The organism is Streptomyces sp. NPDC002181 (assembly GCF_042890485.1).
Taxonomy (GTDB): Bacteria; Actinomycetota; Actinomycetes; order Streptomycetales; family Streptomycetaceae; genus Streptomyces.
Map to the genome: position 1 here is coordinate 112892 of NZ_JBIASC010000008.1, position 57100 is coordinate 169991.

Genomic DNA, 57100 nt, shown 5'->3' on the forward strand with positions numbered 1-57100 from the left:
GGCTCCCCGGCCAGCTCCGCGTACGCCCGGTGCAGGTTCGCCACCAGCCGCTCGCTCTCCCGCCAGGCCGCGAACTCCCCGAGATCCGCCCGGCGCGCCGCCTCCAGCGGGCTCAGCCCCTTCGCCCTGCACTCGCGGGCCAAGTCGGCCACGTACCGCAGATACCGCTCGGTGGCCTCGTACGCGGACGGGTCCGTCAGCGGTCCGTGGCCCGGTACGACGGTCTCCGCGTCCAGCGAGCGCAGCAGCTCCAGCGCCCGCAGCGAACCGGTGAGCGAGCCCATCGCCAGGAAGGGCGTGCCCTCGGCGAAGACCAGGTCGCCGGTGAAGACGATGCCCTGCCGCGGCAGGAACACGATCGAGTCGCCGGTGGTGTGCGCGACCCCCGGGTGGATGACCCGGACCTCCGTCTCGCCGATGTGGAGGGTCGTCCGCTCGCTGTACGTGAGGTCCGGCGGGGTGATCTCGACCGAGCCGAAGTCGGTGGCGGGCCAGATCAGCTCCAGCTGGTGCCCGGCCGCGATCTGCTCGGTGCGCGCGTTGTCGTGCCCGAGGATCAGCGCCTCGGGGGCGAAGACGGCGTTGCCGTAGGTGTGGTCGCCGTGGTGGTGGGTGTTGACCACCGTGCGCGGCAGCGGCACGCCCGCGCGCACGACCGCCTCGCGCAGGGCCAGGGCCCGCCGCTCGGTGGCCGCGGTGTCGATGAGCAGGGTCCGGCCGCCGTCGCTGACGAAGCCGGCGTTGTTCAGGCACCAGCCGCCGTCCGGCTGGACGTAGGCGTACACCCCGGTCGCGGGCTGGACGAGGTACGGCTCTTCGGCGGTCATGCGTGCTCTCCCCGGATCGCTCTGACAAGCGGTCAGCATCCTGCCAGTCGCGGCGGCGCCGGGGGAGGTCGGGGGTCAGTGGTCGTCGTAGTGGCCGTCGTGCGCGGCGTGCCGGTGTCCGTCGTGCACGTAGTCCACGTGGTCGCCGTGCTGCACGGCCTCGTGACCGCAGGCCGGCCCGTGGTCGTGGTCGTGGTCCTCGTGGGTGGCGTGCCCCGCCGGCTCGCACTCGTCCCAGTGCCCCGCGTGCTCGCGGTGCAGATGGCCGTCGTGCGCGTAGTCGACGTGGTCCCCGTGGGAGACCTCCGTGTGGCCGCAGTCGGGGCCGTGGGCGTGCGCGTGGGTGGAGTGTTCCCGGTGCATGGTCGTCATGGCGCCGAGGCTAGTGCGGAACATCCCTTATCGCCTGTTATGTCACGATCGGCGCGAACAAGCCGCATCATCCGATCACCGGCTCAGAAGATGACCGCCACCGCGAACACCGACAGGGCCACCGTGCACGCCACCGCCGCCAGCGCCGACCGCGCCGAGAGCCCCGGCGGCCGGGCCGCCGCCAGCTGCCGCACCCGCCGGTGCGCGACGCCCAGGAACGCCAGCCAGATCAGCACGATCACCGCCGCCGCGAGCACCTCCACCGGCGAGCCCGACCCGCGCAGCGCCGTCCGCAGCGCCAGCACCGCCGTCACCGAGCACGCCAGCGTCGTACGCCGCCACGCGAGCCGGGTCCGCTCGGGCTGCAGCCCCGCGTCGCGGACCGCCGGACCGGAAGCGGTCACGGCCGGCTCGTCCAGCCCATCAGCACCACCAACACCATCGCCACCGCGACCAGCCCCACCCCCAGGCTCAGCACCACGGGGAACCGCGAGATCGGCAGGTCATCGCCCCGCCGCATCGCCCGCTCGCACTTCACCCAGTGGTTCACCGCCCGCAGCGCGCAGGCGGCGCCCACCGCGAGCAGCGCGAGCGACATCCCGACCCGCACCCCCCAGCGCAGGTCCGGCAGGAACTGGTCCACCGCGAACCCGCCGCCCACCAGGGCGAGGGCGGTCCGGATCCAGGCCAGGAAGGTCCGCTCGTTGGCCAGCGAGAACCGGTAGTCGGGGGTCTCGCCCTCGTCCCTCACCCGCTGCGGCGCGAACCAGAGGCGCACGTCCTTGACGAAGTCGATCACCTGATCAATCTACTGGCCGGACTCCCGGTGCGCGCGCAGTCGCCGGTACGCCTCCAGCCCGTCCGGCACCCACTCCCACTCCCCGTCCGCGACCCGCCCCGCCAGCTCCTCCTCGGAGAGCCACGCGTGCCAGGCCACCTCCGACTCCTGCGGCCGCACCGGCAGCTCGCAGCGCACCTCGTGCACGTACGACCACCAGCCCCCGCCCGGGCCCTCGTACAGGAACTTGAACAGCGGCACCGGCTGCGCCAGCCCCGCCACGCCCAGCTCCTCCTCGGCCTCCCGCAGCGCGGCCTCGGCGTAGCTCTCGCCGGCGCCCACCACCCCGCCCACGAACATGTCGTAGGCGGAGGGGAAGACCAGCTTCGAAGCCGTGCGCCGGTGCACGAAGACCCGTCCCCGCGCGTCCCTGGCCTGTACGAACACGCACCGGTGGAGCAGCCCGCCCGCGTACACCTCGCCCCGCGGGGCCCGCCCCGTCACCCGGTCGTCCCGGTCCACCACGTCCAGCACTTCGTCAGCAGCACTCACACGGCTCATCCAACCACCGCTGTTGACTGGTTACCGCTCCGTAGCCAAGGATCTGCCCCACCACCGACCGGAGGACGGGTTCGCACACATGACGTACGACGCAGACGTGATCGTGATCGGGGCGGGTCTCGCGGGTCTCGTGGCCACCGCCGAGCTCGTCGACGCGGGCCGCAAGGTCATCCTGCTCGACCAGGAGCCCGAGCAGTCGATCGGCGGCCAGGCGCACTGGTCCTTCGGCGGGCTGTTCTTCGTGGACTCGCCCGAACAGCGGCGGATGCGGATCAGGGACAGCCGCGAGCTCGCCCTCCAGGACTGGCGCGGCACCGCCGGCTTCGACCGCGAGGAGGACGCCTGGCCGCGCCGCTGGGCCGAGGCGTACGTGGACTTCGCGGCCGGCGAGAAGCGGCCCTGGCTGCACGCCCTGGGGGTCCGCTTCTTCCCGGTGGTCGGCTGGGCCGAACGCGGCGGCTACGACGCCAACGGCCACGGAAACTCCGTCCCCCGCTTCCACATCACCTGGGGCACCGGCCCCGGCCTCGTCGCCCCCTTCGAGCGCCGCGTCCGTGCCGGGGTGGCCCGCGGGCTGGTCCGGCTCCGCTTCCGCCACCGGGTCACCGGGCTCGCCCGGACGGCCGGCGCCCTGGACACCGTGACCGGCGAGGTCCTGGAGCCCTCGGACGCCGTGCGGGGCAGCGCGAGCGGCCGCGAGAGCACCGGGGCGTTCTCCCTCCGGGCCCAGGCGGTGATCGTGACCAGCGGCGGGATCGGCGGCAACCACGACCTCGTGCGCGCTCAGTGGCCCGAGCGGCTCGGCACCCCGCCGCAGCGGATGCTCACCGGGGTCCCGGCGCACGTGGACGGCCTGATGCTCGGCATAGCGGAGGAGGCCGGGGCCAGCCACATCAACAAGGACCGGATGTGGCACTACACCGAGGGCATCGAGAACTGGGACCCGATCTGGGCCGGGCACGGCATCCGCATCCTGCCCGGCCCGTCCTCGCTCTGGCTGGACGCCACCGGCAAGCGGCTGCCCGTACCGCTCTTCCCCGGGTTCGACACCCTCGGCACCCTCGACCACATCATGAAGACCGGCCACGACCACACCTGGTTCGTGCTCAACCAGCGCATCATCGGCAAGGAGTTCGGCCTCTCCGGCTCCGAGCAGAACCCGGACCTGACCGGCAAGTCGGTCCGCGACGTCATCGACCGGGCGCGCCAGGCCGTACCGGGGCCGGTGAAGGCCTTCATGGACAAGGGCACGGACTTCGTCGTCGAACGCGATCTCGCCTCGCTGGTGCGCGGCATGAACGCGGTCACCAAGGAGGACCTGCTCGACGAGGAGACCGTCCGCCGCGAGATCGTGGCCCGGGACCGGGAGATCGCCAACCCCTTCACCAAGGACCTCCAGGTGACTGCAATCCACGGCGCCCGCAAGTACCTCGGCGACAAGCTGATCCGCACCGCCGCCCCGCACCGGATCCTCGACCCCAAGGCGGGTCCGCTGATCGCCGTACGGCTTTCCGTCCTGACCCGCAAGTCCCTCGGCGGCCTGGAGACCGACCTGTCCTCCCGGGTCCTCACCGGATCCGGTGAGCCGCTGCCCGGTCTGTACGCGGCGGGCGAGGCGGCCGGCTTCGGCGGCGGAGGCGTCCACGGGTACCGCGCCCTGGAGGGCACGTTCCTCGGCGGCTGCATCTTCTCGGGCCGTGCGGCGGGCCGCGCCGCGGCCAAGGCGGTGGGCTGAGTCCCTGCGGGGTGGGGAGGGTCCGGGACCGCTCGTGTGCGGCGCGGCATTCGGCCACAGTCGCGCAGCCCCCGCCCCGTCCGGCGCGTGCTCCGGGCCCGCCTGCGCGAGCGACGGCCCGCCACCGGCAGGGAGCCCCGTCGCCCCGTACGTCGCCGTGCGCCCGCCCCGGGTCGCCCCGAGGCGGTCGCGAACGCGTTGAAGCGCACCAACTGTCCCCTTGTTCCTACCAGTTGAAACGCGCCAGGCAGTGGACTGGACCTTGACGCGGAGCTGTGCCTACCGCTTTGCTGTGCGTGATCATCCAGCCAAACCGTCCGCCCGCGCCCGTGTTGGAGGGAATCCCGCGGATGTCCCCGCCTCCGCCGCCCCTCGGCCGCGCCCGCAAGCGGGACGCCCAGCTCTTCGATCCGGCCCTGTGCGACACCGAACTGGTCGACGTGCGGGCACAGTTCACCCAGGGCCGGTGGGCCAGGGCCCGTTCCCTCCTCGTCTCCACCGGCGACGACTGGGACCGCCGCGGCCACCGCCTCGTCGTGCTCGCCGAGACCCCGGCCGCCACCGCCTGGGCCCGTGAATGGCTGCTCGCCGAACCCGAGAGCCCCGACGCCGTCACCCTCCTCGCCTGCGCCGCCGTCTTCAGCGCCCTGCGCCGCAAGGGCACGCCCGAAGCCGCCGAGGAGGCCTGCCGCAGGGCGGCCGCGCTGCACCCCGCCGACCCCACCCCCTGGCTGGGGCTGCTCATGCTCACCCGGGCCTTCGGCACCGAGGAGGAGTTCAGCCGCCACTTCGACCAGGTCCGGGCCCGCCACCGCGAGCACCACCACGCCCACCACCTCATGGTCGCCAAGCTGGCCGAACACACCCCCTCCTCCGGCCACGACCCGCTCCACGAGGTCTACGACTTCGCCGCCTGGGCCGCGGAGGAGTCCCCGGCCGACTCCCCGCTCGCCGTCCTCCCGGTCATCGCCCACGCCGAGCGCTACCGGGTGCTCGCCGCCACCCGGGGCCGCACCCCCGACGGGGCCGCCGCCCACTGGTCGGGCCGGCGCGCCCGCCAGGTCCTGCGCTCCGCCTTCGACTGGTGGCTGGAGTGGGAGCGCGAGGACCACCCCCGCAACCGGGTCGACCTCAACTTCCTGGCCCACGCCAAGCTCTGCGAGGGCCGGCCGGCCGAGGCCGCCGCCCTCTTCCACCGCATCGGCAGCCACGCCACGCCCGCCCCCTGGTCCTATCCGGACCTCGACCCGCACAAGGCCTTCCTCGCCGCCCGCAGCGCCGCGCTCGGTACGGCCTGAGGCATCGGCCCGCGCACCCGCACCGCGCACACCGCACCCGCACAGCACGCCCGGACAGCACCCCCGCACACCGCACCCGCACAGCACGCCCGCACAGCACCCCGCACCGCTCCCCGACCTTCCCCCGAAAGGACACCCCGCCATGGCGACGGGCAGATCCACCACGCTCGGCACCGCGCCCGAGATCCGCACCTACAAGGGCCAGGACCGCGCCCTGCGCGCCGACCGCCTCGGCACCGCCGGGCTGCTGCTCTCCGTACTCGCCGCCAGCGCGCCCCTGATGGTGGTCGCCGGCGTGATGCCCACCACCTTCGGCGTCATGGGCATCGTCGGTCAGCCCCTGCTGTTCGTGATCCTCGGTGTCGTGCTCGCGCTCTTCGGCATCGGCTACGCCGAGATGAGCCGGCACGTCCACAACGCCGGCGCCTTCTACGCGTACATCGCGCGCGGCCTCGGCCCCACCGCGGGCGCCGGCGCCTCGCTCGTCGCCCTCGTCGCGTACAGCGCCATGCAGGTCGGCGTCTACGGCATCCTCGGCTTCGAGATCTCCGGCCTCTTCGCCACGTACCTCCAGACCGACCTCGCCTGGTGGATACCGGCCCTGGCGGCCGTCGCCCTCACCGGCGCGCTCGGCTGGCTCAAGATCGACCTCAACGCCAAGGTCCTCGGCGTCCTCCTCCTCATCGAGGTCGTGCTCGTCGTGATCTTCGACATCGCGGCGATCGGCAAGCCCGGAGCCGAGGGCATCTCGCTGCACGCCTTCAACCCCGAGACCCTGAGCGGCCCCGGCCTCGGCACCGCCCTGTGCTTCTGCATCGCCGCCTTCGTCGGCTTCGAGCAGTCCCCGGTCTACGCCGAGGAGACCAGCAAGCCCCACATCGTCGTCTCCCGCGTGATGTTCCTCGCCGTCGGCTTCGTCGCCCTCTTCTTCGCCCTCAGCGCCTGGGCGCTCACCGTCGCCACCGGCCCCTCCGAGATCGTCAAGACCTCCGGCGAAGCCGGCCCCGGCCTGCTCTTCCAGCTCACCGAGGCCCGCCTCGGCACCACCTTCACCGACGTCCTGCACGTCCTCTTCGTGACGGGCATGTTCGCGGCCATGCTCAGCTTCCACAACGTGGTGGCCCGCTACGCCTTCGCCATGGGCCGCGAAGGCCTGCTCCCGGCCGCCTTCGGCCGGACCAACGCGGGCACCGGCGCCCCCGCCACCGGCTCGCTCCTGCAGACCGCCGTCTCCGTCCTCGTCGTCCTGGCCTTCGCCGTCACCGACGACAAGCCGGCCGGGGACCCCACCACGCCCGTACTGCACCTGTTCACCTGGATGGGCAACGTCGGCGCCCTCGGCGTGACCCTGCTCATGGCCGCCGCCTCCTTCGCCGTCATCGCCTTCTTCGTCCGCCGCGGCACCGCCGCCGCCCAGGTCTGGCGGCTCGTCGCGGCCGGCGCCGCCGGGATCGCCCTGCTCGCCATCGCCGTCTACACGGTGAAGGACTTCCACGTCCTGGTCGGCGCCGAGAAGGGATCCGCGCTCAGCTGGGTCCTGCCCGGCATCATCGCCGCCGCCGTCCTCGTCGGGCTGCTGTACGGGGTCCTCCTGCGCAGCCGCCGCCCCGAGGTGCACGCCCGCATCGGACTCGGGAACGAGGCCTTCCGCCTCGACCAGGCCGCGGAGACCGGCCCCCGGGAGTGACCGTGCCCGGCCCGGGCGGCCGGTCCCCGTGAAAACCCCGTACCGCCTCGCTTTCCAGCTCGTACGAAGCCCCCGGCGCCCGTTTCCATGGTCGCCGGGGGCTTCCGCGTGGGGAGGCCGGGTTTTGGCCATGGCCGGGGCTCATGGTCTCCTGGGGCGACAAAAACATCCGGACCCCCGCACAGGTGACACCACCCAGCTCCCCTGCGCGGCGTTCCGGGCCTGCCTGTCCCACGTACGAAGGCGAAGCGCTACATGAGTGACCGCACCTTGACCGAGGCCACCGCCCCGGCGTCGTCCCGCCACGTCGACGCGGGTGACGAGGGCTACAGCAAGGACCTCAAGTCCCGCCACATCAACATGATCGCCATCGGCGGGGCGATAGGCACCGGCCTGTTCCTCGGCGCCGGCGGCAGGCTCGCCAACGCGGGCCCCTCCCTCGCGATCGCCTACGCGGTGTGCGGCATCTTCGCCTTCTTCGTGGTCCGGGCCCTCGGCGAGCTCGTGCTCTACCGCCCCTCGTCCGGCGCGTTCGTCTCCTACGCGCGCGAGTTCATGGGGGAGAAGGGCGCCTACACGGCCGGCTGGCTGTACTTCCTCAACTGGTCCACGACCACCGTGGCCGACATCACCGCCGCTGCCACCTACGCGCACTTCTGGTCCATGTTCACCAGCGTCCCGCAGTGGGTCCTGGCCCTGATCGCCCTCGCCGTGGTCCTCACCGCGAACCTGATCTCGGTGAAGTACTTCGGCGAGATGGAGTTCTGGTTCTCCCTCGTCAAGGTCGCGGCCCTCGGCATCTTCCTGCTCGTCGGCATCTACCTGGTCGCCACCAGCCACCCGATCGACGGCCACACCCCGGGCCTGTCCTCGATCACCGACAACGGCGGCATCTTCCCGTCCGGCATGCTCCCGATGCTCCTGCTGCTCCAGGGCGTGGTCTTCGCGTACGCCTCCGTCGAGCTGTGCGGAGTCGCCGCCGGCGAGACCGAGAACCCCGAGAAGATCATGCCGAAGGCGATCAACTCGATCATGTGGCGCGTCGGCCTGTTCTACGTCGGCTCGGTGATCCTGCTCGCGCTGCTGCTCCCGTACACCTCGTACTCCTCGGACCAGAGCCCCTTCGTCACCGTCTTCGACAAGCTGGGCGTCCCCGGCGCCGCCGGCGTCATGAACCTGGTCGTCCTGACCGCCGCGCTCTCCAGCCTGAACTCCGGGCTCTACTCCACCGGCCGCATCCTGCGCTCGATGGCCATGTCCGGCTCCGCGCCGAAGTTCACCGCCCGCATGAACAAGGGCAAGGTCCCCTACGGCGGCGTGCTCTTCACCGCGGCCTTCGGCCTCGCCGGCGTCGGCCTGAACTACCTGATGCCCAAGGACGCCTTCGAGCTCGTCCTGAACTTCGCCTCGCTGGGCATCCTCGGCACCTGGGCGATGGTCATGATCTGCTCGCTCTTCTTCTGGCGGCGTGCGCAGCAGGGCGGCGTGCAGCGCCCCGCCTACCGCCTGCCCTGGGCCCCGTACACGCAGATCGTCACGCTGGTGTTCCTGGTCGCCGTACTGGTCCTGATGTGGTGCGACGGCGGCGTCGGCCGCACCACCGTCATGTGCGTCCCCGTCATCGGCGCCGCTCTCGTCGGCGGCTGGTTCCTGGTCCGCCGACGCGTAGCGGAGATCGCCGCGAACCGCTGACCTCCCCTCCCGTACACGCAGAAGGACCCCGCCCTCGGGCGGGGTCCTTCTCGCTTGCCCGGCTCAGGCCTTCTTGACCACGCCGGACTTCAGCTGCATGGCACCGAAGCCCTCGATCCGGCAGTCGATGTCGTGGCCGTCCACTCCGTCGACGAGCCGGATGCCGCGCACCTTCGTACCCGCCTTGATCCCCGACGGGCTGCCCTTGACCTTGAGCGCCTTGACCACGGTCACGCTGTCGCCGTCGCGCAGCACATTGCCGACGGCGTCCTTGACGACCTTCTCGCCGGAACCCTCCGCGGCCTGCGCACCGCTCTCGGCGGGAACCCATTCGTGGCCGCACTCGGGGCACACCACGAGGGCGTTCATCTCGTAGGTGTACTCACAGGAGCATTTCGGGCAAGGGGGAAGGTTCTCGGTCACCGCCTCAGGGTAGCGCCCGGCGAGCGGCCCGCTCCTACGCGGGGAGCGCGGGGAACACGACCACCGAGCCGTCCTCGTCGCGGGCGATCTCGATCGCCACGTCCCTCGCGCGGCTGTCGGACACGACCCCGTCGCCCAGCTTGCGGCGATGCCCGACTCCAGTGCGTCGAGGCGCTGCTGGTCGGTCTGAGCGCGCGGGAGAAGCTCTCGAACGGGTTGCCGGGGTCGCTCTGCGCGTGCTCGACGGCCTGCAGGACGATGACCCGCCGCTTCAGCGCGATGGCCAGGGCGGCCAGTTCGAGGTGGGCGCGGAACGTGCCGCCGTGGTCGTCGCTGCCGCCTTTCCGACCGGCACGAAGGTCGCCCGGGCGGCGATGCCCGTCGAGTTCACGAGGGCACTGTGAATCCCCCCGGCCGCCCCCTGCGAGGCCATCGGGCGAACGAGGCCCTGACCGAGCTGAGCGGCCACCTTCGTGGGAACCACCATGACGGGGGGCGGGTCGTTCGCGCCGGGAACGACGGAATGCCGGTGAGTCATACGACTCGACCGGCATTCCGTGAAAACCTCGGGACGATCTTGTGAACATCCCGCTCTGTGTCCGAGGGGGGACTTGAACCCCCACGCCCGATAAAGGGCACTAGCACCTCAAGCTAGCGCGTCTGCCATTCCGCCACCCGGACAAGGTGTCTGTCTCGCGTCCCTCGCGGGCCGTTCCGACGTGGAAAACATTACCAAACATTCCGGGGTCCTCGATCACACCCCCCGGCGGCCGAGGATCGCCCTTGGGTGGAGCCGGGTGAAGCGGGAGGATGGGGAGGCAGTCGGTACCGATCAGTGGGAGGAAGCAGCGTGAGCGAGTCGAGCGCGGGCAGGAACGTCTCGGGCGAGGACGAGGTCGTCGACCTCTGCCGGGACCTCATCCGGATCGACACCAGCAACTACGGGGACCACTCCGGGCCCGGGGAGCGCAAGGCGGCCGAGTGGGTCGCGGAGAAGCTCGCCGAGGTCGGGCTGGAGCCGCAGATCTTCGAGTCCCACAAGGGGCGGGCCTCGACCGTCGCGCGCATCGAGGGGGAGGACCCGTCGCGGCCGGCGCTGCTGATCCACGGCCACACCGACGTGGTCCCGGCCAACGCCGCCGACTGGACGTACGACCCCTTCTCGGGCGAGATCGCCGACGGCTGCCTGTGGGGCCGCGGCGCCGTCGACATGAAGGACATGGACGCGATGACGCTGGCCGTCGTGCGCGACCGGCTGCGCAGCGGCCGCAAGCCCCCGCGGGACATCGTGCTGGCCTTCCTCGCCGACGAGGAGGCGGGCGGGTTGTACGGGGCCCGGTACCTCGTGGACAAGCACCCGGGCCTCTTCGACGGGGTCACCGAGGCGATCGGCGAGGTCGGCGGCTTCTCGTTCACCGTCAACGAGAACCTGCGGCTGTACCTGGTGGAGACCGCCCAGAAGGGCATGCACTGGATGCGGCTCACGGTGGAGGGCACCGCGGGCCACGGCTCGATGACGAACAACGACAACGCCATCACCGAGCTGTGCGAGGCAGTGGGCCGCCTGGGCCGCCACCAGTGGCCGGTGAGGGTCACCAAGACCGTACGGAGCTTCCTGGACGAGCTCTCGGACGCGCTCGGCACCCCGCTCGACCCGGACGACATGGACGCGACCCTGGCCAAGCTGGGCGGCATCGCCAAGATGGTCGGCGCGACGCTGCGGAACTCGGCCGCCCCGACGATGCTCGGCGCCGGCTACAAGGTCAACGTCATCCCCGGGCAGGCGACCGCGCACGTGGACGGCCGCTTCCTGCCCGGCTACGAGGACGAGTTCTTCGCCGACCTCGCCCGGATCCTCGGGCCGCGCGTGAAGTACGAGGACGTGCACGGGGACAAGGCCCTGGAGACGGACTTCGACGGGCGGCTCGTGGACGCCATGCAGGGCGCCCTGAAGGCCGAGGACCCGATCGCGCGGGCGGTCCCGTACATGCTCTCCGGCGGGACGGACGCGAAGTCCTTCGACGACCTCGGCATCCGCTGCTTCGGCTTCGCCCCGCTTCAGCTCCCGCCGGAGCTCGACTTCGCCGGGATGTTCCACGGCGTGGACGAGCGGGTGCCGGTCGACGGGCTGAAGTTCGGCGTGCGCGTTCTGGACCGATTCATCGACAACTGCTGAGAATCGGGAAGGTGTGCGCTTCTCACTGGGAAGAGTGAATGCACTCATACGCTCGTAGCCCTGGTGACGCCTCCTCGTTACAGGTGGTGCGGTCCGCGGCTGGGACCGCATTGCCAACTAGGAGGAACAATGCTCAAGAAGGTTGTCGCCGCTGCGGCTGCCACCGGTGGTCTCGTTCTCGCGGGTGCGGGCATGGCTGCCGCCGACGCGGGTGCCCAGGGTGCGGCCATCGGCTCCCCCGGTGTCCTGTCCGGCAACGTCGTTCAGGTCCCGGTCCACGTTCCCGTGAACGTCTGCGGTAACACGATCAGCGTGATCGGCCTGCTGAACCCCGCTTTCGGCAACACCTGCGTCAACGCCTGACGCTTCTGAAGTCTTGGGCCCCGGAGCGCATTCCAGCGCTCCGGGGCCGCCGGGCTTTCAGGGCCCGGCTGTTCTTACACCGCAGGGGGACAAACACATGCGACGACAGGCAGCGGTCACCAGGAAGACGCTGATCACCATGGCGGCGGCGGGGGGCGTGCTCGCGCTGGGCGGGGGTTACGCACACGCGGACTCCGGCACGTCCGGCCATGCCGTGAACTCTCCGGGCGTGGCGTCCGGCAACTCCGACCACGTACCCGTGGACGCTCCGGTGAACCTGTGCGGCAACACCGTCTCGGTGGTGGGGCTGCTCAACCCGGCCTTCGGGAACCGGTGTTCCAACGACTCGGCCACGCCGAACCACCCCGGTCTCCCGGGGCACCCGGGCAACCCCGGCCACCCGGCCGAGCCCGAGGAGCCGGACGAGCCGTGCGACGAGGACGAACCGGGACACCCGGGAAACCCGGGCACGCCCGGCCACCCGGGAACTCCGGGCCACCCCGGCACTCCCGGTCACCCGGGCAACCCCGGCACTCCCGGTCACCCGGGCAACCCCGGCACTCCGGGTACGCCCGGCAACCCCGGCACTCCTGGCAACCCCGGTACTCCGGGTACGCCCGGCAACCCGGGTAACCCTGGCACTCCTGGCAACCCCGGCACCCCGGGTACGCCCGGCAATCCGGGCCAGCCGGGTAACCCCGGCACACCTGGCAACCCCGGCACCCCGGGTACGCCCGGCAATCCGGGCCAGCCGGGTACCCCCGGTACCCCCGGGCTTCCCGGCGGGCCCACCGGGCCCGGCACGGGCGGTGTCACTCCCGTGACCCACCCCGGCCAGGGCCAGGGCATCGCCCCGGCCCAGCAGGCCGGGCTCGCCGCCACCGGCGCCGGAGACGTCCTCGGCGTGGGCCTTCCGCTCGCCGCCGGCACGCTGCTGGCCGGCGCCGTGCTCTACCGGCGCGCCCGCAGCGCGGCCTGAGGCGCGGCAGCCGTACGACGCGGGCCCCGGTCCGGGGCCCGCGTCATCCGTCCCGCGTCACCAGGTGGCGCGGACCTGACGGATGATCCTCCGGCGCAGCCGCACCCGGCGACTGCCGTCCCGGTACAGGGCCAGCCTGTCGATCTCCCAGTTCCCGTACTCGGCATGGTCGGTGAGCAGGCGGGTCGCCTCCTTGCGAGGCACACCGCGGGGCACGTACACGTCGACAAATTCGTATTCCGGCATCGCATCTATTGTGCGGGCAGAGCCCTGCTACGGATAGCGTCTGCACTATGTCTGATGCCGCTCTGCCCAGTGTTGCCGAGGTACGCGCCGCCGCCGAGGCGGTCAAGGCCGCGCTCGACCGTCACCTCGCCGCGGTCGAGAGCAGGATCGGGGACGAGGACCCGGCCGTCTACGCCGCCTTCAACGAACTCGCCGCCGCCGCCGAGGAGTACGACGAGCTCCTCTACGACCGGTACGACGAGGTCACCCCGTTCGAGATCCCCACGCCCGAGGACGGTGTCCCGTACACCGGGCCCGCCGAGCCCGCCGCCTTCAGCGTGTTCATCCGCCGTGACTACGCCGTCGTCGAACCGCCGAGGCTGATCGCCCAGGCCGAGCGGGTCGCCGCGCACGACCGGGAGGCCGAGCTCGCCCTCGACGGCGGCACGGCCGGTGCGCTGGGCGTGCTCTTCGGAGAGTACGAGCCCGACGAGATCGCCTCCCGCTACAAGGAGTTCGGCTTGGAGGAGGGGGACTCCACCCTCTGGATCGCGGCCTCGGAGGAGGTCGCGGAACCGGGGGAGTGGCTGGGTTCGCCCTTCGGGCACACCGATCCGCAGGACGTGCTGCACCGGTTCGACGTGAGCTCGGTCTTCGACGAGGAGACGGACGATTTCGACGAGGACGAGGAAGAAGACGCGGGCGGCCGGGCGGCGCGGCCCGGCCTGACCCCCGCCTGATCGCCTCCCGCACACAGGACGCCGCGGCCCCCGTCCCGAAAGGGCGGGGGCCGCGGCGCGCACGCCTCACGCGCCGGTCACTCCGGCTGGTCCCGCGCCGCCGCCACGAGGGCCCGCAGGAGGCCGGCCAGCCGGGTCGTACGCGGCTTCGGCAGCACCTCGGCGACCGCGCGCGGCAGCGCCTGGTCCACGCCGTGCACCACGGACAGGTGCCGCTCGGCCCGCCCGAACGCCGTGTACACCCAGTCCCGGGAGAGGGCCTGCGCCGCGTCTCCGGGCAGGACGACGACCACGGCGGGCCAGCGCGCGCCGACCGCCTGGTGCGCCGTCACCGCCCAGCCGTGCCGCACCTGCGACTCCACCCGCTCCTTGGGTACGACGATCCGCGCCCCGGAGGCGTCCAGGTGCAGCCCCTGCGCGTCGGCCGACACCACCTTGGCCGGGACGGCCCGCCCGGGCGAGGGCACGTGCACGACGCGGTCGCCCGGGTCGAAACCGCCGAACCGGCCGGGGCCGGGGTTCAGCCGCTCCTTGAGGGCCGCGTTCAGCGTGCGCGTACCCGCCGAGCCGCCGTGGCCCGGGGTGATGACCTGGACGGCGTCCGCGGGGATCCCGAAGGCGCGGGGCACGGACTCGGCGACCAGCTGCACGGCGCGGTGGACGGCCTCCCCGGCGTCGCGGACCGGGACGATGACGACCTCCTTGCCGGGGGCCTCGACCTGGTTCAGCTCGCCGATGCCGACGCCCGAGACGAGTTCGCCGACCGGGCCGGGGTCGGGGGTCCGGGAGACCAGCTGCGGGCAGGCGCGGGCCGCGAGCACGTCGCCGAACACCCGCCCGGGGCCCGCGGATCCGAGCACCCCGGGGTCCCCGGAGAGCACCAGGCGGGCCCCGTCGGGGACGGACTCGACGAGCGCGGCGGCGGTCTCCACGTCCAGCTGGGGGGAGTCGAGGACCACGAGCAGGTCCACCGCGAACTGCCCGTCGGCGTCCCGGCCGGGCCCGGCGGCGCCGGAGAGCAGGTCCGCGATGGTGACGGCGCCGTGTGCGGGAGCGTGCGCGGCCAGGCAGACGCGCAGGCCCAGATCGCGGGCGGCCGCGAGCAGGGCCAGCGGTTCGGCGCGGGCGGCCTCGCCGCCGGTGTGGGTCACCAGGCCGTGGCCGGAGACGGCGCGGATCAGCTCGGCGGCGGGGCCGGTGGCGGCCTTCTCCCAGTCCGCCGGGTCGTCGAAGGCGTTGGCGAGCCGGGCCAGGCCGTCGGCCAGGCTCTCCTCGGCCAGCGCGTAGCCCTCCAGGCCGACGAGCACGCGGACGGGCTGCTCCTCGCCCTCGGCGACGGGCGGGCCGAGCGGCTCCTGGAACACGAGGACGTCGCCCTCGCCGATGGACCGCTCCAGGGACCCGGCGGGGTCCGGGACGCCGTACTGGGCCAGGGCGGCTTCGAGGGCGGGGGCCTCCAGGGCGGTGTGCCCCTTGAGCGCCGCCTGCTCCAGCAGCCAGCCCACCAGGGCGGCGGCGCGCCGCTCGTCGCCGGGGCCCGCGCCGGGGCCGAGCAGGGCCCGGGCGAATCCGTCGGCCTGGGCGGGGCGGACGCCCGCGACGGCGAGGAGCAGCCAGGGGTCTTCGGCGAGCCGTTCGGCGGCGTCCTCGCCGAGGGCGGTGGCGGCCGGGACGGCCAGCGCCTCGGGGGCGCCGCCGCGGGCCAGCACGGCGCGCACGCCGTCGATGCCGGCGGCGGTCGGGGCCGGGGCGGCGGGCCGGGCGGGGCGGGGGGCCGCGGGAGCCTCAGGCGCCCGCCGCGGAGCGACCGGCGCCTCGTCGAAGTACACGGGGGAGGGCTTCTCCCCGCTCTCCACGGCCCGTACGGCGGCCAGCAGGTCGGCGGCCTTCCCGCTGAGCTTGGCTCCGGCGTCGACGGGCCCCTGGCGCTCCGCCTTGCGGCGGGCGATGCGCTCCCGCTCCACCTTCTGCGCGGCCAGCTCGGCGGCGGCCTCGCTCACCACGGGCTGCGCCGCCTCCCCCTCCGCGGCCCCGCCCCCGGCCTCGCCCCCGGGCGTGTCGGAGTCGCCCTCGGGGGCCGTCCCGGCCCCGGGCTCCGGCGCCGCCGGGCCGTCTTCGCCCTCCGCGCCGTCTTCGCCCTCCGCCCCGGGCCGTCCCGAAACCGGGGGCTCCGCCTGCGGCCCCCCGCTGCCCGCTTCGGCACCGGCGGGCTGCGGCTCCTCCGCTTCCGTGCCGGAGGGGGCCGCCTCGGGGGTGGCCGGGTCCTTCGGGGAAACGGCTTGGCGGTCCGTGCTCACAGCGTGCTCCAGTCGTGGTCGGGGTAGCGGTGCACGGGCGCGGACACATCGTCCAGCGCCCGGCAGATCTCCTCCGGAAGGGTAAGCGCCTCCACCGACAACGCTTCGCTGAGCTGCGCGGACGTCCGTGCGCCCACGATCGGCGCGACCACGCCCGGCCGGTCCCGGATCCACGCCAGCGCCACCTGGAGCGGGGTCACCGCCAGCCCCTGGGCGGCCGTCGCCACCGCGTCCACGATGCCGCCCGCCGTCTCGTCCAGGTACGGGTCCACGAATCCGGCCATCGTCGGGGAGGCCCCCCGGGAGTCCGCCGGGGTCGCGCCGTCCCGGTACTTGGCCGTCAGGACCCCCCGCCCCAGCGGGGAGGACGGGAGCAGCCCGACGCCCAGGTCCAGCGCCGCCGGGAGCACCTCGCGCTCCACGCCCCGCTGGAGCAGCGAGTACTCCATCTGTGCCGAGGCCAGCCGCGTCCGCACCCCCGGGGCGGCCAGCTGCCACGTCGCCGCCTTCGCCAGCTGCCAGCCGGAGAAGCCCGCCACCCCCGCGTACCGGGCCCGGCCGCTGCTCACCGCCAGGTCCAGGGCCTGGAGGGTCTCCTCCAGCGGGGTCGCCGGGTCGAACGCGTGGACCTGCCACAGGTCGACGTGGTCCGTGCCGAGCCGGGCCAGCGAATCGTCCAGTGCGGCGAGCAGGTGGCCGCGCGAGCCGTCGACCCGGCGGTCGGCGGCCCGGACCGAGCCCGACTTCGTCGCGATCACCAGGTCACGGCGCGGGACCAGCCCGTCGATCAACTGCCCCAGCAGGTACTCCGCCTCACCGCCCCCGTACACGTCGGCGGTGTCGACGAGCGTTCCGCCCGCCTCCCAGAACGTCTTCAACTGCTCGGCAGCGCCCGACTCGTCCGGGCCCTCCGCGGAACGGCCCCAGGTCAGGGTGCCGAGGCCGATCCGGGACACGCGCAGTCCGGTGCGGCCGAGATGCCTCTGCTCCATGACCGCTGAGACTACTGGGGCACTGACGCGGGACGCCCTGGCGCGCTACAGTCCCCCGCAGACCCACGTTACTGATCGGTAAACCGGCATCACCGTAAGGGGACGACACATGCGGCTCGGCATCAATCTCGGCTACTGGGGCGCTGGCATGGACGCCGACAACCTGGCCGTGGCCCAGGAGGCGGACCGCCTCGGCTACGACGTCTGCTGGGCGGCGGAGGCCTACGGCTCCGACGCCCCGACCGTGCTCGCCTGGGTCGCCGCCCAGACCGAGCGCATCGACGTCGGCTCCGCGATCCTGCAGATCCCGGCCCGCCAGCCGGCGATGACCGCCATGACGGCCGCCACCCTCGACTCCCTCACCAAGGGCCGCTTCCGCCTCGGCCTCGGCGTCTCCGGCCCCCAGGTCTCCGAGGGCTGGTACGGCGTCAAGTTCGACAAGCCGCTCGCCCGCACCCGCGAGTACGTGGAGATCGTGCGCAAGGCCATGTCCCGCGAGCGCCTCAGCTACGAGGGCGATCACTGGACCCTGCCGCTGCCCGGCGGCCCCGGCAAGCCGATCAAGCTGACCGTGCACCCCGAGCGCGAGCACATCCCGCTCTACATCGCCGCCATCGGGCCCAAGAACCTGGAGCAGACCGGCGAGATCGCCGACGGCGCCCTGCTCATCTTCCCGGCCGCCGAGCACCTGGAGGCCACCGCGCTCACCCACATCCGGGCGGGCCGCGAGAAGGCCGGACTGACCATGGAGGGCTTCGACGTCTGCCCGACGGTCCCGCTGGCCGTCGGCGAGGACGTGACCGCCCTGGCCGACATGTTCCGCCCGTACACGGCCCTGTACGTCGGCGGCATGGGCAGCCGGAAGCAGAACTTCTACAACCAGCTCGCCCAGCGCATGGGCTACGAGAAGGAAGCCGCCGAGATCCAGGACAAGTACCTGGCGGGCGACAAGGCGGGCGCGGCCGCGGCCGTCCCGCACTCGCTGATCGACTCGACCACCCTGCTCGGCTCCGTCGAGCGGATCGCCGACGGGATGCGGGCCTACGCCGAGGCCGGGGTCACCACCCTCACGCTCGCCCCGGCCGGTTTCACCCTCGACGAGCGGATCACCGCCCTGCGTGCCGGTACGGAGGCCATGGAGCGCGCCGGCCTCGCGTAACCGCTCCCCGCATGCTCTGCGGCCGTGGTGGGGGCTCGGGGGTCTTCCCCGCCACGGCCGACACAGGCACAACGCGGGGGGCGCCCTCCGGGTTACGCCCGCACCCCCGCCCGTTCCCGTCGTTCATTCGGCCGAGCGGTGCCACCCTTCGGTTGCCGGGCCCCCGGATCGGCCGTTGACTCGATGCATGCTCTCTGCCCGCAGCCTGTTCCAGGAGATCGTCGACAACGACGACTCGTTCCAGCTGTTCTGCTCCATCGCGGCCAGCGGTGAGTCCCAGGGCGGCTGGGAGAACGCCCGGATCGCGGCCCTGGTGCCCGACGGCATGCGCGCACTCGCGCCCAAGATCACCCGGCACGGCGCCGACGAGGACAAGCACGGACGGATCTTCAACGCCCTGCTGCGCAAGCGCGGCCTGCCCTCCGTCCCCGTGCCGCCGGAGGCGGACTACACGATGCTGCTGGAGCGGCGCGGCATCGGTCTCGCGCACGAGAAGCTGCGCCGCGAGGAGCCGCTGACCGAGGAGGACATCGTCGTCTACCTCGCCCACAGCCGGGTCACCGAGCAGCGCGCCGCCGACCAGATGGTGATGCTGGTGCGGCAGTTCGGGAGCCACCCCGAGGTCGGCAGGGCCGTCCGCATGATCAGCCACGACGAGGACAACCACCTCGCCTACTGCCACGAGGAGCTGCTCCGCCTCGTCCGCGAGGGGTACGGCCGGACCATCCAGCGGGTTCTGCGCGACAGCGCCCTCGCCGAGATCGCCATCTACCGGGACGTGAGCCTCGCCGTCATGGACCACATGGGCCGGCTGCTGCGCTGGCCCGCCCCCAAGGCGGCCGCGCTGGCCGCGGGGATCCGCGGGATGTACGCGTACGAGCGGTTCGCCGGCTGGCACCGCATGATCAGCCTGCGCCCGCCGGAGCGGCGCGACGCGCTGGGCGGCGTACCGGTGACCACGCCCGAATACGCGTGAGGACCGGGGGAGCCCCTACAGCCAGCCGCGGGACTTGAACAGGCGGTGCAGGCCCAGACAGGCGCCGACCATCACCAGGATCACGACCGGATAGCCCCAGGGCTGCCGCAGCTCCCACATGTGGTCGAAGTTCATCCCGTAGATCCCCGCCACCATCGTCGGCACGGCCGCCATCGCCGCCCACGCCGAGATCTTGCGCATGTCGTCGTTCTGCCGGACGCCCATCTGCGCCAGGTGCGCGGCCAGCGCGTCCGACAGCAGCCGGTCCAGGCCCTCGATGTACTCGCTCGCCTTGGTCAGGTGGTCGGCGACGTCGCGGAAGAACGGCTGCGCGTGCTCGTGCACGAAGGGCACGTTCCCGAAGGCCAGCCGGTCCATCGGCTGGAGCAGCGGACTCGTCGCCCGGCGGAACTCCAGGACCTGCCGCTTGAAGCCGTAGATCCGGGCGGCGGTGTTCTTGGTGTCCGTCGCCTGCGGCGCGAAGACGTCCGCCTCCACCTCCTCCAGATCGGCCTGGAGCTCGGCGGCCACCTCGATGTAGTGGTCGACCACCGCGTCGGACACCGCGTACAGCACCGCCGTCGGTCCGTGCCGCAGTACCTCCGGCTCGTGCTCCAGCCGGTGGCGCACGGCCTTCAGCGGGGCCCCCTCGCCGTGCCGGACCGTGACCACGAAGGAGTCGCCGATGAAGAGCATCAGCTCGCCCGTGGTGACCGTGTCGGTGTCGTCGTCGTACATGACCGGCTTGAGGACGACGAACAGCGAGTCGTCGTACACCTCCAGCTTGGGGCGCTGGTGCGCGGTCAGCGCGTCCTCCACGGCCAGCTTGTGCAGCCGGAACTCCCTGCTGACGTGCTCGAATTCCTCCTCCGTCGGCTCGTACATGCCGACCCAGAGGAAGGCGTCGCCACTGGCCCGCGCCTCGTCGAGGGCGTTCGAGAGGTCCTCGGGCGCGGGGGAGCGGCGGCCGTCCCGGTACATGGCGCAGTCGACTATCACGGTCGGCATTGTCCCCCGCCCACCGCCGGTCCGCACGCAGCGCCCACCGCTTAGGCTTGCGTCATGGCCATGCTGATCCTCGTACGACACGGGCGGTCCACCGCCAACACCGCAGGGCTGCTCGCCGGATGGACGCCGGGAGTGGCCCTTGACGAGCGCGGCGCCGAACAGGCGGCGGCGCTGCCCGGGCGGCTCGCCGGGGTGCCGCTCGCCGCCGCCGTCAGCAGCCCCCTCCAGCGCTGCCGGGAGACCCTCGCCCCGCTGTTCGCCGCGCGCCCGGAACTGGAGCAGCACACCGACGACCGGATCGGCGAATGCCACTACGGGGACTGGTCGAACCGCAAGCTCTCCGAGCTCTCCGGCGAACCCCTGATGAAGATCGTCCAGCAGCACCCCTCGGCCGCCGCCTTCCCCGGCGGGGAGTCGATGCGCGCCATGCAGGCGCGCGCCGTGGACGCCGTACGGGAGTGGAACGCGCGGATCGAGGAGGAGCACGGGAGCGACGCCGTCTTCCTCATGTGCTCCCACGGGGACATCATCAAGTCCCTTGTCGCGGACGCCCTCGGCATGCACCTCGACCTCTTCCAGCGCATCCACGTGGACCCCTGCTCGGTCACCGCCGTCCGGTACACGCCCACGCGCCCGTTCCTGCTCCGGCTCGGCGACACGGGGGACTTCGGTTCGCTCGCCCCGCGCCCGGCCCCGGCCCCGGCCCCGGACGCCGAGGCCGCCGGCACCGCCGACTTCGAGAGCGCGACGGAAGACGGAGGCAACGCCGTCGTCGGAGGCGGCGCGGGCGCGGCGTGATCGAAGCGCGCAGTAGGGTGGACGGGCCGAAACAACCCGCCACCGAGACTTGGAGACTGGACGTGCCCCGTCAGGTGTTCCTCTACGACCCGCCGGACCGCTTCGTGGCGGGCACGGTCGGCCTGCCTGGACGCCGTACGTTCTTCCTGCAGGCCTCGTCCGGCCCCCGCGTCACCAGCGTCTCCCTGGAGAAGACCCAGGTCGCGGCGCTGGCCGAGCGGATGGACGAGCTGCTGGACGAGGTCGTACGGCGCACCGGGGGCAATGCCCCGGTCCCGGCGGTGGCCCCCGCCGAGGCCGCCGACACCGCGCCGCTGGACGTCCCGGTCGACGAGGAGTTCCGCGTCGGCACCATGGCCCTGGCCTGGGACGGCGAGGAACAGCGGATGATCGTCGAGGCCCAGGCGCTCGTGGAGCTCGACGCCGACTCGGAGGAGGACCTCGCCGAGGCCGAGGAGCGGCTGCTCCAAGACGAGGAGAACGGCCCGCCGATGCTGCGGGTCCGCCTCACCGGCGCCCAGGCCCGGGCGTTCGCCAAGCGGGCCCTCGACGTGGTCAACGCGGGCCGGCCGCCGTGCCCGCTGTGCAGCCTTCCGCTCGATCCCGAGGGGCACGTCTGCCCGCGCCAGAACGGCTACCGGCGCCAGGCGTGAGCGCCACGGGGGAACTTGAGGAGCTGCTCGCGCGGGGCGAGCTCACGGTCGTCGGCCAGATCCGCGAGGCGTCCAACGCCGTGCTGCTGTGCACGGTGGCGTACGGGGACGTGAGCGCCGACTGCGTGTACAAGCCGGTCAAGGGAGAGCGCCCGCTGTGGGACTTCCCCGACGGGAACCTGGCCCGGCGCGAGGTCGCCGCCTACCTGGTCTCCGAGGCCACCGGCTGGAGCCTGGTGCCGCCGACCGTGCTGCGCGACGGGCCGTACGGGGAGGGCATGGTCCAGCTCTGGATCGACTCCGGTGACGAGAGGGACGCCGGTGACGACGGGGAGACCGGGGACGCCGGGTCCGGAGGGTCAGCCGGGTCCGCCGGGTCCGCCGGCGAGGATCCGGGCGATCCCTCCGGCCTGCTGGCCCTCGTCGAGGGCGAGGAGGCGGGGGAGGGCTGGAAGCCGGTCGCCCTCGCCGACGTCGGGGAGGGCCGCACCGCGCTGCTCGTCCACGCCGACGACCCCCGGCTGCGCCGGCTCGCCGTACTCGACGCGGTGATCAACAACGGCGACCGCAAGGGCGGCCACCTGCTGCCCGCGCCCGACGGGCGGCTCTACGGCATCGACCACGGGGTGACCTTCCACCGCGAGGACAAGCTGCGCACCCTGCTCTGGGGCTGGGCCGGCGAACCGCTGACCGACGAGGCGCGCGGGGTGCTCACCGCCCTGGCGGCCGGCCTGGCCGACGGGGAGCCGCTGGCCACCCGGCTGGCCGAACTGATCACGGCGGTCGAGCTGGCCGCCGTACGGGCCCGGGTGGCCGATCTCCTGCGCACCGGAGTGCACCCGCGCCCTTCCGGGCAGTGGCCGGCCATCCCCTGGCCGCCGGTCTGAACAGGCCTGGCCGGGCACCACCCGGCCAGGGCACAGAACCAGCCAGATCGCAAGACCGCCGATCAAGCCAACAGTGCAGGTCCGGTTCGTTTTCGGAACACGCGTCCGGTTAGGCTCGACACATGCATGCCTGGCCCGCTTCTGAGGTCCCCGCCCTTCCTGGCAAGGGCCGCGACCTCCAGATCCACGACACCGCGACCCAGGGGACGATCACCCTCGCCCCCGGTCCCGTCGCCCGTATCTACGTCTGCGGCATCACTCCGTACGACGCGACCCACATCGGTCACGCGGCGACCTACAACGCGTTCGACCTCGTACAGCGCGTGTGGCTCGACACCAAGCGGCAGGTCCACTACGTCCAGAACGTGACGGACGTCGACGATCCGCTCCTGGAGCGGGCGCTGCGCGACGGCCAGGACTGGACCGAGCTCGCGGAGCGCGAGACGGCCCTCTTCCGCGAGGACATGACCGCCCTGCGGATGCTGCCCCCGCAGCACTACATCGGCGCAGTCGAGGCCATACCGGGCATCGTGCCGCTGGTGGAGCGGCTGCGCGAGGCCGGCGCCGCGTACGAGCTGGACGGCGACACCTACTTCTCGGTGGAGGCCGACGCCAACTTCGGCAGCGTCTCCCACCTCGACGCCGAGGCGATGCGGCTGCTGTCCGCGGAGCGCGGCGGCGACCCGGAGCGCCCGGGCAAGAAGAACCCGCTGGACCCGATGCTGTGGATGGCCGCCCGACCGGGCGAGCCGAGCTGGGACGGCGGCTCGCTGGGCCGCGGCCGGCCCGGCTGGCACATCGAGTGCGTCGCCATCGCCCTGGACCACCTGGGCATGGGCTTCGACATCCAGGGCGGCGGCTCCGACCTGGTGTTCCCGCACCACGAGATGGGCGCCTCGCACGCGCAGGCGCTGACGGGCGAGTTCCCGATGGCCAAGGCGTACGTGCACGCGGGCATGGTCGCGCTGCACGGCGAGAAGATGTCGAAGTCGAAGGGCAACCTGGTCTTCGTCTCCGCGCTGCGCCGTTCCGGGGTGGACCCGGCGGCGATCCGCCTCGCGCTGCTCTCGCACCACTACCGGGCCGACTGGGAGTGGACGGACGAGGTCCTGGAGCAGGCGGTGGCCCGCCTGGAGCGCTGGCGCGCGGCCGTGTCCCGCCCCGACGGCCTCCCGGCCGACGCCCTCGTCGAGGAGGTCCGCGAGGCCCTGGCGAACGACCTGGACGCCCCCGCCGCGCTGGCCGCCGTGGACCGCTGGGTGGACGCCCAGAACGCCTCCGACGGGGACGACGAGTCCGCGCCGGGCCTGGTCTCGCGCACGGTCGACGCCCTCCTGGGCGTGGCCCTGTAAGGCACCGCGGCCGAAACCGCCGATGCCCCCTGACCGTCCGGTCAGGGGGCATCGTGTCGTCCGGCTACCCCTGCGGGGTGTCGTCCTCGCCCGGCTCGGTGTCGGCCCCCGGCTCGGGGTCAGGCTTGCGCTTCGGCGGGCGGGTCAGGCCACTGCTCGTATCGCGCAGGTACGAGCCGTCGCCCGGCTCGGCCGAGGGGGCCGCCGGGTCGCGGCGGCGCAGGTACCGCTCGAACTCCCGGGCGATGGCGTCGCCCGAGGCCTCCGGCAGGTCCGCCGTGTCCCGCGCCTCCTCCAGCGTCTGGACGTACTCCGCCACCTCGCTGTCCTCCGCTGCCAGTTGGTCCACGCCGAGCTGCCACGCCCGCGCGTCCTCCGGGAGTTCGCCCAGCGGGATCCGGATGTCGATCAGATCCTCCAGCCGGTTCAGCAGGGCCAGCGTCGCCTTCGGGTTCGGCGGCTGGGAGACGTAGTGCGGCACCGCCGCCCACAGCGACACCGCCGGGACGCCCGCGTGCGTACAGGCCTCCTGCAGGATGCCCACGATCCCCGTGGGGCCCTCGTACTTGGTCTCCTCCAGGTCCATCGTCCGTGCCAGGTCCGCGTCCGAGGTGACCCCGCTGACCGGCACCGGCCGGGTGTGCGGGGTGTCCCCGAGCAGCGCGCCCAGGATCACGACCATCTCCACGCCCAACTCGTGCGCGAAGCCCAGGATCTCGTTGCAGAACGACCGCCACCGCATGGACGGTTCGATGCCCCGCACGAGTACGAGGTCGCGCGGTTTCGCGCCGCCGATCCGTACCACCGACAGCCTCGTCGTCGGCCACGTGATCTTCCGTACCCCGTTGTCCAGCCACACCGTCGGCCGGTTGACCTGGAAGTCGTAGTAGTCCTCGGCGTCCAGTGCCGCGAAGACCTCGCCCTTCCACTCCCGGTCCAGGTGCGCGACCGCACCGGAGGCCGCGTCACCCGCGTCGTTCCAGCCCTCGAACGCGGCCACCATGACCGGGTCGATCAGCTCGGGCACGCCCTCAAGCTCGATCACCCAGGTCTCCTTCCGAAGTTCCCTTGCGTACGTGGGCCAGCCTAAGCCTTGAGGGGACACCGGCCACAGCCCACGACGGAGGGGCGGTTCCCCTCGGAACCGCCCCTCTTCCCCACCTGCGTACGAGCTATGCCTTGCGGCCCAGCATCTCCTCGACCCGCGCGCGCACGGAGTCGTCGTCCAGGCCGCGGACCGTCACCGTGGTACGGCGGCGCAGCACGTCGTCGACCGTCTCGGCCCACTCGTTGTCACGGGCGTAGGCGACCTGCGCCCAGATCTCCGGGCCGTCCGGGTGGATCCGCTCGGCCAGCGCCGGGTCCTCGTTCGCCAGGCGGGCGATGTCGAAGGCCAGCGAGCCGTAGTGGGAGGCCAGGTGGCGGGCGGTGAGCGGGTCCATCCGCGTGCCGGGCTCGCGGTCCACCAGCAGGCGGTGCGCGACGGCGTTCGGGTTGGCGACACCGGGCAGCGGCACCCGGCGTACGAGCGACTTCACCGGCTCCATGTCGTCGGTGAGCGGGCTGCCGGGCAGCTTGGCCAGCTTGTCCATGACCACGCGGCCGATGTGCCGGTACGTCGTCCACTTGCCGCCGGCCACCGACAGCATGCCGCCGGCGCCCTCGGAGACGACGGTCTCGCGCTTGGCCTTCTCGACGCCGCCGGGGCCGCCGGGCAGCACCCGCAGGCCGGCGAAGGCGTACGTCATGAGCGAGCGGTCCAGGTCGGCGTCCTTCACCGAGAAGGCCGCCTCGTCCAGGATCTGCTGGATGTCGGCCTCGGTGGCGCGCACGTCCGCCGGGTCGCCCTCGTACACCTCGTCGGTGGTGCCGAGCAGCAGCTGGTCCTCCCACGGGAGGGCGAAGGTGATGCGGTACTTGTCGATCGGGGTGGCCATGGCGGCCTTCCACGGCGACTTGCGCTTCATGACGATGTGCGCGCCCTTGGAGAGGCGGATCGACGGCATCGAGTGCTTGTCTTCCATGCGCCGCAGGTGGTCCACCCACGGGCCGGTGGCGTTGAGCACGACGCGCGCGTCGACGCCGAACTCGGTGCCGTCGAGGCGGTCCTTGAGCTCGGCACCGGTGACCCGGCCGCGCGTCGTGCGCAGGCCGGTGACCTCGGCGTGGTTGAGGACCACGGCGCCCGACTCGACGGCCGCGCGGACCGTCATGACGGCGACGCGGGAGTCGTTCATCTGGTGGTCGTAGTAGACCGCGACGGCCTTGAGGTTGTCCGTCTTCAGACCCGGGTTGTCGGCGGCGGCACGGGCCGGGGATATGACCTTGCCCATGCCGTCGCCGAAGGCCGAGAGGGCGGAGTAGGCGAAGACGCCCGCGCCCAGCTTGGCCGCACCGACCGGTCCGCCCTTGTAGACCGGCAGGTAGAAGGTGAGCGGGTTGACCAGGTGCGGGGCCACGTCCTTGGCCAGCACCCGGCGCTCGTGGTGGTTCTCGGCGACCAGCTTGACCGCGCCGGTCTGCAGGTAGCGCAGACCGCCGTGGACGAGCTTGGAGGAGGCGGAGGAGGTGGCGCCGGCGAAGTCGCCGGCGTCCACCATGGCCACCCGCAGACCCGACTGCGCGGCGTGCCAGGCCACCGAGGTGCCCAGGATTCCACCGCCGATGACCAGCAGGTCGTACGTGGCCTTGGCCAGCTGCTCACGGGTCTCGGCGCGGCTCGCGTTCGAGCCGGCGGTCGGGTGCGTACCCAGGGCGGGGACGCTCTGCAGGGTGCTCATATCTCTTAGCTCCTCGTCGATTGACTCAGCTGGTGCGTCAGCTGGCGTCTTCGTCGTCGATCCAGCCCATGGACCGCTCGACGGCCTTGAGCCAGTTCTTGTACTCGCGGTCCCGCTGTTCGGCGGGCATCCGCGGGGTCCACTCCGCCGCGCGGCGCCAGTTGGCGCGCAGGGCGTCGGTGTCGGGCCAGAAGCCGACGGCCAGGCCGGCGGCGTAGGCGGCGCCGAGGCAGGTGGTCTCCGCGACCATCGGACGGACCACGGGGGCGTCCACGAAGTCGGAGAGGGTCTGCATCAGCAGGTTGTTGGAGGTCATGCCGCCGTCGACCTTGAGGGCCGCGAGCTCGACGCCCGAGTCCTTGGTCATGGCGTCGGTGATCTCGCGGGTCTGCCAGGCGGTGGCCTCCAGGACGGCACGGGCGATGTGCGCCTTGGTGACGTACCGGGTGAGGCCGGCGATCACACCGCGGGCGTCGGAGCGCCAGTACGGGGCGAACAGGCCGGAGAAGGCCGGCACGAAGTAGGCGCCGCCGTTGTCCTCGACCGAGAGCGCGAGCGTCTCGATCTCGGCCGCGGTCTTGATCATGCCCATCTGGTCGCGCATCCACTGGACGAGCGAGCCGGTGACGGCGATGGAGCCCTCCAGCGCGTAGACCGGCTTCTGGTCGCCGATCTTGTAGCCGACCGTGGTCAGCAGGCCGCTGTAGGAGTTGATGACCTTGTCGCCGGTGTTCATCAGCATGAACGTGCCGGTGCCGTAGGTCGACTTGGCCTCGCCCTCGGCGAAACAGGTCTGGCCGAAGAGGGCGGCCTGCTGGTCACCGAGCGCCGAGGCGACCGGGACACCGGCGAGGACGCCGTCCTTGACGTGGCCGTAGACCTCGGCGGAGGACTTGATCTCGGGGAGGATGTCGGTCGGGACCTCCATCGACTCCGCGATCTTCGGGTCCCACTCCAGGGTGTGCAGGTTCATCAGCATGGTGCGCGAGGCGTTGGTGACGTCGGTGACGTGCACGCCGCCCTCGGCGCCGCCGGTGAGGTTCCAGATGACCCAGGAGTCCATGGTGCCGAAGAGGATGTCCCCGGCCTCGGCGCGCTCGCGCAGGCCCTCGACGTTGTCGAGCAGCCAGCGGGCCTTCGGGCCGGCGAAGTAGCTCGCCAGCGGCAGGCCGGTCTCGCGGCGGAAGCGGTCCTGGCCGACGTTGCGGCCGAGCTCCTTGCAGAGGGCGTCGGTGCGGGTGTCCTGCCAGACCAGCGCGTTGTGCACCGGGACGCCGGTGTTCTTGTCCCACAGGACGGTGGTCTCGCGCTGGTTGGTGATGCCGACGGCCTTGACGTCGGCGGCGGTGATCTCGGCCTTGGCGATGGCGCCGGCGACGACCTCCTGGACGTTGGTCCAGATCTCGGTGGCGTCGTGCTCGACCCAGCCCGGCTTCGGGAAGATCTGCTCGTGCTCCTTCTGGTCGACGGCGACGATGCGGCCGTCGCGGTCGAAGACGATGCAGCGGGAGGAGGTGGTGCCCTGGTCGATCGCGGCGATGAAGGGGCCGGTGCTGCTGGTCATGTGGCTGCTCCTGGCAGGTCTGGGTAGGCGGAATCAGGGGCGGTGCGGATCTTGCGATACGTGCCGGGGCTGATCAGGCGAACGCGATGTTGTAAAGACCGCCGGCGAGCGCGGCACCGACGAGCGGGCCGACCACCGGGATCCAGGAGTACCCCCAGTCGGAGCCGCCCTTGTTGGGAAGCGGCAGCAGGGAGTGGACGATGCGCGGGCCGAGGTCGCGGACCGGGTTGATGGCGTAGCCGGTCGGACCGCCGAGCGAGAGGCCGATGCCGACGACGACGAAGGAGGTGATCAGGACGCCGATGACGCCGAGGCCCTTGCCGTCGTCCTGGAGGCCCTGGGTCAGGATCGCCAGGACCAGGACGGCCGTGCCGATGATCTCGGTCGTGAGGTTCTGGACGACGTTGCGGATCTCGGGGCCGGTGGAGAAGACGCCGAGGACGGGGCCGGCCTGGTCGTGCGGGTGCGGGTCCTCCGGGCCGAGCGTGGCGTCACGGATGTGCTCCGGGTCCGAGAGGTGCACCCGGAACTGTCCGTAGTAGGTGACCCACATCAGGACCGCGCCGAGCATGGCGCCGAGCAGCTGTCCGGCGAAGTAGACCGGAACGTCGCTCCAGTCGCCGGTCTTGATGGCCAGGCCGACGGTGACCGCCGGGTTGAGGTGCGCACCGGAGAGCGGGGCGGAGACGTAGGCGGCGATCAGTACGGCGAAACCCCAGCCGAACGTGATCGCGAGCCAGCCTGCGTTCCGGGCCTTGGAGCTCTTGAGCGTCACGGCGGCGCAGACGCCACCGCCGAGCAGGGTGAGCAGGGCGGTACCGATGGTCTCGCCGATGAAGATGTCGGAGGTGGACACCCGCGACTCCTTTGCCTTGCAGGGGTGGGCGGACACCGGGTCCCGTCCGATGGTCCGCGCACTCGGTGAGTGCTTCACCGGTCCTTGGCCTTGCCACACCCTAACGCTTATTGCCGGTAGGTGTTCGACAATGCCGACCGATGAACGGCAGTTTTCATCCCAGGTGAAGAACGCGTCAAGGGTTGGCCAGGCCAAAGTGTCGGATCGTTACCACTAGGTACGATCAGCCAAACCCGGCCACCGGGTGGCCGGGATATGGCGAAAAGAGGGCAGAAAGCGGCCAGGGTGTGGCTTGAAACGCCCTGGAGGGGCCTAGAACCGGCCCGCGCCGAGATCGCGTGAAACAGCACGCGCACAGTCCCGCACGGACGCCACGAGGCTCGCGCGGGGCTCCCCGGCCTCCCCGCACACCCGCTCCACGGCCCCCGCGACCGCCACCGCGCCCACGGGCATCCGGCGCCGGTCGTGGATCGGCGCCGCCACCGAGGCGATGCCGTCCCAGGTCTCCTCGACGTCCGCGGCCCAGCCGCGCGCCCGGGTCAGGTCGAGGATCTCCTCGAAGCCCGTGCCGTCGGTGACCGTCCGGGGGGTGAACGCCTCGCGCTCCGCCTCCAGCGCCTCCGTATGGGCGACCGGGTCGTACGCGGACAGCACCTTGCCCAGGGCCGTGGAATGCAGCGGCTGCATGGCCCCCACCTCCAGCACCTGGCGGCTGTCGTCCGGGCGGAACACGTGGTGCATGATCAGCACCCCGCTCTTGTGGAGCACGCCCACGTACACGCTCTCGCCGCTCGCCCGGGCCAGATCATCCGTCCAGACCAGCGCACGGGCGCGCAGCTCGTGCACGTCCAGGTAGCTGTTGCCCAGGCGCAGCAGCTCCGCGCCCAGCTGGTAGCGGCCCGAGGCGGGGTCCTGCTCCACGAACCCCTCGGCCTGCAGCGTGCGCAGGATCCCGTGCGCCGTGCCCTTGGCCAGGCCCAGGGAGCTGGCCACGTCCGAGAGGCCCAGCCGGCGCTCACCGCCCGCCAGGAGTCGCAGCATCGCAGCGGCTCGTTCGAGCGACTGGATGTTCCGTGCCATCGCGCAGCCTCCTGCTGACGTAGTTCGACAATGCTGAACAGTATCGGTCCATGTCGACCTTGTGCATGGTTGGGCAACTGTTCAGGCCTCCGTCGACCAGGACACCCCTGGCAGACCCCCGCGCACAGAATGCAGTCCGCCACGTGGGACGGCACCACCGGGTCCGGTGCCACGCGGTTACCCTGACCGCGTGCACCCTTGACACAGCGAGGGTGCAAAGCCGACAGCCGTCGCATCCCAGGGAGCACAGCCATGGCCTCGTTGCCGAACCCGCCCGCTGACACCCAGACCCGGGCCGATGCCCTCCGAGAGGCGCTGGCGACCCGCGTGGTCGTCGCCGACGGAGCCATGGGAACGATGCTCCAGGCGCAGGACCCCTCCATGGAGGACTTCCAGCAGCTCGAAGGCTGCAACGAGGTGCTGAACGTCACCCGCCCCGACATCGTGCGCTCCGTCCACGACGCGTACTTCGCGGTGGGCGTGGACTGCGTCGAGACCAACACCTTCGGCGCGAACTTCGCCGCCCTCGCCGAGTACGACATCCCCGAACGCAATTTCGAGCTTTCGGAGTCCGGCGCCCGCATCGCCCGCGAGGTCGCCGACGAGTACACCGCCGCCACCGGACAGCAGCGCTGGGTCCTCGGCTCCATGGGCCCCGGCACCAAGCTGCCCACGCTCGGCCACATCGACTACGCGACGATCCGCGACGCCTACCAGGTCAACGCCGAGGGCCTGATCTCCGGCGGCGCCGACGCCCTGCTCGTCGAGACCACCCAGGACCTCCTGCAGACCAAGTCCTCCATCATCGGCGCCCGCCGCGCCATGGAGGCCCTCGGCGTCTCCGTCCCGCTCATCTGCTCCGTCACCGTCGAGACCACCGGCACCATGCTGCTGGGCTCCGAGATCGGCGCCGCGCTCACCGCGCTGGAGCCGCTCGGCATCGACATGATCGGTCTGAACTGCGCCACCGGCCCCGCCGAGATGAGCGAGCACCTGCGCTACCTGGCCCGCAACGCGCGCATCCCGCTCTCCTGCATGCCCAACGCCGGCCTGCCCGTCCTCGGCAAGAACGGCGCGCACTACCCGCTGTCCGCCCCCGAGCTCGCCGACGCCCAGGAGACCTTCGTCCGCGAGTACGGCCTCTCCCTGGTCGGCGGCTGCTGCGGTACGACTCCGGAGCACCTGCGCCAGGTCGTCGAGCGGGTCCGCGAGCTCAGCCCGGCCGTCCGCGAGCCCCGTCCGGAGCCCGGCGCGTCCTCCCTCTACCAGACCGTCCCCTTCCGCCAGGACACCGCGTACATGGCGATCGGCGAGCGGACGAACGCCAACGGATCCAAGAAGTTCCGCGAGGCCATGCTCGACGCCCGCTGGGACGACTGCGTCGAGATGGCCCGCGACCAGATCCGCGAGGGCGCGCACATGCTCGACCTGTGCGTGGACTACGTCGGCCGCGACGGCGTCGCCGACATGAAGGAGCTCGCCGGCCGCTTCGCCACGGCCTCGACGCTGCCGATCGTCCTGGACTCCACCGAGGTCCCCGTGATCCAGGCAGGCCTGGAGAAGCTGGGCGGCCGTGCCGTCATCAACTCCGTGAACTACGAGGACGGCGACGGCCCCGAATCCCGCTTCGCCAAGGTCACCCGGCTTGCCCGTGAGCACGGCGCCGCGCTGATCGCGCTGACCATCGACGAGGAGGGCCAGGCCCGCACCGTCGAACACAAGGTCGCCATCGCCGAGCGCCTGATCGACGACCTGACCGGCAACTGGGGCATCAGCGAGTCGGACATCCTCATCGACACGCTGACCTTCACCATCTGCACCGGCCAGGAGGAGTCCCGCAAGGACGGCATCGCGACGATCGAGTCGATCCGCGAGCTCAAGCGGCGCCACCCGGACGTGCAGACCACGCTCGGCCTGTCCAACATCTCCTTCGGCCTGAACCCGGCCGCCCGCGTCCTGCTGAACTCGGTCTTCCTCGACGAGTGCGTCAAGGCGGGCCTGGACTCGGCGATCGTCCACGCCTCCAAGATCCTGCCCATCGCGCGCTTCGACGAGGAGCAGGTCAACACCGCCCTCGACCTGATCTACGACCGCCGCGCCGAGGACTACGACCCGCTCCAGAAGCTGATGGCCCTCTTCGAGGGAGTCAACACCAAGTCCCTCAAGGCCGGCCGCGCCGAGGAGCTCATGGCCCTCCCGCTCGACGAGCGGCTCCAGCGCCGCATCATCGACGGCGAGAAGAACGGCCTGGAGGCCGACCTCGACGAGGCCCTGCAGACCCGGCCCGCCCTGGACATCGTCAACGACACCCTCCTGGAGGGCATGAAGGTCGTCGGCGAGCTCTTCGGCTCCGGCCAGATGCAGCTGCCGTTCGTGCTCCAGTCGGCCGAGGTCATGAAGACCGCGGTCGCCTTCCTCGAACCGCACATGGAGAAGACCGACGACGAGGGCAAGGGCACCATCGTGCTCGCCACCGTCCGCGGCGACGTCCACGACATCGGCAAGAACCTCGTCGACATCATCCTCACCAACAACGGCTACAACGTCGTGAACATCGGCATCAAGCAGCCGGTCTCCGCGATCCTCGAAGCCGCTCAGGAGCACAAGGCCGACGTCATCGGCATGTCCGGCCTGCTCGTGAAGTCGACCGTGATCATGAAGGAGAACCTGGAGGAGCTCAACCAGCGCAAGCTGGCGGCCGACTACCCGGTGATCCTCGGAGGCGCCGCCCTCACCCGCGCCTACGTGGAGCAGGACCTCCACGAGATCTACGAGGGCGAGGTCCGCTACGCCCGCGACGCCTTCGAGGGCCTGCGCCTGATGGACGCCCTGATCGCCGTCAAGCGCGGAGTCCCCGGGGCCTCCCTGCCCGAGCTCAAGCAGCGCCGCGTCGCCAAGCGCGACACGCCCGTGCTCCAGGTGGACGAACCGGAGGAGACGGGCGGCCGCTCCGACGTCGCCGTCGACAACCCCGTCCCCACCCCGCCGTTCTGGGGCACCCGCGTGGTCAAGGGCATCCCGCTCAAGGACTACGCCTCCTGGCTCGACGAGGGCGCGCTGTTCAAGGGCCAGTGGGGCCTCAAGCAGGCCCGCGCCGGCGGGGCCACGTACGAGGAGCTCGTCGAGAGCGAGGGCCGGCCGCGGCTGCGCGGTCTCCTCGACAAGCTGCACACCGAGAACCTGCTCGAAGCCGCGGTGGTCTACGGCTACTTCCCCTGCGTGTCCAAGGGCGAGGACCTGATCATCCTCGACGACGACGGCAACGAGCGGACCCGCTTCACCTTCCCGCGCCAGCGCCGGGGCCGGCGCCTGTGCCTGGCCGACTTCTTCCGCCCGGAGGAGTCCGGCGAGACCGACGTGGTCGGCCTCCAGGTGGTCACGGTCGGATCGAGGATCGGCGAGGCCACGGCCAAGCTGTTCGCATCCGACTCCTACCGCGAGTACCTGGAGCTGCACGGCCTGTCGGTGCAGCTCGCCGAGGCCATGGCCGAGTACTGGCACGCCCGCGTCCGCGCCGAGCTCGGCTTCGGCGGCGAGGACCCGGCGGCCGTCGAGGACATGTTCGACCTGAAGTACCGCGGCGCCCGCTTCTCGCTGGGCTACGGGGCCTGCCCCGACCTGGAGGACCGCGCCAAGATCGCCGACCTCCTCCAGCCGGAGCGGATCGGCGTCCACCTCTCCGAGGAGTTCCAGCTCCACCCGGAGCAGTCCACCGACGCGATCGTCATCCACCACCCCGAAGCGAAGTATTTCAACGCACGCTGACGCGGACCGACGTACACTTGTCGGTCCCATACAGGCCGGTCGCCTGTTCCCCGGGGGAATGCCCATGGGGAAGAGGCGGCCGGCCTTCTCGTCCCCTGAGAGAGGTGTGCCGCATGACCAGCACCGTTCCCGCGTCCGTCGCCCGTACGGCCGACGGGCATGCCCTGCAGGCGGTGCTGCTGGACATGGACGGCACCCTCGTCGACACCGAGGGATTCTGGTGGGAGATCGAGGTCGACGTCTTCGACGAGCTCGGCCACCGGCTCGACGAGTCCTGGCGCGACGTCGTCGTCGGCGGGCCGATGACCCGCTCCGCCGCCTTCCTCATCGAGTCCACGGGCGCCGCCATCACCCTGGCGGAGCTGAGCGTCCTGCTCAACGAGCGCTTCGAGGCCCGGATCGCCGACCAGGTGCCGCTGATGCCCGGCGCCGAGCGGCTGCTGGCCGAGCTGGCGCGGCACAACGTGCCCACCGCCCTCGTCTCCGCCTCGCACCGCCGCGTCATCGACCGGGTGCTGCGCGCCCTGGGCCCCGAGCGGTTCGCGCTGAGCGTGGCCGGCGACGAGGTGCCCCGTACGAAGCCGCACCCCGACCCGTACCTGCTCGCCGCCCGCACCCTGGGCGCGCACCCCTCGCGCTGCGCCGTCATCGAGGACACCGCGACGGGCGTGGCCGCCGCGGAGGCCGCCGGGTGCCGGGTCGTGGCAGTGCCCTCCATCGGCGTGATCGCGCCCGCGCCCGGCCGCACGATCGTCAGCTCGCTGGAGGAAGTGGATCTTCCGTTCCTGCGCTCCCTCATCACTCCGATGAACTAATCGCACACGCTCCGTTCCGAATGGAACGGCGGTGTGACCGAGGTCCCACGGAAGGATCTTCCGTTCCATGGCCTGGAGGCCGAAATTCCATCCTTTCCGTGGCAGTTGAGTCGGGTGACCTTTGTCACCCGCCCAACCCCCGACGGACCTGTCCGGGGGCCGGGAAACCTGCCCTTGTGTCCGGATTGATCAGCTCCTGACCGAATCTGAGGCGACGGGCACATAAACAGCCAGTCCGCACCCATCACCGTGCGATTACGCCCCAAGTCCTGCCAGTTCAAGCCATCCCCTCCCAGACCACTAATGTCGACGCGGGCACTACGCCGCACCTCTGCTGCTCAGGACGCACACCCATGCGCCGAAGCCGCGTGGACCGATCGTCACAACACCGGCCCGATCGTTCCGCCCTGAACGGGCGACCGCCGCGAAGTGCCCTTTACGCCGCTTTGAGCAAGTGCCGGTCAAGGGAGTACTTCCAGCATGAACCGCAAGACCCTGGTGCTGACGGCTGCGGCCGGACTGCTCACCCCCACGCTCGCCGCCTGCGGCAGCACGAGCGGAGGCGCAGCCGGATCCGGAGCGATCGTCGTCGGAACCACCGACCGGTTCGAGGCGGCCGATTACGCTCCCGCACCGTTCGACCCGGCCTACGCGTACGACGCCGGCGCCTGGAACGTCCTGCGGCAGACCGTCCAGACGCTGATGCACACCCCCCGCGGCGGCGGCCAGCCCGTCCCCGAAGCGGCCTCCGACTGCCGCTTCACCGACGCCGGCAACGAGAGCTACCGCTGCACCCTGCGCCCCGGCCTCAAGTTCGCGAGCGGCGAGCCCCTCACGGCCAAGGACGTCAAGTACTCCATCGACCGCGTCCTCGCCATCAAGGACGAGAACGGCCCCTCCTCGCTGCTCTCCACCCTCGACACCGTCGAGGCGAAGTCCGCCGACACCGTCGTCTTCCACCTGAAGACCCCGGACGCGACCTTCCCGTACAAGCTCTCCACCCCCGCCGCCGGCATCGTCAGCGAGAAGAACTACGACGCCAAGAAGCTCCGCGAGGGCTTCGCCGTCGACGGCTCGGGCCCGTACACCATGAAGGCCGAGGTCAAGGACAACCACCTCGTCCGCGCCGTCTTCACCAAGAACCCGAACTACAAGGGCGACTTGAAGCTGCAGAACGACAAGGTCGAACTGCGCACCTTCGACGACTCCGCCGCCATGGGCAAGGCCCTGACCGCCGGAACCGTCCACATGGTCTCCCGCACCCTCTCGCCCGCCCAGATCACCGAGTTCGCCGCGAAGCCGCCCAAGGGCGTCAAGCTCGTCCCGATGCCCGGCCTGGAAATCCGCTACATCGGCTTCAACACCGACGCCCCCGGCGTCAAGGACAAGGCCGTGCGCCAGGCCCTCGCCGCCGCCGTCGACCGCAACGCGATCATCGACAAGGTCTACGGCAAGGCCGCCCAGCCCCTGTACTCCCTCGTCCCCTCCTCGGTCCCCGGCCACGTCAACGCCTTCTTCAACAAGTACGGCGAGGCCAACACCGCCAAGGCCGCCGACCTGCTCAAGGCCGCCGGAATCAAGACCCCGGTCAAGCTGACGCTGAACTACACCAAGGACCACTACGGCGACGGCACGGCCACCGAGTTCGAGACCCTCAAGAACCAGCTGAACTCCACCCAGCTGTTCGACGTCACCGTCCAGGGCTCCGACTGGTCCGACTTCCGGCCCGCGCAGAAGAAGGGCGACTACGCCGCCTACGGGCTCGGCTGGTTCCCCGACTACCCGGACGCAGACAACTTCCTCGCCCCGTTCCTGGAGCAGGACAACTTCCTGGGCACGCCGTACGCCAACACCGCGGTGCGCACCAGGCTCATCCCCGAATCCCGGCGCGCCGTCGACCGCAACGTCGCCGCCCCCGCGATCGCGGAGATGCAGGACATCGTCGCCGAGGACGTGCCCGTCCTGCCCCTGTGGCAGGGCAAGCAGTACGTCGCCGCACGCGACGGGATCACCGGAGTGGAGTGGTCGGTCAACGCCATCTCCGACCTCCAGCTGTGGGAACTCGGCCGGGGCGTCAGCGGCTGACACCGGCAGTACCGGCAGGACCGGCGGCGGGTGTCGCAGGCCGGCGAAAACGAAACAGTTCGACTGACTGTGAAGGACGTTCGCGTGATGAGACGTAACCAGTGGCTTGCGGCCCCGCTCGGCGCGGCCACCGCCGCCGCACTGCTCAGCGGTTGCGGTTCGACCGGCAGCCCCAGCGGCGACGGCGGCGGCAAGGGCGTGGTCATGGGCATATCCGACCGGGTACGGTCCACCGACCCCGCCTCCGGCTACGACGCCGGATCCTGGCTGCTCTTCAACAACGTCTTCCAGTCCCTGCTGGCCTTCCCCAAGGGCGGCGGCACCACTCCGGAGCCCGACGCCGCGCAGAGCTGCAACTTCGAGGGCGGCGACAGCAAGGTCTACAAGTGCGTCCTGCGCACCGGCCTGAAGTTCAGCAACGGCCACCCGCTCACCTCCAAGGACGTCAAGTACTCCTTCGAGCGCACCCTGAAGATCAACGACGACAACGGCCCCGCCGTGATGCTCGCCTCGATCGCCGGCATCGACACCCCCGACGACAAGACCGTCGTCTTCCGCCTCAAGACCTCCGACGCGACCTTCCCCAGCAAGATCGCCTCGGGCGCGGGCTCCATCGTCGACCACAGCGAGTACCCGGCCGACAAGCTGCGCACCGACAACAAGGCCGTCGGCTCGGGCGTCTACAAGCTGGACTCCTTCAACGACAAGAGCGCCGGCTTCTCCGTCAACGAGAACTACAGCGGCAAGGCCAAGGCCAAGAACACCGGCGTCACCCTCAAGTTCTTCAACGGCGACCAGGCCGGCCTGAAGAAGACCCTGGAAGGCGGCGACGTCGACTTCGCCTTCCGCGGCCTCGCCGCCAAGGACATCGCCGCCCTGTCCTCCACCAAGACCGGAGACCACAAGGTCGAGGTCGTCCAGGGCACCGGCGCCGAAGTCGAGCACCTCGTCTTCAACATGAACGACCCCGTCGCCGGAAAGCTCCCGATCCGCAAGGCCATCGCCTACCTCGTGGACCGCGAAGCGATCGTCAAGGAGGTCTACGACGGAACGACGACCTCCCTCTACTCGATCGTCCCGGCGGGCATCGCCTCCCACAACACCGCCTTCTTCGACCGCTACGGCGGCAGCCCGCAGCCGAAGAAGGCCGAGGCCGTCCTGCGCGCCGCCGGCATCAAGGACAAGGTGAAGATCACCCTGTACTCGACGACGACGCGCAACGGTCCCTCCACCGACCAGCAGTTCCAGCTCATCGCCAAGCAGCTCAACGAGAGCGGACTCTTCGAGGCCGACGTCAAGTCCGTCGAGTTCACGCAGTACGAGAAGGACGTCGCGGACGGCAAGTACGGCGTGTACGTCAAGGGCTGGGTCCCCGACTACCCCGACGCCGACAGCTTCACCCAGCCGTTCTTCGGTCCGGACAACGTCGTGCACAACAACTACGACAACAAGGAGATCAGCGGGTCGATCATCCCGTCGACCTCCGCGAAGTCCGACCGCACCGCGGCCAACACCGACTACAACCGCCTCCAGGACATCGTCGCCGACGAGATCCCGCTGCTCCCGCTCTGGCAGAGCAAGCAGTACGCCGTCACCCGCCAGAACGTGACCGGCCTGCAGTGGTCCCTGGACGCCTCCACTGTCTTCCGCTTCTGGGAGATCAGCAAGGGCTGACCCGACCCGCCACGCCGAAGGGGCCGGCGGCCGCGCAACGCGGCCGCCGGCCCCTTCGGCCGTTTCCGGCGGCGCTACGCCGTGCCCCCCGGCCGCACCAGACCGCTCTCGTACGCGTACACCGCCGCCTGGACCCGGTCGCGCAGACCCAGCTTCGTCAGCACGTGCCCCACGTGCGTCTTCACCGTCGTCTCGCTGACGAACAGGTCCGCGGCGATCTCCGCGTTCGACAGGCCGCGCGCCACCAGCTTCAGCACCTCGACCTCCCGCTCCGTCAGCGTCCCCAGCGTGTCCGGCACGCTCTCCTCGCCCGACGGCAGATGCCCCGCGTACTTGTCCAGCAGCCGCCGCGTGATGCTCGGCGCCAGCATCGCCTCGCCGCCCGCCACCACCCGGATCGCCTGCACCAGCTCCACGGCCGGAGCGTCCTTCAGCAGGAACCCGCTCGCCCCCGCCCGCAGTGCCTCCACCACGTACTCGTCCAGATCGAACGTGGTCAGCACGAGCACCTTCGCCGGACCGTCCCGGCCCGGACCCGTGATCTGCCGGGTCGCCTCCACCCCGTCCATCCGGGGCATCCGGATGTCCATCAGCACCACATCGGGCTGCAGCGCCCGCACCTGCTCCAGCGCCTGCAAACCGTCCCCGGCCTCGCCGACGACCGCCAGGTCCTGTTCGGCCTCCAGGATCATCCGGAAACCGGTGCGCAGCAGCGGCTGGTCGTCGACCAGTAGGACGCGGATCGCCACGGTGGGGTACCTCGTATTCGTACGGCGGCATCGACGGACGCCGCCCATTCTGCCCTGATCGGCCCCTCAGGATTCCCCGGCCCCGGACCCCTCCCCGGACCCTGCCCCCGACCCCTCCCCGGACCCGGGCCTCGGGACGATCACCAGCGGATACACCGGGGGAGTCCCGCCGAACTCCGGACACACCGCCCGGTGATCGCACCAGCCGCACAGCTTCGTCGGCCGCGGCCGCCACTCACCCGTCTCCGTCGCCTCCTTGATCGCATCCCACAACGCCAGCAGCTTGCGCTCCACCCGCTCCAGATCCGCGACCACCGGGTCGTACGTCAACACGTCCCCACTGCCCAGATACACCAGCTGCAACCGCCGCGGCACGACCTGCTTCAGCCGCCACACCACCAGCGCGTAGAACTTCATCTGGAACAGCGCGCCCTCGGCGTACTCCGGCCGCGGCGCCTTGCCCGTCTTGTAGTCGACGATCCGCACCTCACCCGACGCGGCCACGTCCACCCGGTCGATGATCCCGCGCAGCCGCAGCCCCGACTCCAGCTCCGTCTCCACGAAGAACTCCCGCTCCACCGGCTCCAGCCGGGTCGGGTCCTCCAGCGTGAACCACCGCTCCACCAGCGCCTCGGCCTCCGTCAGCCACCGCGCCAGCCCCGCCCCCTCGTCCGCCTCCGGGAACAGCTCCACCAGCTCCGGCTTCGACTCCAGCAGCCGGTCCCACTGCCCCGGGATCAGCGCCTTCGCCCGCGGCGCCGTCCGCTCCGCCGCCGGATGATCGAAGAGCCGCTCCAGCACCGCGTGCACCAGCGTGCCCCGCGTCGCCGCCGCACTCGGCTTCTCCGGCAGCTTGTCGATCACCCGGAACCGGTACAGCAGCGGGCACTGCATGAAATCGCTCGCCCGCGAAGGAGAGAGCGAGGAAGGCGCCACAGCGCGCGGCGCTGCGTCCGCATCGGCTGTACCGGGAACCGGACCGGGGCTCGTCGTCATGGACAAAACCCTACGACCCGCCGCCGACAGCGCGCGCATACCATCGACGCCGACCCCCATCGCACTGCATGATCGGAGCATCACACCGCGCCACCACACACCCCGCCCCGCACGGAACGTGCACCTGCACCACACTGAGAGAACCGCCGGCCGCAACCCGCCGGACAGCACCGAACGAAGGACAGCCGTGGCAGACACCGACGAAACCGGCGAGCGCGCAGACAAGCGCTCCGGACCGGGCGGCGGCATCCTCATGGGCCGCCCCTTCGGCGTGCCCGTCTACGTCTCTCCCAGCTGGTTCCTCGTCGCCGCCCTCATCACCTGGGTCTTCGGCGACCAGCTCGACCGCGTCCTGCCCGACCTCGGACCCGCCCGCTACCTCGTCTCCCTCTTCTTCGCCGTCGCCTTCTACGCCTCCGTCCTCGTCCACGAACTCGCCCACACCGTCGCCGCGCTGCGCTTCAAACTGCCCGTGCGCCGGATCCAGCTCCAGTTCTTCGGCGGAGTCTCCGAGATCGAGAAGGAATCCGAGACCCCCGGCCGCGAATTCGTCCTCGCCTTCGTCGGCCCCCTCCTCTCCCTCCTCCTCGCCGGCGCCTTCTACCTCGGCATGGAACTCGTCGACCCGGCCACCGTCCCCGGCGTCCTCCTCGCCGGCCTGATGATCTCCAACCTGCTCGTCGCCGCCTTCAACCTGCTCCCCGGCCTCCCGCTCGACGGCGGCCGCATGCTCCGCGCCGTCATCTGGGGCATCACCGGCAAACCCATGACCGGCACCGTCGCCGCCGCCTGGGTCGGCCGCGCCCTCGCCGTCACCGTCCTCATCGGACTCCCGATGATCACCCACACCGGCATCCTCGGAACCGGCACCGACGACATCGGCGGCATGAACACCGTCATGGACGCCCTGCTCGCCGCGATCCTCGCCGCCATCATCTGGACCGGCGCCGGCAACAGCCTGCGCATGGCCCGCCTGCGCGAACACCTCCCCGAACTGCGCGCCCGCACCCTCACCCGGCGCGCCGTCCCCGTGGAGAACGCCACCCCCCTCTCCGAGGCCCTGCGCCGCGCCAACGCCCACGGCGCCCGCGCCATCGTCGTCGTCGACGGCCACGGCGACCCGCTCTCCATCGTCCGCGAGAGCGCCATCGCCTCCGTCCCCGAACACCGCCGCCCCTGGGTCGCCGTCAGCACCCTCGCCCAGGAACTCACCGACGGAATGAAGGTCTCCGCCGAACTCTCCGGCGAGGAACTCCTCGACCACCTGCGCGCCACCCCCGCCACCGAATACCTCGTCCTCGAACCCTCCGGCGAGATCTACGGCGTCCTGTCCACCCTCGACGTCGAGAAGGCCTTCGTGAAGGCCATGGCGCGGCCCCAGTCCTGAAGCCAATACACTGGTCACATGTCCGAACCGACCGGTGCCGCCCGCCGACGCGGGCCCTTCGAGGTCGGGGACCAGGTTCAGCTCACCGACCCCAAGGGCCGCCACTACACGTTCACGCTCGAAGCAGGGAAGAATTTCCACACCCACAAGGGTTCCTTCCCGCACGACGAGCTGATCGGCTCCCCCGAAGGAAGCGTCGTCCGTACCACGGGCAACGTCGCCTACCTCGCGCTGCGTCCCCTGCTCCCCGACTATGTCCTGTCCATGCCCCGCGGCGCCGCCGTGGTCTACCCCAAGGACGCGGGCCAGATCCTGGCCTTCGCCGACATCTTCCCCGGCGCCCGCGTCGTGGAAGCGGGAGTGGGCTCCGGCTCCCTGAGCAGCTTCCTGCTGCGCGCCATCGGCGACCAGGGCATGCTCCACAGCTACGAGCGCCGCGCGGACTTCGCCGAGATCGCCACCGCCAACGTCGAGCGCTACTTCGGCGGCCCCCACCCCGCGTGGAAGCTGACCGTGGGCGACCTCCAGGACAACCTGGACGAGACCGACGTCGACCGCGTGATCCTCGACATGCTCGCCCCCTGGGAGTGCCTGGACGCGGTCAAGAAGGCCCTCGTCCCCGGCGGCATCCTGTGCTGCTACGTGGCCACCACCACCCAGCTCTCCAAGACCGTCGAGTCCATCCGCGAGATCGGCTGCTTCGCCGAGCCGCAGCCCTGGGAATCGATGATCCGCAACTGGCACGTCGAGGGCCTCGCCGTCCGCCCGGACCACCGGATGATCGGCCACACCGGCTTCCTCGTCACCGCCCGCCGCCTCGCCGACGGCGTCGAGCCGCCCATGCGCCGCCGCCGCCCCGCCAAGGGCGCCTACGGCGAGGACTACGACGGACCCGGCAGCGACCGCTCCGCCTAGACCGAGGCAAGGCCTCCGGCCCGCACAACACCAAGGCGCTGTGGCGCAGTTCCCCGCACGATCCGGGAACTGCGCCACAGCGCCTTTTCGTTGTCCCACCAGCGACCACCCGTACCGGCCCCGGCCGACACGGACCCGGCCGTTCCGCCCCGGTGTGAGGTGTGGCACGATGCTGGCTCCCCGTCACCCCTCGCACAGGAGACACCCCGCGTGCCGCACCGCCCCGCAGAGCTGACGCCGACACCGGAATTCCTGGCCCACAGCAGCGCCAGGCCGCTCCACTGGCTCGCCACGGCCACCGCCATGGCCGCCTTCGTAGCCCTCGCGGGACTCATCCAGCCGGACGCCTCCGCCACCGGCCATGCCGGCCCCGCGGGCACCTCCGCGGCCCCCGCGAGCGGCCCGCAGGCCACCGCCCCCGACCCGGCGGCGGTCACCTACCCGCTGGACTGCAAGGGCCTCCCGACGGCCGTCACGGCCGCCGCCGAGGGCGACCTCGACGGCGACGGCCGCCCCGAGACCGTCGCCGCCGTGCGCTGCGACGCCGGATCCGGCACCCCGCCCCACGCGATCTACGTACTCGCCCGGGACAAGGCCCCCGGCGCGCCCCCGAGGATCGTCGCGACCCTGCTGGAAGCCGGGAAACGACAAACCGCCGCCGATCTCGCGATCAGCGACGGAGTCGTCACCGCCAGTCTCCTCGGTTACTCCTCGCCCCAGGTGCCCCGCTACAGCCCCGACGTGAAACAGCTCGCCAAGTGGCGCTGGAGCGGCGGAAAATTCCGCCAGGAGCTGACGAACTCAGACGCCAGGAGTGTTTGAACCGTCACTCCGCGTCCGGACCGAACACCTCGACCCTGTCCGAAACGCGCCTTACGTGGATGCAGTCGCCCGGGCACTCCTTGGCCGAGTCCACCACGTCCTGCAACAGCGTCAGCGGAACCGGAGTCGTCGCCCCCGCCTCCACCAGAAGCTCGTCCTCAGGGCTCTTCACGTACGCCAGACCATCGATGTCCAGCTCGAACACCTCCGGCGCGTACTGCACACAGATGCCGTCACCGGTGCACAGGTCCTGGTCGATCCAGACCTCAAGCGGCTCGCCGGCCTGCCCGGCACCACCCGTGGGAGCCTCCTGCTGCACGGTCATATCTCCTGCCGTTCCCTGCGCTCAGTGATCCGTTTCCGCCACGAGCCGCGGCAAGTCGCGCGGGCCCTGACGGGTGTTGAACACTTCGACCTTACAACCGGCCGCTTTCCGATGTTGATGGGTGGGTATTTCCTTGGCGTGAGGGAGTACGCAAGGGTGAAGATCGGACACACCTCTACCGTCTTTGTGATCTAGGGGTTTCAATCACCACCAGCCCAGGTAGGGTCAGGAAGCGTCCAGCTCCCCTTGGAGGAGGTGAGGACCGTGGCAGCCCACGACGACGACATCAACCGCGGCATCCGGCCGGGGCGAGGGTCTGAGGACCCCGCCGGCCAGGTTGCCTATCTCGAGCAGGAAATCGCCGTCCTGCGACGTAAGCTCGCCGACTCTCCGCGACACACGAGGATTCTCGAAGAGCGGATCGTCGAGCTCCAGACAAACCTGGCCGGCGTCTCCGCGCAAAACGAGCGACTGGCAAATACGCTCCGTGAGGCCCGCGACCAGATCATCGCACTCAAAGAGGAAGTCGACCGGCTCGCGCAGCCGCCGGCCGGCTTCGGTGTCTTCCTTCAGGCGAACGAAGACGGCACCGTCGACATCTTCACCGGGGGTCGAAAGCTCCGTGTGAACGTCAGCCCCAGCGTCGACCCGGAAGACCTCCGGCGCGGCCAGGAGGTCATGCTCAACGAGGCCCTCAACGTGGTCGAGGCCATGGAGTTCGAACGGGCCGGGGACATCGTCACCCTCAAGGAGATCCTTGAGGACGGCGAGCGCGCCCTGGTGGTCGGGCACACCGACGAGGAGAGGGTGGTGAGGCTCGCCGAGCCGCTCCTGGACATCACCATCCGCCCCGGCGACGCCCTCCTGCTCGAACCCCGCTCCGGCTACGTCTACGAGGTCGTCCCCAAGAGCGAGGTCGAGGACCTGGTCCTCGAAGAGGTCCCCGACATCGACTACGACAAGATCGGCGGCCTGGGCGACCAGATCGAACTGATCCGCGACGCGGTCGAGCTCCCGTACCTCTACCCCGACCTCTTCAAGGAACACGAACTGCGGCCCCCGAAGGGCATCCTGCTCTACGGCCCCCCCGGCTGCGGCAAGACGCTCATCGCCAAGGCAGTGGCCAACTCCCTTGCCAAGAAGGTCGCCGAAGTGACCGGACAGGCCCAGGGGAAGTCCTACTTCCTGAACATCAAGGGCCCCGAACTCCTCAACAAGTACGTCGGCGAGACCGAGCGGCACATCCGCCTCGTCTTCCAGCGTGCCCGCGAGAAGGCCAGCGAGGGCACCCCCGTCATCGTCTTCTTCGACGAGATGGAGTCCCTCTTCCGCACCCGCGGATCCGGCGTCAGCTCGGACGTGGAGAACACCATCGTCCCCCAGCTGCTCGCCGAGATCGACGGCGTGGAAGGCCTGGAGAACGTCATCGTCATCGGCGCCTCCAACCGCGAGGACATGATCGACCCGGCCATCCTGCGCCCCGGCCGGCTCGACGTGAAGATCAAGATCGAGCGCCCCGACGCCGAAGCGGCGAAGGACATCTTCGCCAAGTACCTCAAGGCCTCGCTGCCGCTCCACACCGACGACCTCACCGAGCACTCCGGCTCGCCCGAGGTCGCCGTCCACAGCATGATCCAGACCGTCGTCGAGCAGATGTACGCCGAGACCGAGGAGAACCGCTTCCTCGAGGTCACGTACGCCAACGGCGACAAGGAAGTCCTCTACTTCAAGGACTTCAACTCCGGCGCCATGATCCAGAACATCGTGGACCGGGCCAAGAAGATGGCCATCAAGGCCTTCCTCGAACACAACCAGAAGGGCCTGCGGGTCGCACACCTGCTCCAGGCCTGCGTGGACGAGTTCAAGGAGAACGAGGACCTGCCCAACACCACCAACCCCGACGACTGGGCCCGGATCTCCGGCAAGAAGGGCGAGCGGATCGTATTCATCCGCACCCTCGTCACCGGAAAGCAGGGCGCGGACACCGGACGCTCCATCGACACGGTGGCGAATACCGGTCAGTACCTCTGATCGAACAGGGCGGCTGCGGGTGCCCTGCCCGGGCACCCGCAGCCGACTGCTTTACCGACTGCTTTTCAGCCGGTGACGGAGTGAAGTCAATGACTGAAATGATCTCCCCACCAGCGCGGAGTGGTTCTAGGCTCTTCCGTACCGCCGGTCGCGCAGTGCGGGGACGGGCACCGCACACGCACCGGAGCACCAGCGGTACTTGAGCGCCGCTCCCGAACGGGAGCGCCGCCGGGCAAGGAGGGCCGCATGACCGTACGGCGAGTAATGGGAATCGAGACGGAGTACGGGATCTCCGTCCCGGGGCACCCGAACGCCAATGCCATGCTCACCTCGTCCCAGATCGTCAACGCCTACGCGGCGGCGATGCACCGGGCGCGCCGCGCCCGCTGGGACTTCGAGGAGGAGAACCCGCTGCGGGACGCCCGCGGCTTCGACCTCGCCCGCGAGGCCGCCGACAACAGCCAGCTCACCGACGAGGACATCGGCCTCGCCAACGTCATCCTCACCAACGGCGCACGGCTCTACGTGGACCACGCGCACCCCGAGTACAGCTCCCCGGAGATCACCAACCCGCTCGACGCCGTCCTCTGGGACAAGGCCGGCGAGCGGATCATGGCCGAGGCCGCCGTACGGGCCGCCCAGCTCCCCGGCGCCCAGCCCATCCACCTCTACAAGAACAACACCGACAACAAGGGCGCCTCCTACGGCACGCACGAGAACTACCTGATGAAGCGGGAGACCCCTTTCTCGGAGATCGTGCGCCACCTGACCCCCTTCTTCGTCTCCCGCCAGGTCGTGACCGGCGCGGGACGGGTCGGGATCGGCCAGGACGGCCGGGAGCACGGCTTCCAGATCAGCCAGCGGGCGGACTACTTCGAGGTCGAGGTCGGCCTGGAGACCACGCTCAAGCGGCCGATCATCAACACGCGCGACGAGCCGCACTCGGACGCGGAGAAGTACCGCCGGCTGCACGTGATCATCGGCGATGCCAACCTCTCCGAGATCTCCACGTACCTCAAGCTCGGCACCACGGCGCTCGTCCTCTCGATGATCGAGGACTCCTTCATCAACGTCGACCTGGCGGTGGACCAGCCCGTCCGGACCCTGCACCAGGTCTCCCACGACCCCGATCTGCAACATCTGATCACGCTCCGCAGCGGTCGCACGCTGACCGCCGTGCAGCTCCAGATGGAGTACTTCGAGCTGGCCAGGAAGTACGTGGACGAGCGTTTCGGCTCGGACGCGGACGAGCAGACCAAGGACGTGCTGGTCCGCTGGGAGGACGTGCTGGGCCGGCTGGAGAGCGACCCGATGAGCCTGTCGGGGGAGCTGGACTGGATCGCCAAGCGCGAGATCCTGGAGGGCTACCGGAGGCGGGACGGGCTCGGCTGGGACGCCGCCCGGCTGCACCTGGTGGACCTCCAGTACGCGGACGTGCGGCCCGAGAAGGGCCTGTACAACCGCCTGGTGGCCCGCGGCAAGATGAAGCGGCTGGTGGAGGAGCCGGCGGTGGAGCGCGCGCAGGGCAAGCCGCCGGAGGACACCCGGGCGTACTTCCGGGGGCGGTGCCTGGAGCAGTACGCGGACGACGTGGCCGCGGCCTCGTGGGACTCGGTGATCTTCGACCTCCCGGGCCGCGACTCCCTCCAGCGGGTCCCGACGCTGGAACCCCTGCGGGGTACCCGCAAGCACGTGAAGGAGCTCCTGGACCGCTGCCGCACGGCGGAGGACCTGGTGCGGGTACTGAGCGGGAACTGAGGGCTGAAAAGTCCCCGTTCCGGGAATCATGAAAGCAGCCGCACGTTGTGAAAGTGCGGGGACGAATGCCGGGCCCTCCTTGTAGGGTCCGACGTAGGGTCTGATCTTGAGAGATCCCGATCCCGGGGTCTCTCGACATGAGCGCGCGAACCGAGCGGGGTGAGGTAGACATGGCGACCAAGGACACCGGCGGCGGACAGCAGAAGGCGACTCGCTCGACCGAGGAGGTCGAGGAGGCTGCGGTCGAAGAATCGACCGACCTCAAGGAGCGACAGGAAAAGCTCTCCGACGACGTCGACTCGGTTCTTGACGAGATTGACGACGTCCTCGAGGAGAACGCCGAGGACTTCGTGCGTTCCTTCGTGCAAAAGGGTGGCCAGTAAGGCCCCTCTGCCTTCGATTCGAAGGTAATGGTGGACGAAATGGCCAGGCGGGAGCAGAGCGCAGTCGCGCGCCCGATGCGGTGAGCAGAAGCCGCGTCGGGCGCTGGCTCCCGTAGGTTGATCATCGCAGTGGGGCGGGTAGGGTCCGTGGCGTACTTTGCTTCAACTGCAATTCAGGTCTTGGCGTGTTGAAAGACAACCCCGACCGCATGCGTCGGGCCGCCGCTCATTTGGAGGGAACGCGTGGAAGCCAACACTCGTAGCACGGGGCGGCTGCCGGCAGCCTTCCTGACGCCGGGGTCCTCGTCCTTCATGGACTTCCTCGGGGCGCACTCGCCCGAGATGCTGCCGGGGAACCGGAAGCTGCCCGAGGGCGTTGTCGAGGCGCCGCACGGGACGACCATCGTGGCGACGACGTTCCCCGGCGGGGTCGTGCTCGCCGGTGACCGGCGCGCGACCATGGGGAACATGATCGCGCAGCGGGACATCGAGAAGGTGTTCCCTGCCGACGAGTACTCCGCGGTGGGCATCGCCGGTACGGCCGGCCTGGCCGTGGAGATGGTGAAGCTGTTCCAGCTGGAGCTGGAGCACTTCGAGAAGGTGGAGGGGACGACCCTCTCCCTGGAGGGCAAGGCCAACCGGCTCTCCACCATGATCCGGAGCAATCTGGGCATGGCGATGCAGGGGCTGGCGGTCGTCCCGCTGTTCGCCGGGTACGACGAGGCCAAGGAGAAGGGCCGGATCTTCTCCTACGACGTGACCGGCGGCCGCTCCGAGGAGCACGGCTACGCGGCCACCGGCTCCGGCTCGATCTTCGCGCGGGGCTCGATGAAGAAGCTGTACCGCCCCGATCTGACGGAGGAGCAGGCCACCACCCTGGTCGTGCAGGCGCTGTACGACGCGGCCGACGACGACTCGGCGACCGGTGGGCCGGACCTGTACCGCCACATCTACCCCATCGTCACCGTCATCACCGACGAGGGATTCCGCAGGCTGACGGACGAGGAGTCGCAGGAACTCGCCCGCAGCGTCACCAACCGGCGGCTTGAGCAGCCCGACGGGCCGCGCGCGGCCCTGCTCTGACCAGTCCTCCTCGTCGCCCAGAAGAAAGGGACGGATAACCGGTGTCGACTCCGTTCTACGTCTCACCCCAGCAGGCCATGGCCGACCGGGCGGAATACGCCCGCAAGGGCATCGCCCGCGGTCGCAGCCTCGTCGTGCTGCAGTACGCCGACGGCATCGTGTTCGTCGGCGAGAACCCCTCGCGCGCGCTCCACAAGTTCAGCGAGATCTACGACCGGATCGGCTTCGCAGCCGCCGGCAAGTACAACGAGTACGAGAACCTGCGGATCGGTGGAGTGCGCTACGCCGATCTGCGCGGATACACCTACGACCGTGACGATGTGACGGCCCGTGGGCTGGCGAACGTCTACGCGCAGACGCTGGGCACGATCTTCTCGTCGGCCGGTGAGAAGCCGTACGAGGTGGAGCTGGTCGTGGCCGAGGTCGGTGCGACCGCCGCGGGTGACCAGATCTACCGGCTGCCGCACGACGGTTCGATCGTGGACGAGCACGGCTCGGTCGCGGTCGGCGGCAACGCCGAGCAGATCAGCACGTACCTGGACCAGCGGCACCGGGACGGCATGACCCTGGCGGAGGCGCTGAAGCTGGCGGTGCAGGCGCTGTCGAGCCAGGCGAACGGTGCGGACAAGACGATTCCGGCCGAGCGGCTGGAGGTCGCGGTGCTGGACCGGACGCGGGCGCAGCAGCGGAAGTTCAAGCGGATCCGGGGCCGGCAGCTGTCGCGGCTGCTGGAGGCGGACGTCACGGCGGCGGTGCAGGCGGATGCCGTGTCGAACGACGAGGCTCCCGAGGACGATTCCGAGTAGACGCCTCGTGCGTGGTGGCGCCCCCGGCCTTGTGGCCGGGGGCGCTTTCGCGTTGTCAGGCGCGGGCCGGGCCGGTGGAAGCGCGGACGACCAGTTCGACGGGGATGTCGGGGGCGGCCCAGGCGGTGCCGTCGAGGACGGCGAGGAGGGCGCTCATGCCCTGTTCGCCGACGCGTTCGGCGGGGAGGCGGACGGTGGTGAGCTCGGGTTCGACGGCGGTGGCGAGGGCGAGGTCGTCGAAGCCGGCGACGGAGAGGTCCTCGGGGACGCTCAGGCCCAGGCGGCGGGCGGCCTTGCAGGCGCCCGCGGCGAGGATGTCGTCGTCGCAGACGATGGCGGTGGGCCGGTCCCCGGGGGCCGCGAGGGCCGCCTCCACGGCCGTACGGGCGTCGGTGACGGTGAGCGGGGCCCGTGCGGTGCGCAGCTCGGCGTGGGGTCCCAGGAGGGCGGCGAGGGTTTCGGCGCGGACGTCGAAGGTCCAGGAGTCGATGGCGGAGGCGAGGTGGAGGATGCGCCGGTGGCCGAGGGCGAGGAGGTGTTCGGTGATCTGGCGCATGCCGTCGGCGATGGCGAGGTTGACGTGGGCGGCGGCGCGTCCGGCGGTGGGGTCGCTGTCGAGCATGACGAGGGGGAGTTCGGCGTCGGCGATGGCGTCGAGGGCGTGGGCGGCCATGGAGGAGGCGATGACGCCGTCGAGGGCGGCGCGGGCGGAGGCGAAGGGGTCGCGGGCGGGGCCGGTGCCGTCGGGGGAGGGGTAGAGGACCACGCCGAAGCCGTGTTCGGCGGCGATGCGGGCGGCGCCGGTGTAGACGCCGGCGAAGAACTCGTTGGTGAGGGCGGGGACGACGAGGAGGGCGGTGCGGGTGGTGCCGAGGCGGAGGCTGCGGGCGGCGAGGTTGGGGCGGTAGCCGAGGGTGGTGGCGGTCTCGCGGACGTGGGCGGCGGTGCGCTCGGAGACGCGGCCGCGCCACTTGTCACCGAGGACGAGGGAGACGGTGGCCTGGGAGACCCCGGCGGCGGCGGCCACGTCGCGGCTGGTGGGTCTCGTCACACGGGTCTCCTGAAAGGCGAGGTCGGCGGGGTGGGGGTGGTGCGCCGGGTGGACCGTCGGGTTGTGGCCATGGTACGTATAACCGTCTTCGTTATACGTATTACTTGTTGTTGCTTGATGTGTTCCCGGCGGGTCCGGGCAGAAGGGGGCGGACATGGCCGCGGGATACGCGGAGCTGCTCAGGACCCGGCACGCCGCACGGCTGCTGGCGGGCACGCTGGTCGGCCGGCTGCCGAACGCCACGGCGGCGATCGCGATCGTGCTGTTCGTACGGGCCGAGGGGGGCAGCTACAGCCTCGCGGGCGCGCTCGCCGCGGTCTACGGGGTGGCGAACGCGGTGGGTCAGCCGCTGCTCGGGCGTGCCGTGGACCTGGTCGGGCAGCCGCGGGTGCAGCTGCCCGCGGCGGTGCTCTCGGCGCTGGGCATGGCGTGGCTCGCGTTCGCGGGTACCGGGTCGGCGGCGGCCGCGTACGGGGCCGTGGTCGTCGGCGGGTTCTTCGCGCCGCCGCTGGAGGGCGGTCTGCGGGCGCTGTGGCCCTCGGTGCTCGGCGGCAAGGAGGAGCAGGTGCACGCCGCGTACGCGATGGACGCGGTGGCGCAGGAGATCATGTACACGGTCGGCCCGCTGCTCGTGACGCTGTGCGTCTCCCTGTGGGACCCGGCCGGGGCGCTGCTGGTGATCCACGCGCTGGGCGTCCTGGGGGCGCTCTCCGTGGTGGTCAGCGCGCCCTCGCGGACGTGGCGTTCGGAGCCGCGCGAGGCGCACTGGCTGGGCGCGCTGCGCTCGAAGGGGCTGCGGGCGCTGCTGGGCGCGTTCTTCTTCGTGGGCATGGCACTGGGTTCGATCACGGTCGCGGGCGTGGCGTACGCGGATGACCACGGGGGCCAGTCGGTGTACGGCTGGCTGATGGCGGCGCTGGGTCTGGGCGCGCTGGCCGGCGGGGTGCTCTACGGGGCGCGGCAGTGGGCGGGGGCGCCGGAGCGGCGGCTGCGGGTGATCGTGGCGCTGCTGGCGGTGTGCTACCTGCCGCTGGTGCTGGTTCCGGGGCCGGTGGCGATGACGGCGCTGGCGGCGCTGGCGGGTGTGTTCCTGGCGCCGGCGCTGGCGTGCGCGTTCATCGTCGTGGACCGTCACGCTCCGGTGGGGACGGTGACGGAGGCGTTCTCGTGGCTGGTGACGTTCTTCGGCGTGGGCGCGGCGATCGGTACGGCGGCGGCGGGTCCGGCGGTGGAACTGGGTGGTTCGGCGAGCGGGTTCGGCGTGGCGTGTGTCGCCGGTGCGTCGGCGCTGCTGGTGCTGACGCTCACTCAGCGCGTCATGGCCGCTCCGGGCCGGACCCGTACGGTGGCGGGTTCGCCGGCGCCGGCCGCGGAAGGCGTCGGCGGGGGCGCGCTGGAGGGCCCTTCGGGTGGTCCTTCGGGTGGTCCGTCGGGCGGTCCGGCGGAGCGGCTCGTCGGCAACTGATCGAAACGGCGTTCACGAACCCGGTTTCAGAACAGTGCGGAAGGCGTAATGTTCAGTCATGGACCGCCGCATTTTCGGGCTGGAGAACGAGTACGGCGTCACGTGCACGTTCAGGGGACAGCGCCGACTGTCTCCTGACGAAGTGGCGCGCTACCTCTTCCGCCGTGTCGTGTCATGGGGCCGCAGCAGCAATGTCTTTCTGCGGAACGGCGCCCGCCTGTACCTCGACGTGGGTTCGCATCCGGAATATGCAACTCCCGAATGCGACAACGTGACGGAACTCGTCACGCACGACAAGGCAGGCGAGCGCATTCTGGAAGGTCTGCTCGTCGACGCCGAACGCCGCCTGCACGAGGAGGGAATCGCGGGCGACGTCTATCTCTTCAAGAACAACACCGACTCGGCGGGCAACTCGTACGGCTGCCACGAGAACTATCTGGTGGCCCGGCACGGGGAATTCTCCCGCCTGGCGGACATCCTCATTCCGTTCCTCGTCACGCGCCAGCTGATCTGTGGCGCGGGCAAGGTGCTGCAGACCCCCCGGGGTGCGGTCTACTGCGTGAGCCAGCGGGCCGAGCACATCTGGGAGGGCGTCAGCTCCGCGACGACCCGGTCGCGGCCGATCATCAACACCCGGGACGAGCCGCACGCGGACGCCGAGCGCTACCGCCGGCTGCACGTGATCGTCGGGGACTCGAACATGTCCGAGACGACCATGCTGCTCAAGGTCGGGGCCACCGACCTTGTGCTGCGCATGATCGAGGCGGGCACGGTGATGCGGGACCTGACCCTGGAGAACCCGATCCGGGCGATCCGCGAGGTCAGCCACGACATCACGGGCCAGCGCAAGGTGCGTCTGGCGAGCGGTCGCGAGGCCTCGGCTCTGGAGATCCAGCGCGAGTACTACGACAAGGCCGTGGACTTCGCCGAGCGCCGGGGGATCCGTACCGGCACCGTGGACCAGGTGCTGGAGCTGTGGGGCCGCACCCTCGACGCGATCGACGCGGAGGACCTGGACCGGATCGGGACCGAGATCGACTGGGTCATGAAGTACCAGCTGATCGAGCGGTACCGGGCCAAGCACGGCATGACCATGTCGAACCCGCGGGTGGCCCAGATAGACCTCGCGTACCACGACATCCACCGCCGGCGCGGGCTGTACTACCTGCTGGAGCGCAAGGGGCAGGCGGCGCGGATCTGCAACGACCTCAAGATCTTCGAGGGCAAGTCGGTGCCTCCGCAGACCACGAGGGCGCGGCTGCGCGGCGACTTCATCCGCCGGGCGCAGGAGCAGCGGCGGGACTTCACGGTCGACTGGGTGCACCTGAAGCTGAACGACCAGGCGCAGCGGACCGTGCTGTGCAAGGACCCGTTCCGGTCGGTGGACGACCGGGTGGAGAAGCTGATCGCCGGGATGTGAGATCCCGCTGATCTTGGGCAGGGCCCCGTACGGATCTCGTACGGGGCCCTGCCCACGCCTTAGAGTGGCGTCGACCGCACCGCCGTCTGAGATCTGAGGAACACGTGCGCCGACTTGCCGGCCTGCTTGTCGTACCCCTTCTGCTGCTGTCGACAGCAGCCTGTGGCGACAGCGGCTCCGACTCTGCCGAGATGAAGAACGGGGCGCCCGCGATCACCAAGGGTGCCAAGTTCGGTGAGACCCCGACCCTGTCGAAGGGCAAGGGGGACCCGCCGAAGGAACTGAAGGTCGTGACCGTCAGCGAGGGCGACGGCCCGGTGCTGAAGAAGGGCGATGTCGCCCAGGTCAACTACCTCGGCCAGGTCTGGGACGGCAAGGAGCCGTTCGACCAGAGCTTCGGCAAGGGCAAGCCGTTCGAGGTGACCATCGGTGCCGGAATGGTCATCAAGGGCTGGGACCAGGGCCTTGAGGGCAAGAAGGTCGGCAGCCGTCTGGAGCTGGTGATCCCGCCGGACCTCGGTTACGGCGACAAGGGCTCCGGCGACAAGATCAAGCCGAACGCCACGCTGGTCTTCGTCGTGGACATCGTCAAGGGCACCTCGGTCCCGGCCTCGGCCAAGGGCAAGGAGGTCGCGCAGGACGACAAGGACCTGCCGAAGATCGGTACGAACACGGACGGCAAGGAAGTCTCCGTGACCGTTCCGAAGGACGTGACGCCGCCGGCGAAGCTGGTCTCGAACTACGTGCTGGAGAGCGACGGCGCGCCCGTCAAGGACACCGACAGCGTCGTGGTCAAGTTCAACGGCAAGACGTGGAAGGACGACAAGACCTTCGAAAGCACGTACGCCACGGACCAGACGGTGACCTGGCCGATGGACCAGCTCTCGGTCAAGGGGCTCAAGGAAGGCCTGGTCGGCAAGAAGGTCGGCAGCCGGATCCTCCTGGTCATCCCGCCGGACCAGGGCTTCGGCGACAAGGAGACGGGCACCATCCCGGCGAACTCGACGCTGGTCTTCAGCCTCGACATCCTCGCCGTGATGTAAGACTGTCCGGGTTGACCTGATTCAGTTTTGAGGAGCAGTTCCGTGAGCAACCAGCTCGAGAAGCCCGAGATCGACTTCCCCGACTTCCCGGTCCCGGCCGACCTGGTCGTCGAGGACATCTGGGAGGGCGACGGACCCGTGGCCGAGGCCGGCAAGAAGGTCTCCGTCCACTACGTGGGCGTGTCCTATTCCACCGGTGAGGAGTTCGACGCCTCCTGGAACCGCGGCGCCCCGCTGCAGTTCATCCTGGGCATCGGCCAGGTCATCCCCGGCTGGGACCAGGGCGTCCAGGGCATGAAGGTCGGCGGCCGGCGCAAGCTGGTCATCCCGGCCCACCTGGCGTACGGCGACAACAGCCCGACCCCCGCGATCAAGCCGGGCGAGACGCTGATCTTCGTCTGCGACCTGATGGGCGTCTGATCCGACGACCTGTGACCGGTAAAGGGGCCCCCGCCGTCAGGCGGGGGCCCTCGCTTTTGCCGGGGCCCGCCGGGGCGGTACGGTCAACGGTCACGGGGCGTGTTCTGCGTGCCGTGGGTGCAACGTGTGGGCGGAGAAGGGCGGAAGGGCGTCGATGGCGATTGCCAAGGCCGAGCGGCTGATGAATCTGGCGCTGTGTCTGCTGGGGACCCGCCGGCCGCTCAGCAAGCGCGAGCTGCGCGGTTCCATCGAGGCGTACATGGAAGCCGGCAACGACGAGTCGTTCAACCGCATGTTCGAGCGGGACAAGGACGATCTGCGTGAACTCGGCCTGGTCATCGAGACGGTGGAGAACCTGGAGGGCGAGACCGGCTACCTCGCCCGCCGCGACAGCAACCGGCTGCCGCCCGTCTCCCTCGACGCCGAGGAGGCAGCGGCCCTCGGGCTCGCGGCCAAGGTCTGGCAGCAGGCCCGCCTCGCCGGAGCCGCCAGCGGGGCCCTGCAGAAGCTGCGCGCGGGCGGGATGCCCGAGGCGGGGGACCCGTACGAAGGCCAGCACAGTGCCATCGAGCCGCGCATCCCGGTCCACGAGGCGGCTTTCGAGCCGCTGATGCTGGCCTGCCGCGACCGCCGGCCGGTGGTCTTCGACTACCGCAAGTCCACCGCCGCGCGCCCCGAGACCCGCCAGGTGGAGCCGTGGGCGCTGGAGTGCTGGCGCGGCCACTGGTACCTGGCCGGATACGACCGCGACCGCGGGGCGGAGCGCGTGTTCCGGCTGTCCCGGATCACCGGCAAGGTCAAGTCCCGGTCGGCCAAGTACACCGCCGAGGTGCCGGACGTGGTCACCGTACGGGAGACCGTGGCGAGCTGGGCCGGGGAGAGCGCGGACCGCTCCGCGCTGATCCGGCTGCGGAGCGGCGCCGGGTACCCGCTGCGGGCCAAGGCCACCGCCGTGCGCGAGGGCGGGGACGGCTGGGACGAGCTGGAGATCCCGTACGGGCACGGGCTCGACGCCTGGCTCGTCGAGTTCGGGCCGGACGTGGTGGTCGTGGAACCCGCCGACCTGAGGGCGGACGTCGTGGACCGGCTGCGCGCCGTGGCCGCGGGCTGAGGCCGCCGCCCCGGCGGACCGGACGGGCCCGGTCCGCCCCGTCCGCCGGCCGATCCGCCGCACCGACCGCACCACCGCACCGTCCGCAAGACGTGCCCTGAGGGGGAGACGTACCAGCATGGCTGCCAACGCCATCGACCAGACCCGCCGGATGCTGTCCCTGGTGACGTACCTGCGCGAGCGCCCCGGGGCGCACGTCGCCGACGTCGCCCGCGCCTTCGGGATCACCGAGGACGAGCTGATCTCGGACCTCGACGTGCTGCCCATGTGCGGGACCAGCTTCCGCGGCGGGGACCTGCTCGACATCGACACCGACGGGGAGCGCATCTGGTGGCGCAACCCCGACGCCTCGGGGGAATCCACCGCCGAGCCGCTGCGCCTGGCCGCCGACGAGGCGACCGCGCTGCTGGTCGCCGCCCGCGCCGTGGCCACCCTGCCGGGGCTGCGCGAAAGCGACCGGGACGCCCTGCTGCGGGCCACCGCGAAGCTGGAGGCGGCCGCGGGAGAGGCGGCCGGGGCCAGCTCCCGGCTGTCGGTCACCTTCGAATCGGAGGGCGGGGTCTTCGCCGACGTCGACCGGGCCATCGCGGAGCGCCGGCGTCTGTGGCTGCGCTACTACTCGCCCGCCCGGGACGAGCTGACCGAGCGCAAGGTCGACCCGATCCGGCTCTTCGCGGTGGGCCACACCTACATGGAGGGCTGGTGCCACCTCTCCGAGGCCCGGCGCACCTTCCGCCT

General features: G+C 71.0%; 51 protein-coding genes, 1 tRNA gene and 2 pseudogenes (2 of these 54 cut by a window edge). 33 read left to right on the forward strand and 21 right to left on the reverse strand.

The genetic code is table 11. The features are described 5' to 3' along the window. The 5 genes from ACFYXV_RS20750 to ACFYXV_RS20770 form a co-directional block, all read right to left on the reverse strand. Positions 1 to 827 carry the 5' portion of an MBL fold metallo-hydrolase gene (locus ACFYXV_RS20750; protein WP_389383719.1) on the reverse strand. Its footprint begins 85 nt before the window's first position, so only the first 827 of its 912 coding nucleotides appear in the window; it begins with the start codon at positions 825 to 827; the stop codon falls past the left edge of the window. 75 nt (positions 828 to 902) lie between these two features. Beyond that, positions 903 to 1199, reverse strand: a complete 297-nt coding sequence (locus ACFYXV_RS20755; RefSeq protein WP_389383720.1) for a hypothetical protein — start codon at positions 1197 to 1199, stop codon at positions 903 to 905. 83 nt (positions 1200 to 1282) lie between these two features. Then, complete coding sequence (locus ACFYXV_RS20760; RefSeq protein WP_383341379.1) at positions 1283 to 1603, reverse strand: DUF202 domain-containing protein; 321 nt, start codon at positions 1601 to 1603, stop codon at positions 1283 to 1285. Next, entirely contained in the window at positions 1600 to 1998 is a 399-nt protein-coding gene (locus tag ACFYXV_RS20765) for a YidH family protein (RefSeq protein WP_385469565.1), read from the reverse strand. Before ACFYXV_RS20765 ends, ACFYXV_RS20760 begins: the two co-directional genes overlap by 4 nt. 9 nt (positions 1999 to 2007) lie before the next feature. After that, on the reverse strand, positions 2008 to 2538 hold the full coding sequence (locus tag ACFYXV_RS20770; protein ID WP_383341382.1) for an NUDIX domain-containing protein: 531 nt from the start codon (positions 2536 to 2538) through the stop codon (positions 2008 to 2010). A 79-nt stretch (positions 2539 to 2617) separates the two neighbouring features. Here ACFYXV_RS20770 and ACFYXV_RS20775 point away from each other — a divergent pair, with 79 nt between their 5' ends. From ACFYXV_RS20775 to ACFYXV_RS20790, 4 genes are all read left to right on the forward strand, one after another. Continuing rightward, entirely contained in the window at positions 2618 to 4273 is a 1656-nt protein-coding gene (locus ACFYXV_RS20775) for an FAD-binding dehydrogenase (RefSeq protein WP_389383721.1), read from the forward strand. Positions 4274 to 4623: 350 nt separating this feature from the next. Next, positions 4624 to 5571, forward strand: a complete 948-nt coding sequence (locus tag ACFYXV_RS20780; RefSeq protein ID WP_385469561.1) for a hypothetical protein — start codon at positions 4624 to 4626, stop codon at positions 5569 to 5571. A gap of 142 nt (positions 5572 to 5713) precedes the next feature. Beyond that, positions 5714 to 7258: an APC family permease gene (locus ACFYXV_RS20785; RefSeq protein WP_385469559.1), complete on the forward strand. Its 1545-nt coding sequence runs from the start codon at positions 5714 to 5716 to the stop codon at positions 7256 to 7258. A gap of 255 nt (positions 7259 to 7513) precedes the next feature. Continuing rightward, positions 7514 to 8950: an amino acid permease gene (locus ACFYXV_RS20790; protein ID WP_383341394.1), complete on the forward strand. Its 1437-nt coding sequence runs from the start codon at positions 7514 to 7516 to the stop codon at positions 8948 to 8950. 63 nt (positions 8951 to 9013) lie between these two features. Here the strand turns inward: ACFYXV_RS20790 and ACFYXV_RS20795 are convergent, their stop codons facing one another. From ACFYXV_RS20795 to ACFYXV_RS20805, 3 genes and pseudogenes are all read right to left on the reverse strand, one after another. Next, entirely contained in the window at positions 9014 to 9373 is a 360-nt protein-coding gene (locus ACFYXV_RS20795; RefSeq protein WP_385469557.1) for a zinc ribbon domain-containing protein YjdM, read from the reverse strand. A gap of 34 nt (positions 9374 to 9407) precedes the next feature. Then, a pseudogene (locus tag ACFYXV_RS20800) lies at positions 9408 to 9711 on the reverse strand (hypothetical protein); the annotation flags it as partial. A 258-nt stretch (positions 9712 to 9969) separates the two neighbouring features. Then, positions 9970 to 10054 (reverse strand) — tRNA-Leu (locus ACFYXV_RS20805). A gap of 169 nt (positions 10055 to 10223) precedes the next feature. Here ACFYXV_RS20805 and ACFYXV_RS20810 point away from each other — a divergent pair. The 3 genes from ACFYXV_RS20810 to ACFYXV_RS20820 all read left to right on the forward strand — a co-directional run bounded on the left by ACFYXV_RS20810 (position 10224) and on the right by ACFYXV_RS20820 (position 12891). Further along, positions 10224 to 11549, forward strand: a complete 1326-nt coding sequence (locus ACFYXV_RS20810; RefSeq protein ID WP_389383722.1) for a M20/M25/M40 family metallo-hydrolase — start codon at positions 10224 to 10226, stop codon at positions 11547 to 11549. Positions 11550 to 11678: 129 nt separating this feature from the next. Further along, entirely contained in the window at positions 11679 to 11912 is a 234-nt protein-coding gene (gene chpH / locus ACFYXV_RS20815) for a chaplin ChpH (RefSeq protein ID WP_385469553.1), read from the forward strand. A gap of 97 nt (positions 11913 to 12009) precedes the next feature. Continuing rightward, positions 12010 to 12891: a chaplin family protein gene (locus ACFYXV_RS20820; RefSeq protein ID WP_389383723.1), complete on the forward strand. Its 882-nt coding sequence runs from the start codon at positions 12010 to 12012 to the stop codon at positions 12889 to 12891. Positions 12892 to 12948: 57 nt separating this feature from the next. Here the strand turns inward: ACFYXV_RS20820 and ACFYXV_RS20825 are convergent, their stop codons facing one another. Continuing rightward, a complete protein-coding gene (locus ACFYXV_RS20825; RefSeq protein WP_030860319.1) occupies positions 12949 to 13137 on the reverse strand; it encodes a DUF5703 family protein in 189 nt (62 codons plus the stop codon). A 47-nt stretch (positions 13138 to 13184) separates the two neighbouring features. Between ACFYXV_RS20825 and ACFYXV_RS20830 the strand changes: the two genes are divergently transcribed. Then, positions 13185 to 13856, forward strand: a complete 672-nt coding sequence (locus ACFYXV_RS20830; RefSeq protein ID WP_389383724.1) for a hypothetical protein — start codon at positions 13185 to 13187, stop codon at positions 13854 to 13856. Positions 13857 to 13933: 77 nt separating this feature from the next. Here ACFYXV_RS20830 and ACFYXV_RS20835 read toward each other — a convergent pair whose 3' ends face one another. Both ACFYXV_RS20835 and ACFYXV_RS20840 read right to left on the reverse strand, forming a co-directional pair. Beyond that, entirely contained in the window at positions 13934 to 16153 is a 2220-nt protein-coding gene (locus ACFYXV_RS20835) for a helix-hairpin-helix domain-containing protein (protein ID WP_389383725.1), read from the reverse strand. Then, positions 16150 to 17145 carry an aldo/keto reductase gene (locus ACFYXV_RS20840; RefSeq protein ID WP_385475943.1) on the reverse strand — a complete coding sequence of 332 codons (996 nt, stop codon included), beginning with the start codon at positions 17143 to 17145 and terminating at the stop codon, positions 16150 to 16152. Before ACFYXV_RS20840 ends, ACFYXV_RS20835 begins: the two co-directional genes overlap by 4 nt. Positions 17146 to 17254: 109 nt before the next feature. Between ACFYXV_RS20840 and ACFYXV_RS20845 the strand changes: the two genes are divergently transcribed. Beyond that, a complete protein-coding gene (locus ACFYXV_RS20845) occupies positions 17255 to 18304 on the forward strand; it encodes an LLM class F420-dependent oxidoreductase (RefSeq protein ID WP_385475941.1) in 1050 nt (349 codons plus the stop codon). A 187-nt stretch (positions 18305 to 18491) separates the two neighbouring features. Continuing rightward, positions 18492 to 19280, forward strand: a complete 789-nt coding sequence (locus tag ACFYXV_RS20850; protein WP_389383726.1) for a ferritin-like domain-containing protein — start codon at positions 18492 to 18494, stop codon at positions 19278 to 19280. A 15-nt stretch (positions 19281 to 19295) separates the two neighbouring features. Here ACFYXV_RS20850 and ACFYXV_RS20855 read toward each other — a convergent pair whose 3' ends face one another. Further along, a complete protein-coding gene (locus ACFYXV_RS20855; RefSeq protein WP_385475937.1) occupies positions 19296 to 20288 on the reverse strand; it encodes a magnesium and cobalt transport protein CorA in 993 nt (330 codons plus the stop codon). A gap of 54 nt (positions 20289 to 20342) precedes the next feature. On the opposite strand from ACFYXV_RS20855, the gene ACFYXV_RS20860 reads away from it, so the two are divergent. From ACFYXV_RS20860 to mshC, 4 genes are all read left to right on the forward strand, one after another. Continuing rightward, complete coding sequence (locus ACFYXV_RS20860; protein WP_389383727.1) at positions 20343 to 21086, forward strand: histidine phosphatase family protein; 744 nt, start codon at positions 20343 to 20345, stop codon at positions 21084 to 21086. A 62-nt stretch (positions 21087 to 21148) separates the two neighbouring features. After that, positions 21149 to 21739 carry a DUF3090 domain-containing protein gene (locus ACFYXV_RS20865; RefSeq protein ID WP_030157160.1) on the forward strand — a complete coding sequence of 197 codons (591 nt, stop codon included), beginning with the start codon at positions 21149 to 21151 and terminating at the stop codon, positions 21737 to 21739. Further along, the gene (locus tag ACFYXV_RS20870) at positions 21703 to 22626 is read left to right on the forward strand and encodes an SCO1664 family protein (protein WP_389383777.1); all 924 of its coding nucleotides are present in this window, start codon (positions 21703 to 21705) and stop codon (positions 22624 to 22626) included. The genes ACFYXV_RS20865 and ACFYXV_RS20870 overlap by 37 nt, the downstream gene beginning before the upstream one ends. Positions 22627 to 22748: 122 nt before the next feature. Further along, on the forward strand, positions 22749 to 23978 hold the full coding sequence (gene mshC / locus ACFYXV_RS20875; RefSeq protein ID WP_385475933.1) for a cysteine--1-D-myo-inosityl 2-amino-2-deoxy-alpha-D-glucopyranoside ligase: 1230 nt from the start codon (positions 22749 to 22751) through the stop codon (positions 23976 to 23978). A 64-nt stretch (positions 23979 to 24042) separates the two neighbouring features. Here mshC and ACFYXV_RS20880 read toward each other — a convergent pair whose 3' ends face one another. The 5 genes from ACFYXV_RS20880 to ACFYXV_RS20900 form a co-directional block, all read right to left on the reverse strand. Beyond that, complete coding sequence (locus tag ACFYXV_RS20880; protein WP_383341431.1) at positions 24043 to 25023, reverse strand: PAC2 family protein; 981 nt, start codon at positions 25021 to 25023, stop codon at positions 24043 to 24045. Positions 25024 to 25150: 127 nt separating this feature from the next. Next, positions 25151 to 26758 carry an FAD-dependent oxidoreductase gene (locus tag ACFYXV_RS20885; protein WP_383341434.1) on the reverse strand — a complete coding sequence of 536 codons (1608 nt, stop codon included), beginning with the start codon at positions 26756 to 26758 and terminating at the stop codon, positions 25151 to 25153. Between the two features lie 37 nt (positions 26759 to 26795). After that, complete coding sequence (gene glpK / locus ACFYXV_RS20890) at positions 26796 to 28322, reverse strand: glycerol kinase GlpK (RefSeq protein WP_383341437.1); 1527 nt, start codon at positions 28320 to 28322, stop codon at positions 26796 to 26798. Between the two features lie 73 nt (positions 28323 to 28395). Then, the gene (locus ACFYXV_RS20895) at positions 28396 to 29178 is read right to left on the reverse strand and encodes an MIP/aquaporin family protein (protein WP_385475930.1); all 783 of its coding nucleotides are present in this window, start codon (positions 29176 to 29178) and stop codon (positions 28396 to 28398) included. Positions 29179 to 29490: 312 nt separating this feature from the next. Further along, positions 29491 to 30258 (reverse strand): IclR family transcriptional regulator, encoded by a 768-nt coding sequence (locus ACFYXV_RS20900; protein ID WP_383341443.1) that lies wholly within the window; start codon positions 30256 to 30258, stop codon positions 29491 to 29493. 252 nt (positions 30259 to 30510) lie between these two features. Between ACFYXV_RS20900 and metH the strand changes: the two genes are divergently transcribed. The 4 genes from metH (at position 30511) to ACFYXV_RS20920 (ending at position 38597) form a co-directional block, all read left to right on the forward strand. Further along, positions 30511 to 34023, forward strand: coding sequence for a methionine synthase (gene metH, locus ACFYXV_RS20905; protein WP_385475928.1), 3513 nt, complete (start codon positions 30511 to 30513; stop codon positions 34021 to 34023). Positions 34024 to 34136: 113 nt separating this feature from the next. Beyond that, positions 34137 to 34838, forward strand: a complete 702-nt coding sequence (locus tag ACFYXV_RS20910) for an HAD family hydrolase (protein ID WP_385475926.1) — start codon at positions 34137 to 34139, stop codon at positions 34836 to 34838. 480 nt (positions 34839 to 35318) lie between these two features. Next, positions 35319 to 36923: an ABC transporter substrate-binding protein gene (locus tag ACFYXV_RS20915; protein WP_385475924.1), complete on the forward strand. Its 1605-nt coding sequence runs from the start codon at positions 35319 to 35321 to the stop codon at positions 36921 to 36923. An 87-nt stretch (positions 36924 to 37010) separates the two neighbouring features. Further along, entirely contained in the window at positions 37011 to 38597 is a 1587-nt protein-coding gene (locus ACFYXV_RS20920; protein ID WP_385475922.1) for an ABC transporter substrate-binding protein, read from the forward strand. A 74-nt stretch (positions 38598 to 38671) separates the two neighbouring features. Here ACFYXV_RS20920 and ACFYXV_RS20925 read toward each other — a convergent pair whose 3' ends face one another. Both ACFYXV_RS20925 and ACFYXV_RS20930 read right to left on the reverse strand, forming a co-directional pair. Continuing rightward, complete coding sequence (locus ACFYXV_RS20925) at positions 38672 to 39346, reverse strand: response regulator (RefSeq protein WP_389383728.1); 675 nt, start codon at positions 39344 to 39346, stop codon at positions 38672 to 38674. A 66-nt stretch (positions 39347 to 39412) separates the two neighbouring features. Continuing rightward, positions 39413 to 40342: a RecB family exonuclease gene (locus ACFYXV_RS20930; RefSeq protein WP_389383729.1), complete on the reverse strand. Its 930-nt coding sequence runs from the start codon at positions 40340 to 40342 to the stop codon at positions 39413 to 39415. Positions 40343 to 40595: 253 nt separating this feature from the next. On the opposite strand from ACFYXV_RS20930, the gene ACFYXV_RS20935 reads away from it, so the two are divergent. The 3 genes from ACFYXV_RS20935 to ACFYXV_RS20945 all read left to right on the forward strand — a co-directional run bounded on the left by ACFYXV_RS20935 (position 40596) and on the right by ACFYXV_RS20945 (position 43466). Next, positions 40596 to 41729 (forward strand): site-2 protease family protein, encoded by a 1134-nt coding sequence (locus tag ACFYXV_RS20935; protein WP_385474198.1) that lies wholly within the window; start codon positions 40596 to 40598, stop codon positions 41727 to 41729. Between the two features lie 18 nt (positions 41730 to 41747). Then, a complete protein-coding gene (locus ACFYXV_RS20940; protein ID WP_030860276.1) occupies positions 41748 to 42644 on the forward strand; it encodes a tRNA (adenine-N1)-methyltransferase in 897 nt (298 codons plus the stop codon). Between the two features lie 210 nt (positions 42645 to 42854). Further along, positions 42855 to 43466, forward strand: coding sequence for a hypothetical protein (locus ACFYXV_RS20945; protein WP_389383730.1), 612 nt, complete (start codon positions 42855 to 42857; stop codon positions 43464 to 43466). Positions 43467 to 43470: 4 nt separating this feature from the next. Here the strand turns inward: ACFYXV_RS20945 and ACFYXV_RS20950 are convergent, their stop codons facing one another. Then, the gene (locus tag ACFYXV_RS20950) at positions 43471 to 43791 is read right to left on the reverse strand and encodes a ferredoxin (RefSeq protein ID WP_030157182.1); all 321 of its coding nucleotides are present in this window, start codon (positions 43789 to 43791) and stop codon (positions 43471 to 43473) included. A gap of 264 nt (positions 43792 to 44055) precedes the next feature. Here ACFYXV_RS20950 and arc point away from each other — a divergent pair, with 264 nt between their 5' ends. The 6 genes and pseudogenes from arc to prcA all read left to right on the forward strand — a co-directional run bounded on the left by arc (position 44056) and on the right by prcA (position 49852). Beyond that, a complete protein-coding gene (gene arc, locus ACFYXV_RS20955; RefSeq protein WP_383341471.1) occupies positions 44056 to 45822 on the forward strand; it encodes a proteasome ATPase in 1767 nt (588 codons plus the stop codon). Positions 45823 to 46068: 246 nt separating this feature from the next. Then, the gene (gene dop, locus ACFYXV_RS20960) at positions 46069 to 47580 is read left to right on the forward strand and encodes a depupylase/deamidase Dop (protein ID WP_327131425.1); all 1512 of its coding nucleotides are present in this window, start codon (positions 46069 to 46071) and stop codon (positions 47578 to 47580) included. 170 nt (positions 47581 to 47750) lie between these two features. After that, entirely contained in the window at positions 47751 to 47963 is a 213-nt protein-coding gene (locus ACFYXV_RS20965; protein ID WP_030016348.1) for a ubiquitin-like protein Pup, read from the forward strand. Between the two features lie 116 nt (positions 47964 to 48079). Next, positions 48080 to 48255, forward strand: a pseudogene (locus ACFYXV_RS20970) (endonuclease domain-containing protein); the annotation flags it as partial. Continuing rightward, a complete protein-coding gene (gene prcB, locus ACFYXV_RS20975) occupies positions 48207 to 49046 on the forward strand; it encodes a proteasome subunit beta (protein ID WP_385474159.1) in 840 nt (279 codons plus the stop codon). The pseudogene ACFYXV_RS20970 and the gene prcB, both read left to right, overlap by 49 nt. Before the next feature lie 41 nt (positions 49047 to 49087). Then, positions 49088 to 49852 (forward strand): proteasome subunit alpha, encoded by a 765-nt coding sequence (prcA, locus tag ACFYXV_RS20980; protein WP_099893644.1) that lies wholly within the window; start codon positions 49088 to 49090, stop codon positions 49850 to 49852. 55 nt (positions 49853 to 49907) lie between these two features. Here the strand turns inward: prcA and ACFYXV_RS20985 are convergent, their stop codons facing one another. Next, positions 49908 to 50903: a LacI family DNA-binding transcriptional regulator gene (locus tag ACFYXV_RS20985; RefSeq protein ID WP_385474161.1), complete on the reverse strand. Its 996-nt coding sequence runs from the start codon at positions 50901 to 50903 to the stop codon at positions 49908 to 49910. Positions 50904 to 51057: 154 nt separating this feature from the next. Between ACFYXV_RS20985 and ACFYXV_RS20990 the strand changes: the two genes are divergently transcribed. The 6 genes from ACFYXV_RS20990 to ACFYXV_RS21015 all read left to right on the forward strand — a co-directional run. After that, positions 51058 to 52368, forward strand: coding sequence for an MFS transporter (locus ACFYXV_RS20990; RefSeq protein ID WP_389383731.1), 1311 nt, complete (start codon positions 51058 to 51060; stop codon positions 52366 to 52368). Between the two features lie 58 nt (positions 52369 to 52426). Then, entirely contained in the window at positions 52427 to 53788 is a 1362-nt protein-coding gene (gene pafA / locus ACFYXV_RS20995) for a Pup--protein ligase (RefSeq protein ID WP_030157196.1), read from the forward strand. 104 nt (positions 53789 to 53892) lie between these two features. Next, complete coding sequence (locus tag ACFYXV_RS21000; RefSeq protein ID WP_383341488.1) at positions 53893 to 54831, forward strand: FKBP-type peptidyl-prolyl cis-trans isomerase; 939 nt, start codon at positions 53893 to 53895, stop codon at positions 54829 to 54831. A gap of 42 nt (positions 54832 to 54873) precedes the next feature. Continuing rightward, a complete protein-coding gene (locus ACFYXV_RS21005) occupies positions 54874 to 55251 on the forward strand; it encodes an FKBP-type peptidyl-prolyl cis-trans isomerase (RefSeq protein WP_385474166.1) in 378 nt (125 codons plus the stop codon). Positions 55252 to 55405: 154 nt separating this feature from the next. After that, positions 55406 to 56362, forward strand: a complete 957-nt coding sequence (locus ACFYXV_RS21010) for a WYL domain-containing protein (protein ID WP_359166016.1) — start codon at positions 55406 to 55408, stop codon at positions 56360 to 56362. 118 nt (positions 56363 to 56480) lie between these two features. Beyond that, positions 56481 to 57100: the 5' portion of a helix-turn-helix transcriptional regulator gene (locus tag ACFYXV_RS21015; protein ID WP_385474168.1), read on the forward strand. It continues 349 nt past the right edge of the window; only the first 620 of its 969 coding nucleotides appear in the window; it begins with the start codon at positions 56481 to 56483; its stop codon lies off the right edge, out of view.

Bases quoted from the DNA above. Each gene is read 5' to 3' on its own strand.
- ACFYXV_RS20755 (WP_389383720.1), bottom strand. From the start codon at position 1,199: ATGACGACCATGCACCGGGAACACTCCACCCACGCGCACGCCCACGGC.
- ACFYXV_RS20770 (WP_383341382.1), bottom strand. From the start codon at position 2,538: ATGAGCCGTGTGAGTGCTGCTGACGAAGTGCTGGACGTGGTGGACCGG.
- ACFYXV_RS20775 (WP_389383721.1), top strand. From the start codon at position 2,618: ATGACGTACGACGCAGACGTGATCGTGATCGGGGCGGGTCTCGCGGGT.
- ACFYXV_RS20780 (WP_385469561.1), top strand. From the start codon at position 4,624: ATGTCCCCGCCTCCGCCGCCCCTCGGCCGCGCCCGCAAGCGGGACGCC.
- ACFYXV_RS20785 (WP_385469559.1), top strand. From the start codon at position 5,714: ATGGCGACGGGCAGATCCACCACGCTCGGCACCGCGCCCGAGATCCGC.
- ACFYXV_RS20790 (WP_383341394.1), top strand. From the start codon at position 7,514: ATGAGTGACCGCACCTTGACCGAGGCCACCGCCCCGGCGTCGTCCCGC.
- chpH (WP_385469553.1), top strand. From the start codon at position 11,679: ATGCTCAAGAAGGTTGTCGCCGCTGCGGCTGCCACCGGTGGTCTCGTT.
- ACFYXV_RS20820 (WP_389383723.1), top strand. From the start codon at position 12,010: ATGCGACGACAGGCAGCGGTCACCAGGAAGACGCTGATCACCATGGCG.
- ACFYXV_RS20825 (WP_030860319.1), bottom strand. From the start codon at position 13,137: ATGCCGGAATACGAATTTGTCGACGTGTACGTGCCCCGCGGTGTGCCT.
- ACFYXV_RS20830 (WP_389383724.1), top strand. From the start codon at position 13,185: ATGTCTGATGCCGCTCTGCCCAGTGTTGCCGAGGTACGCGCCGCCGCC.
- ACFYXV_RS20840 (WP_385475943.1), bottom strand. From the start codon at position 17,145: ATGGAGCAGAGGCATCTCGGCCGCACCGGACTGCGCGTGTCCCGGATC.
- ACFYXV_RS20845 (WP_385475941.1), top strand. From the start codon at position 17,255: ATGCGGCTCGGCATCAATCTCGGCTACTGGGGCGCTGGCATGGACGCC.
- ACFYXV_RS20850 (WP_389383726.1), top strand. From the start codon at position 18,492: ATGCTCTCTGCCCGCAGCCTGTTCCAGGAGATCGTCGACAACGACGAC.
- ACFYXV_RS20855 (WP_385475937.1), bottom strand. From the start codon at position 20,288: ATGCCGACCGTGATAGTCGACTGCGCCATGTACCGGGACGGCCGCCGC.
- ACFYXV_RS20860 (WP_389383727.1), top strand. From the start codon at position 20,343: ATGGCCATGCTGATCCTCGTACGACACGGGCGGTCCACCGCCAACACC.
- mshC (WP_385475933.1), top strand. From the start codon at position 22,749: ATGCATGCCTGGCCCGCTTCTGAGGTCCCCGCCCTTCCTGGCAAGGGC.
- ACFYXV_RS20885 (WP_383341434.1), bottom strand. From the start codon at position 26,758: ATGAGCACCCTGCAGAGCGTCCCCGCCCTGGGTACGCACCCGACCGCC.
- glpK (WP_383341437.1), bottom strand. From the start codon at position 28,322: ATGACCAGCAGCACCGGCCCCTTCATCGCCGCGATCGACCAGGGCACC.
- ACFYXV_RS20900 (WP_383341443.1), bottom strand. From the start codon at position 30,258: ATGGCACGGAACATCCAGTCGCTCGAACGAGCCGCTGCGATGCTGCGA.
- metH (WP_385475928.1), top strand. From the start codon at position 30,511: ATGGCCTCGTTGCCGAACCCGCCCGCTGACACCCAGACCCGGGCCGAT.
- ACFYXV_RS20910 (WP_385475926.1), top strand. From the start codon at position 34,137: ATGACCAGCACCGTTCCCGCGTCCGTCGCCCGTACGGCCGACGGGCAT.
- ACFYXV_RS20915 (WP_385475924.1), top strand. From the start codon at position 35,319: ATGAACCGCAAGACCCTGGTGCTGACGGCTGCGGCCGGACTGCTCACC.
- ACFYXV_RS20920 (WP_385475922.1), top strand. From the start codon at position 37,011: ATGAGACGTAACCAGTGGCTTGCGGCCCCGCTCGGCGCGGCCACCGCC.
- ACFYXV_RS20930 (WP_389383729.1), bottom strand. From the start codon at position 40,342: ATGACGACGAGCCCCGGTCCGGTTCCCGGTACAGCCGATGCGGACGCA.
- ACFYXV_RS20935 (WP_385474198.1), top strand. From the start codon at position 40,596: ATGGGCCGCCCCTTCGGCGTGCCCGTCTACGTCTCTCCCAGCTGGTTC.
- ACFYXV_RS20940 (WP_030860276.1), top strand. From the start codon at position 41,748: ATGTCCGAACCGACCGGTGCCGCCCGCCGACGCGGGCCCTTCGAGGTC.
- ACFYXV_RS20950 (WP_030157182.1), bottom strand. From the start codon at position 43,791: ATGACCGTGCAGCAGGAGGCTCCCACGGGTGGTGCCGGGCAGGCCGGC.
- dop (WP_327131425.1), top strand. From the start codon at position 46,069: ATGACCGTACGGCGAGTAATGGGAATCGAGACGGAGTACGGGATCTCC.
- ACFYXV_RS20965 (WP_030016348.1), top strand. From the start codon at position 47,751: ATGGCGACCAAGGACACCGGCGGCGGACAGCAGAAGGCGACTCGCTCG.
- ACFYXV_RS20990 (WP_389383731.1), top strand. From the start codon at position 51,058: ATGGCCGCGGGATACGCGGAGCTGCTCAGGACCCGGCACGCCGCACGG.
- pafA (WP_030157196.1), top strand. From the start codon at position 52,427: ATGGACCGCCGCATTTTCGGGCTGGAGAACGAGTACGGCGTCACGTGC.
- ACFYXV_RS21010 (WP_359166016.1), top strand. From the start codon at position 55,406: ATGGCGATTGCCAAGGCCGAGCGGCTGATGAATCTGGCGCTGTGTCTG.